The 57,671-nt window shown below is 69.8% G+C and carries 43 protein-coding genes, 2 tRNA genes, 1 other RNA gene and 2 pseudogenes (1 of these 48 running past the window's edge); 27 read left to right on the top strand and 21 right to left on the bottom strand.

What is annotated here, in order from left to right:
* Positions 1 to 42 carry the end of an HAD family hydrolase gene (locus tag NMN56_RS08015; protein ID WP_274044389.1) on the top strand. Its footprint begins 810 nt before the window's first position, so 42 of the gene's 852 nt are visible here — the last part of the coding sequence; the start codon falls outside the window, past its left edge; it ends in the stop codon at positions 40 to 42.
* A gap of 491 nt (positions 43 to 533) precedes the next feature.
* On the opposite strand, the gene NMN56_RS08010 is transcribed toward NMN56_RS08015, so the two are convergent.
* Positions 534 to 1,397 carry a Fic family protein gene (locus tag NMN56_RS08010; RefSeq protein WP_274044390.1) on the bottom strand — a complete coding sequence of 288 codons (864 nt, stop codon included), beginning with the start codon at positions 1,395 to 1,397 and terminating at the stop codon, positions 534 to 536.
* Between the two features lie 106 nt (positions 1,398 to 1,503).
* Between NMN56_RS08010 and NMN56_RS08005 the strand changes: the two genes are divergently transcribed.
* Positions 1,504 to 2,535: an ATP-binding protein gene (locus NMN56_RS08005; protein ID WP_274044391.1), complete on the top strand. Its 1,032-nt coding sequence runs from the start codon at positions 1,504 to 1,506 to the stop codon at positions 2,533 to 2,535.
* A gap of 77 nt (positions 2,536 to 2,612) precedes the next feature.
* Here the strand turns inward: NMN56_RS08005 and NMN56_RS08000 are convergent, their stop codons facing one another.
* Positions 2,613 to 3,851, bottom strand: coding sequence for a polysaccharide deacetylase family protein (locus tag NMN56_RS08000; protein WP_274044393.1), 1,239 nt, complete (start codon positions 3,849 to 3,851; stop codon positions 2,613 to 2,615).
* Positions 3,852 to 4,115: 264 nt separating this feature from the next.
* Here NMN56_RS08000 and NMN56_RS07995 point away from each other — a divergent pair, with 264 nt between their 5' ends.
* The 6 genes from NMN56_RS07995 to NMN56_RS07970 all read left to right on the top strand — a co-directional run bounded on the left by NMN56_RS07995 (position 4,116) and on the right by NMN56_RS07970 (position 12,297).
* Positions 4,116 to 6,794 (top strand): bifunctional SulP family inorganic anion transporter/carbonic anhydrase, encoded by a 2,679-nt coding sequence (locus tag NMN56_RS07995; RefSeq protein ID WP_274044394.1) that lies wholly within the window; start codon positions 4,116 to 4,118, stop codon positions 6,792 to 6,794.
* A gap of 132 nt (positions 6,795 to 6,926) precedes the next feature.
* Positions 6,927 to 8,891 carry an acetate--CoA ligase gene (acs, locus tag NMN56_RS07990; protein ID WP_274044395.1) on the top strand — a complete coding sequence of 655 codons (1,965 nt, stop codon included), beginning with the start codon at positions 6,927 to 6,929 and terminating at the stop codon, positions 8,889 to 8,891.
* Between the two features lie 211 nt (positions 8,892 to 9,102).
* Positions 9,103 to 10,509 (top strand): Na+/H+ antiporter NhaA, encoded by a 1,407-nt coding sequence (nhaA, locus tag NMN56_RS07985; protein WP_274044396.1) that lies wholly within the window; start codon positions 9,103 to 9,105, stop codon positions 10,507 to 10,509.
* A gap of 90 nt (positions 10,510 to 10,599) precedes the next feature.
* Complete coding sequence (locus tag NMN56_RS07980) at positions 10,600 to 11,070, top strand: phage holin family protein (RefSeq protein WP_274044397.1); 471 nt, start codon at positions 10,600 to 10,602, stop codon at positions 11,068 to 11,070.
* Complete coding sequence (locus NMN56_RS07975) at positions 11,067 to 12,002, top strand: alpha/beta fold hydrolase (RefSeq protein WP_274044398.1); 936 nt, start codon at positions 11,067 to 11,069, stop codon at positions 12,000 to 12,002. Before NMN56_RS07980 ends, NMN56_RS07975 begins: the two co-directional genes overlap by 4 nt.
* A gap of 109 nt (positions 12,003 to 12,111) precedes the next feature.
* Positions 12,112 to 12,297 carry a hypothetical protein gene (locus tag NMN56_RS07970; RefSeq protein WP_274044399.1) on the top strand — a complete coding sequence of 62 codons (186 nt, stop codon included), beginning with the start codon at positions 12,112 to 12,114 and terminating at the stop codon, positions 12,295 to 12,297.
* Positions 12,298 to 12,435: 138 nt separating this feature from the next.
* On the opposite strand, the gene NMN56_RS07965 is transcribed toward NMN56_RS07970, so the two are convergent.
* From NMN56_RS07965 to nth, 3 genes are all read right to left on the bottom strand, one after another.
* The gene (locus NMN56_RS07965; RefSeq protein ID WP_274044400.1) at positions 12,436 to 13,635 is read right to left on the bottom strand and encodes a MarP family serine protease; all 1,200 of its coding nucleotides are present in this window, start codon (positions 13,633 to 13,635) and stop codon (positions 12,436 to 12,438) included.
* 113 nt (positions 13,636 to 13,748) lie between these two features.
* Complete coding sequence (locus NMN56_RS07960) at positions 13,749 to 14,453, bottom strand: NUDIX hydrolase (protein WP_274044401.1); 705 nt, start codon at positions 14,451 to 14,453, stop codon at positions 13,749 to 13,751.
* A complete protein-coding gene (gene nth / locus NMN56_RS07955) occupies positions 14,450 to 15,523 on the bottom strand; it encodes an endonuclease III (protein WP_274044402.1) in 1,074 nt (357 codons plus the stop codon). The genes NMN56_RS07960 and nth overlap by 4 nt, the downstream gene beginning before the upstream one ends.
* Before the next feature lie 244 nt (positions 15,524 to 15,767).
* Between nth and NMN56_RS07950 the strand changes: the two genes are divergently transcribed.
* Positions 15,768 to 16,442 carry a Crp/Fnr family transcriptional regulator gene (locus tag NMN56_RS07950; protein ID WP_274044403.1) on the top strand — a complete coding sequence of 225 codons (675 nt, stop codon included), beginning with the start codon at positions 15,768 to 15,770 and terminating at the stop codon, positions 16,440 to 16,442.
* 71 nt (positions 16,443 to 16,513) lie between these two features.
* Here NMN56_RS07950 and NMN56_RS07945 read toward each other — a convergent pair whose 3' ends face one another.
* The 4 genes from NMN56_RS07945 to sp36 all read right to left on the bottom strand — a co-directional run bounded on the left by NMN56_RS07945 (position 16,514) and on the right by sp36 (position 18,909).
* Entirely contained in the window at positions 16,514 to 17,344 is an 831-nt protein-coding gene (locus tag NMN56_RS07945; RefSeq protein WP_274044404.1) for an MBL fold metallo-hydrolase, read from the bottom strand.
* Positions 17,341 to 18,204: an NUDIX hydrolase gene (locus NMN56_RS07940; protein WP_274044405.1), complete on the bottom strand. Its 864-nt coding sequence runs from the start codon at positions 18,202 to 18,204 to the stop codon at positions 17,341 to 17,343. Before NMN56_RS07940 ends, NMN56_RS07945 begins: the two co-directional genes overlap by 4 nt.
* Positions 18,205 to 18,286: 82 nt before the next feature.
* The gene (locus NMN56_RS07935) at positions 18,287 to 18,751 is read right to left on the bottom strand and encodes a RidA family protein (protein WP_274044406.1); all 465 of its coding nucleotides are present in this window, start codon (positions 18,749 to 18,751) and stop codon (positions 18,287 to 18,289) included.
* A complete protein-coding gene (sp36, locus tag NMN56_RS07930) occupies positions 18,748 to 18,909 on the bottom strand; it encodes a Sp36 family protein (protein WP_274044407.1) in 162 nt (53 codons plus the stop codon). Before sp36 ends, NMN56_RS07935 begins: the two co-directional genes overlap by 4 nt.
* Positions 18,910 to 19,038: 129 nt before the next feature.
* Between sp36 and bagA the strand changes: the two genes are divergently transcribed.
* Both bagA and bagB read left to right on the top strand, forming a co-directional pair.
* A complete protein-coding gene (bagA, locus tag NMN56_RS07925; RefSeq protein ID WP_274044408.1) occupies positions 19,039 to 20,088 on the top strand; it encodes an ATPase BagA in 1,050 nt (349 codons plus the stop codon).
* Between the two features lie 23 nt (positions 20,089 to 20,111).
* Positions 20,112 to 21,635, top strand: coding sequence for an ATPase BagB (gene bagB / locus NMN56_RS07920; protein WP_274044409.1), 1,524 nt, complete (start codon positions 20,112 to 20,114; stop codon positions 21,633 to 21,635).
* Positions 21,636 to 22,013: 378 nt separating this feature from the next.
* Here the strand turns inward: bagB and NMN56_RS07915 are convergent, their stop codons facing one another.
* Positions 22,014 to 22,352: a WhiB family transcriptional regulator gene (locus tag NMN56_RS07915; RefSeq protein ID WP_274044410.1), complete on the bottom strand. Its 339-nt coding sequence runs from the start codon at positions 22,350 to 22,352 to the stop codon at positions 22,014 to 22,016.
* A gap of 499 nt (positions 22,353 to 22,851) precedes the next feature.
* On the opposite strand from NMN56_RS07915, the gene NMN56_RS07910 reads away from it, so the two are divergent.
* Positions 22,852 to 25,158 carry a transglycosylase domain-containing protein gene (locus tag NMN56_RS07910; protein WP_274044411.1) on the top strand — a complete coding sequence of 769 codons (2,307 nt, stop codon included), beginning with the start codon at positions 22,852 to 22,854 and terminating at the stop codon, positions 25,156 to 25,158.
* 361 nt (positions 25,159 to 25,519) lie between these two features.
* Here the strand turns inward: NMN56_RS07910 and NMN56_RS07905 are convergent, their stop codons facing one another.
* A complete protein-coding gene (locus NMN56_RS07905) occupies positions 25,520 to 25,984 on the bottom strand; it encodes a GatB/YqeY domain-containing protein (protein WP_274044412.1) in 465 nt (154 codons plus the stop codon).
* A gap of 174 nt (positions 25,985 to 26,158) precedes the next feature.
* On the opposite strand from NMN56_RS07905, the gene NMN56_RS07900 reads away from it, so the two are divergent.
* The 10 genes from NMN56_RS07900 to NMN56_RS07855 all read left to right on the top strand — a co-directional run bounded on the left by NMN56_RS07900 (position 26,159) and on the right by NMN56_RS07855 (position 43,658).
* A complete protein-coding gene (locus NMN56_RS07900; protein WP_274044413.1) occupies positions 26,159 to 27,103 on the top strand; it encodes a metallophosphoesterase in 945 nt (314 codons plus the stop codon).
* Between the two features lie 85 nt (positions 27,104 to 27,188).
* A tRNA-Pro gene (locus NMN56_RS07895) sits at positions 27,189 to 27,262 on the top strand.
* Positions 27,263 to 27,918: 656 nt separating this feature from the next.
* Positions 27,919 to 29,541: a TIGR02677 family protein gene (locus NMN56_RS07890; RefSeq protein ID WP_274044414.1), complete on the top strand. Its 1,623-nt coding sequence runs from the start codon at positions 27,919 to 27,921 to the stop codon at positions 29,539 to 29,541.
* The gene (locus tag NMN56_RS07885; protein WP_274044415.1) at positions 29,538 to 30,863 is read left to right on the top strand and encodes a TIGR02678 family protein; all 1,326 of its coding nucleotides are present in this window, start codon (positions 29,538 to 29,540) and stop codon (positions 30,861 to 30,863) included. The genes NMN56_RS07890 and NMN56_RS07885 overlap by 4 nt, the downstream gene beginning before the upstream one ends.
* Positions 30,860 to 35,095, top strand: a complete 4,236-nt coding sequence (locus tag NMN56_RS07880; protein ID WP_274044416.1) for a TIGR02680 family protein — start codon at positions 30,860 to 30,862, stop codon at positions 35,093 to 35,095. Before NMN56_RS07885 ends, NMN56_RS07880 begins: the two co-directional genes overlap by 4 nt.
* On the top strand, positions 35,092 to 36,357 hold the full coding sequence (locus NMN56_RS07875) for a TIGR02679 family protein (RefSeq protein WP_274044417.1): 1,266 nt from the start codon (positions 35,092 to 35,094) through the stop codon (positions 36,355 to 36,357). The genes NMN56_RS07880 and NMN56_RS07875 overlap by 4 nt, the downstream gene beginning before the upstream one ends.
* Positions 36,358 to 36,445: 88 nt before the next feature.
* Positions 36,446 to 40,024: an NB-ARC domain-containing protein gene (locus NMN56_RS07870; protein ID WP_274044418.1), complete on the top strand. Its 3,579-nt coding sequence runs from the start codon at positions 36,446 to 36,448 to the stop codon at positions 40,022 to 40,024.
* Between the two features lie 421 nt (positions 40,025 to 40,445).
* Positions 40,446 to 41,084 (top strand): hypothetical protein, encoded by a 639-nt coding sequence (locus NMN56_RS07865; protein WP_274044419.1) that lies wholly within the window; start codon positions 40,446 to 40,448, stop codon positions 41,082 to 41,084.
* 19 nt (positions 41,085 to 41,103) lie between these two features.
* Complete coding sequence (locus NMN56_RS07860) at positions 41,104 to 41,457, top strand: hypothetical protein (protein WP_274044420.1); 354 nt, start codon at positions 41,104 to 41,106, stop codon at positions 41,455 to 41,457.
* 389 nt (positions 41,458 to 41,846) lie between these two features.
* Entirely contained in the window at positions 41,847 to 43,658 is a 1,812-nt protein-coding gene (locus NMN56_RS07855; RefSeq protein WP_274044421.1) for a S9 family peptidase, read from the top strand.
* On the opposite strand, the gene NMN56_RS07850 is transcribed toward NMN56_RS07855, so the two are convergent.
* The 4 genes from NMN56_RS07850 to NMN56_RS07835 form a co-directional block, all read right to left on the bottom strand.
* On the bottom strand, positions 43,585 to 44,601 hold the full coding sequence (locus tag NMN56_RS07850; RefSeq protein ID WP_274044422.1) for an SURF1 family protein: 1,017 nt from the start codon (positions 44,599 to 44,601) through the stop codon (positions 43,585 to 43,587). The genes NMN56_RS07855 and NMN56_RS07850 overlap by 74 nt on opposite strands.
* Positions 44,602 to 44,792: 191 nt before the next feature.
* Positions 44,793 to 46,073: a DUF4232 domain-containing protein gene (locus NMN56_RS07845; protein ID WP_274044424.1), complete on the bottom strand. Its 1,281-nt coding sequence runs from the start codon at positions 46,071 to 46,073 to the stop codon at positions 44,793 to 44,795.
* Entirely contained in the window at positions 46,070 to 46,645 is a 576-nt protein-coding gene (locus NMN56_RS07840) for a SigE family RNA polymerase sigma factor (protein WP_274044425.1), read from the bottom strand. The genes NMN56_RS07845 and NMN56_RS07840 overlap by 4 nt, the downstream gene beginning before the upstream one ends.
* A 399-nt stretch (positions 46,646 to 47,044) precedes the next feature.
* The gene (locus NMN56_RS07835; protein ID WP_274044426.1) at positions 47,045 to 48,325 is read right to left on the bottom strand and encodes an aspartate kinase; all 1,281 of its coding nucleotides are present in this window, start codon (positions 48,323 to 48,325) and stop codon (positions 47,045 to 47,047) included.
* A 342-nt stretch (positions 48,326 to 48,667) separates the two neighbouring features.
* On the opposite strand from NMN56_RS07835, the gene NMN56_RS07830 reads away from it, so the two are divergent.
* A complete protein-coding gene (locus NMN56_RS07830) occupies positions 48,668 to 49,453 on the top strand; it encodes a vWA domain-containing protein (protein ID WP_430542496.1) in 786 nt (261 codons plus the stop codon).
* Positions 49,454 to 49,546: 93 nt separating this feature from the next.
* Complete coding sequence (locus tag NMN56_RS07825; protein ID WP_274044428.1) at positions 49,547 to 50,272, top strand: ArsR/SmtB family transcription factor; 726 nt, start codon at positions 49,547 to 49,549, stop codon at positions 50,270 to 50,272.
* Here the strand turns inward: NMN56_RS07825 and NMN56_RS07820 are convergent.
* From NMN56_RS07820 to ffs, 5 genes are all read right to left on the bottom strand, one after another.
* On the bottom strand, positions 50,259 to 50,918 hold the full coding sequence (locus tag NMN56_RS07820) for a DUF5063 domain-containing protein (RefSeq protein WP_274044429.1): 660 nt from the start codon (positions 50,916 to 50,918) through the stop codon (positions 50,259 to 50,261). The two genes, NMN56_RS07825 and NMN56_RS07820, sit on opposite strands and share 14 nt — an antisense overlap.
* A gap of 138 nt (positions 50,919 to 51,056) precedes the next feature.
* Positions 51,057 to 51,656, bottom strand: a complete 600-nt coding sequence (recR, locus tag NMN56_RS07815; protein ID WP_274044430.1) for a recombination mediator RecR — start codon at positions 51,654 to 51,656, stop codon at positions 51,057 to 51,059.
* A gap of 140 nt (positions 51,657 to 51,796) precedes the next feature.
* Positions 51,797 to 52,132: a YbaB/EbfC family nucleoid-associated protein gene (locus NMN56_RS07810; RefSeq protein ID WP_274044431.1), complete on the bottom strand. Its 336-nt coding sequence runs from the start codon at positions 52,130 to 52,132 to the stop codon at positions 51,797 to 51,799.
* 411 nt (positions 52,133 to 52,543) lie between these two features.
* Positions 52,544 to 54,940: a DNA polymerase III subunit gamma and tau gene (locus tag NMN56_RS07805; protein WP_274044432.1), complete on the bottom strand. Its 2,397-nt coding sequence runs from the start codon at positions 54,938 to 54,940 to the stop codon at positions 52,544 to 52,546.
* 44 nt (positions 54,941 to 54,984) lie between these two features.
* Positions 54,985 to 55,079, bottom strand: an RNA gene (gene ffs, locus NMN56_RS07800) — signal recognition particle sRNA small type.
* A 73-nt stretch (positions 55,080 to 55,152) separates the two neighbouring features.
* On the opposite strand from ffs, the gene NMN56_RS07795 reads away from it, so the two are divergent.
* Positions 55,153 to 55,237, top strand: a tRNA-Ser gene (locus tag NMN56_RS07795).
* 361 nt (positions 55,238 to 55,598) lie between these two features.
* On the opposite strand, the pseudogene NMN56_RS07790 reads toward NMN56_RS07795, so the two are convergent.
* Positions 55,599 to 56,591 (bottom strand): annotated as a pseudogene (locus NMN56_RS07790) (M28 family metallopeptidase); the annotation flags it as partial.
* Positions 56,592 to 57,002: 411 nt separating this feature from the next.
* Here NMN56_RS07790 and NMN56_RS07785 point away from each other — a divergent pair.
* A pseudogene (locus NMN56_RS07785) lies at positions 57,003 to 57,170 on the top strand (S1 family peptidase); the annotation flags it as partial.
* A gap of 29 nt (positions 57,171 to 57,199) precedes the next feature.
* Positions 57,200 to 57,322: a hypothetical protein gene (locus tag NMN56_RS07780; protein WP_274044555.1), complete on the top strand. Its 123-nt coding sequence runs from the start codon at positions 57,200 to 57,202 to the stop codon at positions 57,320 to 57,322.
* Positions 57,323 to 57,671 lie beyond the last annotated feature (349 nt).

Raw genomic sequence — 57,671 nt, 5'->3', positions numbered from 1 at the left:
CGGCGCCGTGGCCGCCGGCGTACGCCTCTCCATGTGTTTTGAGGCATTCGCCAGAACAAGTCCTTTTCCTCGTATATGAAGCGGAAAGTAAAGATCTGTGGAGAGGGCTTCCGCTTGGCCCCGCCGCGGAGTACAAAGGAATCAACGGCCCGCGAGACCAGCGGCATCCGAGAGGATCCCGTTTCTGCGCACAAGGCCCCACGGACCGGATGCATGAACACTGGGCACCCACGCGACGCGTAGCCCGCGTATCGGGCCGGTCCCAGCAGGAAACGGGCAAAGTCCCGACCTGATGGGCCAAAATGGAGCACGCTTGGTAACCCGGTGGACATGTCAGCGGCGGCACCCGTAAGCGGGAGCCGCCGCATTTCTGTCTCCGGAGCCCCCGCCTCCCGCCGCCTCCGAAGCCGCTCCTGTAGTCGCTCCCCCGGGGAGCCTCCCGCTCGCACGCCTTCTGGCCGCATACGCGACACCAGTAGTCGCCCGGTACGGCACTCGTACAGCGCCCCGCCCGCCGAAGGGAGACGGACCCGTCAGGCGGCGCCGCGCTGGAGCGCCTCGCAGACCGCCGTGCTCTCCCGTACGCCCAGCTCGACGGCGCGACCGCAGTGAGCGATCCACTCGGCCAGCCCCTCCGGGGTCCCGGACGCGAAACCGCGCAGGGCATGGAGGTAGACATCGCGTCCCTGCTCGGCCTGTCCGACCTCGGCCGGGCAGATGGCCTTGGGATCGAGACCGCTGCCGACCAGCACTATCCGTTCGGCGGCGCGCGCCACTGGACCGTTGTACGAGCCGAAGGGGCGCAGCACCTGTAGTTCGCCGTGCACCACCGACGCGGTGACCAGCGCGGGCACCGAGGTACCGCCCGTCACGAGCTGTGTCAGACCGTCGAGGCGGGCCGCCACCTCGTCACCACTGGGCAGGGCAAGCCCGAGGTCGGGGCCCTCGACCTGTTCACCGGCGTGCCGGGGCCTGCCCACGGTCTCGTCCGGCGCGACGCGCCCCGCAGCCACCAGATGCAGCCGGGCGAGCACGCGCAGCGGCGACTGCTGCCACACATCCAGGAGTTGGCCGGACTCGGCCGTCACGCGCAGGGCCGCTCCAACGGTGCGGGGCTCGCCGTCGACGCTGAAGTCGCTGCGCCGCCGCACCTCTTCCAGCGCCCAGTCGGCACCGTCCAGCGCCGCGGAAGCACGGGCTCCGCGCAGCGCGGCCTCCGCGCTCACCTCACTGCTGCGGCGTCGCATGACGCGATGCCCGTAGGCCCTGTCGACGGCTTTGCGTACGGATTCCACAGCCTCGGGCACACCCGGCAGTGCGGCCAGGGGGGCGAGCGGGTCTGCGGCGGGGGTTCCGGGCGCCGACGCGCGGCCTGCGGGGCCAGCGGAGCTACTCATGGGTTCGACCCTACGCACCCTCCGGGGCGCCCCAACCCCACGTTCGAGTGGTCTTCTTCACTCACGGCTCCATGAGCGGCCCCTTGCGCGCATTACGCTAATGAACATGAAGATCGCTTTCGTAGGGAAGGGCGGCAGCGGCAAGACGACGCTGTCGTCACTGTTCATCCGCCACCTCGCCGCACGCGGCGCCCCCCTTGTGGCCGTGGACGCCGACATCAACCAGCACCTGGGGGCGGCGCTCGGCCTCGACGAGGACGAGGCGGCGGCGCTACCGGCGCTGGGGGCCCATCTGCCGCTCATCAAGGAGTACCTGCGGGGGTCCAACCCCCGGATCACGTCGGCCGAAACGATGATCAAGACGACGCCGCCCGGCGAGGGCTCCCGCGTCCTGCGTCTCACCGAGGACAACCCGGTCTACCGGGCGTGCGAGCGGACCGTCGCCCTGGACGGTGGTGCGATCCGGCTTCTGGCGACCGGACCCTTCACCGAGTCGGACCTCGGTGTCGCCTGCTACCACTCCAAGACCGGTGCGGTCGAGCTGTTCCTGAACCATCTCGTGGACGGCCGCGAGGAGTTCATGGTGGTCGACATGACGGCGGGCAGCGACTCGTTCGCCTCCGGGATGTTCACCCGCTTCGACATGACCTTCCTGGTGGCCGAACCGACCCGTAAGGGCGTGTCGGTCTACCGCCAGTACAAGGAGTACGCCCGGGACTTCGGCGTCCCATTGAGAGTCGTGGGCAACAAGGTACAGAGCGAGGACGACCTCGACTTCCTGCGCCAAGAGGTCGGCGAGGACCTCCTGGTGACCGTCGGGCACTCCGACTGGGTGCGCGCCATGGAGAAGGGCCGTGCCCGTCCGTTCGCCGAACTGGAGGAGCCCAACTCCCGTGCGATGGAGGCCCTTCACGAGGCGGCGGACGCCGTCTATGAGCGGCGCGACTGGGAGCGCTACACCCGTCAGATGGTCCACTTCCACCTGCGCAACGCGGAGAGCTGGGGGAACGCGAAGACCGGGGTCGATCTGGCCGCGCAGGTCGACCCGTCGTTCGTCCTGCGTGAAGACGTCACACGCGGACAGGACGCGCCGCGCGGGGGCGCTCCCCGTGGGAGGAGCGCCCCGCAGCCGGCCTGACCTCCGGACGCTGCCCCCTCGTGCCCCGTTCCGGCGTGCCGTGCCGGAACGGGGCCTCTCTCAGCGCGCGCCTTCCCTCACCGTGCCTGGGCCGGCGTCCGGTCGATGGTGAGGAAGGAGCGCCAGCCCGTGGCGGGACGCTCGCCCACCTGGAGGGTGCGCAGTTTTGCGAGCACGCGGGGGTCCTGGGTGTCGAGCCAGTCGGCCAGCTGCCGGAACGAGACGCACCGGACGTCCTTCTTGGTGCAGACGGTCTTCATGACGTCCTCGATGGCATCCATGTAGACGCCGCCGTTCCAGTTCTCGAAGTGGTTACCGATGATCAGCGGGGCGCGGTTGCCTGTGTAGGCGCGCTTGAAGCCCTGTAGCAGGCCGTCGCGCATTTGCCGCTTGTAGGCGGGCCGCTTCTCGGCCGGCCCGTTGACGGTCACGGACTGGTTGACGAGGAAGTTGTAGTCCATGGAGAGCGTCTCGAACTTCCGCCCCGGCATGGGGACCTGCTGGAGCGGCATGTCCCACAGCCCGTTGCGCTTGGCGGGCCACACCTGTTTGCCGTTGCCGCTGGAGTCGTAGCGGAAGCCCATCTGCCGGGCCGCCGACAAGAGGTTGGTCTGGCCCTCCAGGCAGGGGGTGCGGCCTCCGACCATCTCCCTGGCGTAGTTGAACGGGAGAGGCTTGGCCTTCTTCCACCCGGTCGTCGTCTTCCAGTTCTCGACGAACCACCGTGCCTGCCGGATCTCGCTCTTCCACTGCTCGACCGACCAGTCGCCCACGCCGCCGGGCCCGCAGAAGTGGCCGTTGAAGTGGGTGCCGATCTCGCTGCCGTCCAGCCACGCCTTGTGGACTTCCTTGAGCGTGGCACGGATGTTCTTGTCCTTGAGGTAGCCGATGTCGGAGGCCCCCTGGGCGTGACCAGGCGGGGAGTAACGTTTCGCCTGCTTCTCGGGCAGCGTGTAGACACCGCTGAGGAAGTAGGTCTGCGCGGCGCCGTACTTCTTCCCGGCCTTTCGGAAGCGGGAGAAGAGCTTCTTGCTGTCCTCGCCGGCACCGTCCCAGGAGAAGACGACGAACTGCGGGGGCTTCTTCCCTGGCTTCAGCTGACGCGGGTTCGGCTGGCGCGGCTGCCGGCCGATGAAGGACGTGGATCCGTCCCCGATGAGCCTGACCTTCGACTGCGGCTTCTCCTTGGGCGCCGCGTGGGGCGCCCCTTCAGGGAGCTCCGCCGTACCTCCGGAACACCCAGCGACGACCAGGGTCAGCGCCAGCGCTGCCATGACCACCGCGGGGTCAGCAGGTCGTCTTCGAGTGGCTGTCATCAGCCTCACCTCGTCCTCTCGCCTCGTCTCGCCGGTCACCGGTCCGGGACCGGCGGGTACACGCGAACCAAACGTGACATGAGACGTAAAGCAGACAAATAGGACAAGCGGCTTTGTCGTGTCGTTCACTCGATGGGCGGAAGTAAGGGGCCCATACGGCCACCTCACGCTTCTCCATGCCTTTACTCGTTATTACGCTCCATTTACCGATGCTTGGGAGTACCCAGACGGTCACGCACCGTGCCATCCACCGAAGGAGACACGATGTCCGCCTGCACCCCTCTGCGTAGCGGCGATGCCGACCGCTCCAAGGGCCATGCCTCCGCACACCGACCGAACGCAGACGATGACCCCAAGCCGGGCGGCCCTTGGTCGCGCAGACGCTGGGGTGCCGACTTCTCCGCCTCGATCGCCGTCTTCCTGATCGCCCTGCCGCTCTCGCTCGGTATCGCGCTGGCCGCAGGGGCGCCGCTTCAGGCCGGCCTGATCGCGGGCGCCGTGGGTGGCCTGGTGTGCGGGTGGCTGGGTGGCGCACCGCTCCAGGTGACGGGGCCGGCCGCCGGACTCACCGTCATCACGGCCGAGTTGATCCAGACGTATGGCTGGCGCACCACATGTGCCATCACCGTGATGGCAGGGCTGGCACAGATCGCGCTGGGATGTCTGCGGATCGCACGCTCGGCGCTCGCGGTCAGCCCCGCGATCGTGCACGGAATGCTGACCGGGATCGGCGTCACCATCTCGCTCGCCCAGCTCCACGTCATGCTCGGCGGGAGCCCCGCGAGTTCGCCCCTCACCAACGCGCTGGAACTGCCGCGGCAGTTGGTGGAGGTGCACCCTGCCGCGCTGTCCATCAGCATGCTCACCGTGGTCGTCCTGCTGGCCTGGCCGTGGCTCAAGGAGCACGGAGGAGCCATCGGGCGGTACACGGGCAAGGTGCCGCCGGCGCTGGCGGCCGTGGGGCTGGCGACCATCGCTGCGACGATCGCCGACATGCGGCTGCCCCGCGTCGACCTGCCCTCCTGGCATACGCACGCACTGCCCCAGATGCCGGAGGGCCCCGTTCTCGGGATGGCCACGGCGGTGCTGATGCTCACGATGGTCGCCAGCGTGCAGGCGCTGCTCTCCGCGGTCGCGGCGGACAAGCTGACGGCCGCGCGGCGGGGCGAGGAGAGGGTGCCGAGGAGCGACCTGGACAAGGAGCTACGAGGGCACGGCGTGGCGAACGTCGTCTCAGGAGGGCTCGGCGGGCTGCCGGTCACCGGCGTGGCCGTACGCAGCTCGGCGAACATCGCCGCGGGAGCCGTGAGCCGTAACTCCGCGCTGCTACAGGGCGTATGGGTACTGCTGGCCGCCGCGCTTCTGGTCGGGCCGCTGGAACAGATTCCGCTGGCGGCACTGGCGTCGCTGGTGATGGTCGTCGGCGTGCAGATGGTGAACCTCACGCACATCCGGAGTGTCACCCGGCACCGGGAGGCCCTGGTGTTCGGCGTGACGACGGTGGCCGTGGTGTTCATCGGCGTGCTGGAGGGCGTCGGGATCGGGATCGCCGTAGGGGTGGTGCTCGCGCTGCACCGGCTGGCGCGCACCCGGATCTCCGTCGAGCAGACGCACAGCGAGGAACCGCGCACCGAGAGGACGGTCAGCGAGAAGGCGCACAGCGCGGTGTCGGTCAGCGACGGCACGGCCGGCGACGGGATGGTCCGCCAAAAGGCCGTCGGAGAAGGCGGGCCGGTCGGGACGCAGGAGCCGGACGGGGCGGACGGAGAAGCCGGGGCCGGCGGGAAGAGCGGTGCGGTAGGCGGAGCCCGAGCGGGCGAGGAGGCCGGTGTCCAGGCGGCCGACGAGGAGTACGAGAGGGAGGAGTACGAGGACAAGGAGTACGAGGGGGAGGCCGGGGGCCGGGCGGACGGGTCGGTCGGTGTCTATCGGGTGCTGGTGCGGGGGCAGTTGACGTTCCTGGCGGTGCCGCGGCTGAGCCGGGCGCTGGCACGGGTTCCGGAGGGAGCCAAGGCAGTGGTGGAGTTGGACGGATCGTTTATGGACCATGCGGCGTACGAGGCGTTGGACGACTGGCGCGTGGCGCACACGGCGCAGGGCGGCAGCGTGGAAGTGACGGGGCGCGCGGGGCAGCACATCGCGGAGCCGCCGGGCTCGCACACATGCAAGCCGTGGACGCCCTGGCGCAACCACCAGTGCACCCGGCCGCACGACGAGCACACGCAGCACACTCCCCGGCGCCGGCAACTGCTGGGCGGCGTACGCAACTTCCAGCGCACGACGGCCCCACTCGTACGGGACGAGTTGGCGCGGCTGGCGAAGGAGGGTCAGCGGCCCTCGCAGCTCTTCCTGACGTGCGCGGACTCACGGCTGGTCACCAGCATGATCACCTCCAGCGGCCCCGGCGATCTCTTCACGGTGCGCAACGTCGGGAATCTGGTGCCGCTGCCGGGCGAGGAGACGGGCGACGAGTCGGTGGCCGCCGCGATCGAGTACGCGGTTGACGTGCTCAAGGTCGGGTCGGTGACCGTGTGCGGCCACTCCGGATGCGGCGCGATGCAGGCGCTGCACAGCCAGGGTGCCGACCCGGACAGCGACTCACCTCTGGGCCGTTGGCTGCGGCACGGCCGCCCGAGCCTGGAGAGGCTCGCCGCGCCGGACGGCGCGGGCATCGCCGACCGGGAGACGGCGGACGAGGTCGAGGCGCTCTGTCTGGCCAATGTGGTGCAGCAGTTGGAGCACCTGTCGGCGCATGAATGTGTGGCCCGCAGGGTGCGGGAGGGTGCTCTTGAGCTGCACGGGATGTACTTCCACGTCGGGGAGGCCCAGACCTACGTGCTCGATCTGAACGGCACGGACGTGGGTCGTCCTGTGTTCGCCGCCGTACGCCCCGAGACACCTGCGGTCCGAGGCGGGGCGGAACAAGAGAGGGGGGAGGGATGAGGGAGAGTGGGCAGGAAAGCAGGACCGGCGACAGGTCTACACCATTTTCGTCGTCGGCCCTTGTCACAGAGGTGGGGCGGCTGATGAGCTATGGCCCGGGACACAGCGCACACCCTGGGAATGGGAGATGTCGTGAGCAACGAAAGCCTGGCCAATCTTCTACGCGAAGAGCGGAAGTTCGCCCCGCCCGCCGAACTGGCCGCGAACGCCAACGTGAAGGCGGACGCGTACGACCGGGCGAAGGCTGACCGGCTGGGTTTCTGGGCCGAGCAGGCACGCCGCCTGAGCTGGGGCACCGAACCGACCGAGACGCTCGACTGGTCGAACCCGCCGTTCGCCAAGTGGTTCAAGGACGGCAAGCTCAACGTCGCCTACAACTGTGTGGACCGCCACGTCGAGGCGGGCAACGGTGACCGGGTCGCCCTCTACTTCGAGGGCGAGCCCGGAGACACCCGGACGCTCACCTACGCCGACCTCCAGCGCGAGGTCTCGCAGGCCGCCAACGCTCTCATCGAGCTGGGCGTCCAGGCCGGTGACCGGGTAGCCATCTACCTTCCGATGATCTCCGAGACGGTCGTGGCCATGCTGGCCTGCGCCCGGATCGGCGCACCGCACTCGGTCGTCTTCGGCGGCTTCTCGGCCGACGCGCTCGCGACCCGTATCGAGGACGCGGACGCGCGGGTGATCATCACGGCCGACGGCGGGTACCGCAAGGGCGCGGCCTCCGCGCTCAAGCCCGCCGTCGACGAGGCGCTGACCAAGCCCGGGACCGAGAATGTGCGCAACGTCCTGGTGGTGAAGCGCACCGGGCAGGACGACATCGACTGGACCGAGGGGCGCGACCTGTGGTGGCACGAGGTCGTCGGCCGCCAGTCCGAGCAGCACACGCCGCAGGACTTCGACGCCGAGCACCCGCTGTTCATCCTCTACACCTCGGGCACCACGGGGAAGCCGAAGGGCATCCTGCACACCACGGGTGGCTACCTCACCCAGATCGCGTACACGCACCACGCCGTCTTCGACCTCAAGCCGGAAAGCGATGTCTACTGGTGCACCGCCGACGTCGGCTGGGTGACCGGGCACTCGTACATCGTCTACGGACCGCTCGCCAACGGCGCGACGGAGGTGCTCTACGAGGGCACGCCCGACTCCCCCCACAAGGGCCGCTGGTGGGAGATCGTGCAGAAGTACGGCGTCAGCCTCCTCTACACCGCGCCCACCGCGATCCGTGCCTGCATGAAGTGGGGCGACGAGATCCCGGCGAAGTTCGACCTGTCCTCGCTGCGCATCCTCGGTTCGGTCGGTGAGCCGATCAACCCGGAGGCATGGGTCTGGTACCGCCACCACATCGGCGGCGACCGTACGCCCGTGCTGGACACCTGGTGGCAGACCGAGACGGGCGGCATGATGATCAGCCCTCTGCCCGGTGTCACGGCCGCGAAGCCGGGCTCGGCGCAGGTCCCGCTGCCCGGTGTCTCCGCGACGGTCGTGGACGACGACGCGAACGAGGTTCCCGACGGCGGGGGCGGCTACCTCGTGCTCACCGAGCCGTGGCCCTCGATGCTGCGCACCATCTGGGGCGACGACCAGCGTTTCCTGGACACCTACTGGTCGCGCTTCGAGGGCAAGTACTTCGCGGGCGACGGTGCCAAGAGAGACGACGACGGTGACATCTGGCTGCTCGGCCGGGTGGACGATGTGATGCTCGTCTCGGGGCACAACATCTCCACGACGGAGGTCGAGTCGGCGCTCGTCTCGCACCCGAAGATCGCCGAGGCGGCCGTCGTCGGGGCGACGGACCCGCAGACGACGCAGGCCATCTGCGCCTTTGTCATCCTGCGCGGTACCGCCAGCGACAGCGAGGGCCTGGTCGAGGAGCTGCGCAGCCACGTGTCCAAGCAGCTGGGCCCGATCGCCAAGCCGAGGCGCATCCTGCCGGTCGCCGAGCTGCCCAAGACCCGCTCGGGCAAGATCATGCGCCGCCTCCTGCGGGACGTGGCGGAGAACCGGACGCTGGGTGACACACAGACCCTCACCGACGCCTCCGTGATGGACCTCATCCAGGAGAAGCTGCCCAGCGCCTCCAGCGAGGACTGAGACACACACCACCACCGCACACACGGAACACGCGTCACACACGCGTACGCGCGCGAGGGGCGCCCGGCTCGACCGGGTGCCCCTCGCGCGCGTTCGTTAGGGTGGCAGGGCCGCGTAAAGAACGGGGCAAGAAAACTGGGGCGAGCCGGGAAGTCTGGTCGGCACACACCACAGGTGTGTCCTGTCAGCAGCGCTACCGGAGGTCACGCCCATGAACCCACCGCCTCACGACAAGGGACGGCGTTCCGTCTTCCTCGGACGGCTGCCGCTGGGGGAACGTACGTTCCTCGCAGAAGCCCTGCGTACCGAGACCGTCGGCGGTGTGCTATTGCTCGCCGCCGCCGTCCTCGCCCTGCTCCTGGCCAACACCGGGGCCAGCGGCTTCTACGAGGACGTCAAGAACTTCCACTTCGGGCCAGAAGCGCTCCACCTGAACCTCTCCGTCGCGGACTGGGCCAAGGACGGGCTGCTGACCGTCTTCTTCTTCGTCGCCGGAATCGAGCTGAAGCGCGAACTGGTCGCGGGCGAGCTGCGCGACGCCAAGGCGGCGGCGCTCCCGATCGTCTCGGCGCTGTGCGGCATGGTCGTGCCCGCGCTCGTCTACGTCGGCTTCACCATGAGCGGCGGCGGGGACATGAACGGCTGGGCCATTCCGATGGCCACGGACATCGCCTTCGCCCTGGGTGTGCTGGCCGTGCTCGGCACCGGACTCCCCTCCTCGCTGCGGGCCTTCCTGCTCACACTCGCCGTCGTGGACGACCTCGGCGCGATCGTCATCATCGCGATCTTCTACTCCGCCGGCATCAGCTTCGCGGCGCTCGGCGCCGCCGTGCTCGGTCTCGCCGTCTTCTGGTTCCTGCACCACAAGGGCGTACGCGGCTGGTACGTCTACGTGCCGCTCGCCCTCGTCATCTGGGGCCTGATGCACGCCAGTGGTGTGCACGCCACCGTCGCCGGCGTCGCGATGGGCCTGATGCTGCGCTGCACGCTCAAACCGGGTGAGACCACCTCGCCCGCCGAGCACATCGAACACGCCGTCAGGCCGCTGTCGGCCGGGCTGGCCGTACCGCTCTTCGCGCTGTTCGCCGCCGGGGTGGCGATCTCCGGAGGCGCACTGACCGATGTCTTCACCAAGCCGGAGACGCTCGGTGTCGTGTTCGGTCTGCTGGTCGGCAAGACCGTGGGCGTCTTCGGAGGCGCCTGGCTGGCGGCCCGCTTCACCAAGGCGGAGCTGAACAAGGAACTCGGCTGGGCCGACGTCCTGGCCATCGCCGCGCTCTCCGGAATCGGCTTCACGGTCTCCCTGCTCATCAGCGAACTCGCCTTCTCCGGCGACGCGGGGCTCGCGGACGAGGCGAAGGCAGCCGTGCTGATCGGCTCCCTGATGGCCGCCGTCCTGGCCGGCGTGGTGCTCAAGGTACGTGCGCGGAAGTACCGTTCGCTGCTGGACGAAGAGGACCGGGACGAGGACGGCGACGGCATCCCGGACGTCTACGAACAGGACAAGCCGGAGTACCACCTGCGTATGGCCGCCCTGCACGAGGCCAAGGCCGCCGAGCACCGCAGGCTCGCCGAAGTGGCCGGGGGCGCAGACGTGACGGACGATGGTCCGGCATGATCTGACCCTGACTGACCGGTAATACGGCTACACAGCTACACAGCCAGGGGAAGTCCCAGGGAACCCACACAACTCAAGGGAGACAGAGCGATGAGCGCAGCCGACGACGGCCGCAGCCTAGGACAGTTGGTCGCGGCGGCGACCGCGGAGATGTCCGCGCTGGTGCACGACGAGATCGCACTGGCCAAGGCCGAGCTGCGACAGGACGTGAAACGCGGCGTCATGGGCAGCGGCGCCGCCGTCGTGGCCGGAGTGTTCCTCCTCTTCGCGCTTCCGGTCCTGAGCTTCGCGGCGGCCTACGGAATCCACAATCTGGGCCTCGGCCTCGCCTGGTCGTTCCTGATCGTGGGCGGCGCCTACATCGTGCTCGCGCTGCTCCTGCTCGCGGTGGCCGCCCTGAAGTTCAAGAAGGTCTCCAAGAGCAAGGGCGCCTCCAAGTCGATCGCCTCGGCCAAGGAGACCGCCGCCGTCCTGTCGAGCGTGAAGCCGCACCCCCGTGCGGGTCAGGACGGTGGGAAGGAAAGCCGCGAGCTTGAGGGTGTGACACGCTCGTCCGTATGACGCTCGCAGAAAGCCCCGCGGCAGTGATCAGGGCAGAAGGTCCCTGGACCCACCGGGACGTGGCCGCCAACGGTGCGCGGTTCCACATCACCGAAATGGGTGAGGGTCCGCTTGTGCTGCTGCTGCACGGCTTTCCGCAGTACTGGTGGACCTGGCGCCACCAACTGCCCGCGCTCGCCGAGGCGGGCTACCGCGCGGTCGCCATGGACCTGCGCGGGGTGGGCGGCAGCGACCGCACACCGCGCGGTTACGACCCCGCCAACCTCGCGCTCGACGTCACCGGCGTCATTCGCTCTCTCGGAGAGCCGGACGCCGCACTGGTCGGGCACGACCTGGGCGGCTACCTGGCGTGGACCGCAGCGGTGATGCGGCCCAAGCTGATCCGGCGGCTCGCCGTGGCATCGATGCCGCATCCCAGGCGCTGGCGGGCCGCGATGCTCGGTGACGTACGGCAGACGGCAGCGGGCTCGTACATCCTGGGCTTTCAGCGCCCCTGGGTGCCGGAGCGTCAGCTCGTCGCCGACGGGGGCGCGTTGGTGGGGCGGCTGATCAGGGACTGGGCAGGTCCGAAGCTCGCCGGGCCGTCGGAGGACACCGCGGTCGCCAACTACCAGCGCGCGATGTGCATTCCGTCAACGGCCCACTGCTCGATCGAGCCGTACCGGTGGATGGTGCGCTCGATGGCACGCCCCGACGGTGTGCAGTTCTATCGGCGCATGAAGCGGCCCGTGCGCGTGCCCACGCTCCACTTGCACGGCTCGCTCGATCCGGTACTGCGGACGCGCAGCGCCGCGGGTTCAGGGGAGTACGTCGAAGCCCCGTACCGCTGGCGGCTGTTCGACGGTCTGGGCCACTGGCCGCACGAGGAGGACCCCGCCGCCTTCACGACGGAGCTGGTGCACTGGCTGAGCGACCCTGAACCCGATCGCTGAGCCGGCCTGCGGCAACTACGCGGCGCCACCCAACATGTGCCCGCCGCATAGGCTGATTGAGGGCCCCGCGGGCGATTACTGACCTTGAGCCAGGGGCAGGGACCGGGGTATGGGCTGGACGCACGACTTCCGTGACGTGGCACGTAATCGCAGCCATATGAGGGACCCGCAGGCGCTTGCTTCACCGCGCCTCGCACCCCGGTTGCGGCCTCCACATCCCGATCTGGGCATTCCCCGCATCCTGCGCCGTCGCGCGCGGTGGGTCGGCGCACGGCTGCGGCATACGCGGACCTGACGGCGCCCCCGCGCCCCTCCGCACACCCGCACCCCTCACACTCAGGCGGCAACGCCTGGGCCCGGCAACGCGCCCAGGCGCGGTACCGCACGTGGCGAATCGGCGCCACAGCCGTGACGGGGCGCGGGACGCGCTGACCTACATCGCGCAGCCTTCGCTGTCGGCCTGACGCATGGCCGTACGGCCCTTCTTGATGTCCTCGCGCAGTTCGTCGGCGGTCAGCGCGTAACCGGTCTTCTCGTTGTCGAGCGACTTGGCGAAGATCACGCCGTAGACGCGGCCGTCGCGGGTGAGCAGCGGTCCGCCCGAGTTGCCCTGCCGGATGTTCGCGTACAGCGAGTACACATCGCGGCTGACGGTGCCCCGGTGGTAGATGTCCGGGCCATTGGCCTGGATACGGCCGCGCACGCGCGCCGAGCGGACGTCGTAGGCGCCGTTCTCCGGGAAACCGGCCACGATCGCGTCGTCGCCGCCGGCCGCGTCCCTGCTGTCGAAGCGCAGCGAGGGCGCGTTCAGACCGGGGACACGCAGGACAGCGATGTCGCGCTTCCAGTCGTAGAGGACGACCCGCGCTTCGTGGCGCCTGCCCTCGCCGCCGATCTGCACGGTGGGCTCGCTGACCCCGCCCACGACGTGCGCGTTGGTCATCACCCTGTCGCCGGAGAAGACGAAGCCGGTCCCCTCCAGCACCTTGTCGCAACTCTGCGCGGTGCCCACGACCTTCACGATGCTGCGCTTGGCACGCTGGGCGACCGGGCTGCTCGCGAGTTCGGGATCGGGGGGCGCCACCTCGTGGATGGGCTCGTTGGAGAACGGCGAGAAGACCTGCGGATAGCCGTTCTTGGCGAGTACGGAGGAGAAGTCGGCGAACATCGTGTCCGCCTGCTGGGGCATCACCTGGGAGACCCCAAGCAGGACCTTGGAGCCCCGTACTTCCTTGCCCAGCGTCGGCAGGGACGTACCGGCGAGCGCGGAGCCGATCAGCCAGGCGACGACGAGCATCGCGAGCACGTTGACCAGCGCCCCGCCCGTGGCGTCCAGGGCGCGTGCGGGGGACCAAGTGATGTGCCGGCGCAGCTTGTTGCCCAGATGCGTGGTGAACGCCTGTCCCACGGAGGCGCAGACGATCACGACGACCACGGCCGCCACCACTCCGAAGGTGCCGGGCCTGCTGCCGTCTGTGACCTCGTCCCAGAGCAACGGCAGGACGAGCAGCGCCACCAGGCCGCCGGCGAGGAAGCCGATCACCGAGAGGATGCCGACGACGAACCCCTGCCGGTAGCCGACGATTGCGAACCATACGGCTGCGAGAACCAGCAGTACGTCCAGCACGTTCACCGAATCAGCCTCGCCTCGGACTCACCTTGACACTCCAACGCCGCTTCCGTCCCAGCCGTCGCGCGGGACCGGACGGCAGGGCGCGCGGGACGGAGAACCGGAGAGACACCGTCTCACGTGTGCCAGTCGAGTGAGACCCGGCGGTCGCGGTCCCAGGGCCGCTCCCAGCCCGCGTAGTGCAGAATCCGGTCGATCACACCCGCGGTGAACCCCCAGACCAGTGCCGAGCCGACGAGGAACGCCGGGCCCGCGTGGCCCGCGGGATGCACCGCCATCGCACGGTTGGCCGGATCGGTGAGGTCGGTCACCGGCACGGTGAACACCCGCGCCGTCTCGGCCGGATCCACGGGCTCCACGGGGGTGGGCCGCCGCCACCAGCCGAGCACCGGCGTGACCACGAAACCGCTCACGGGGATGTACAGGCTCGGCAGGACCCCGAACAGCTGCACGCCCGAGGGATCGAGCCCTGTCTCCTCCTCGGCCTCACGCAGCGCGGCACGCAGCCTGCCCTCGCCCTGCGGGTCACCGTCACCCGGATCGAGAGCCCCGCCGGGGAACGACGGCTGGCCAGCGTGGGAACGGAGGCTGGAGGCGCGCTCCATCAGCAGCAGCTCGGGGCCTTGCCGCCCCTCGCCGAAGAGGACGAGGACAGCGGAAGGGCGCCCTCCGCCGTCCTCGGGCGGCAGAAAGCGGCTGAGCTGGCCGGGCTCGACGGTCCTGGCGGCGTCGCGTACGGGCGCCAGCCAGCCCGGCAGGTCGCGGTCGCTGACCTCGACGGGGGTGGGGGACTCTCCGTGCCGGGAACGGGCGTTCGTCATTGGGCGGCCCCGGTGGCGGCCGGGTCGCGGGAGGGCAGCGGCGGCGCCGGCTGGCCCGGATAGTCGGCCGGCGGCTTCAGACGCTGTCCCGGCTGACCGCCCATCTCGTACTTGAGCAGCTTCTTCGCCTTCTCCGGGTCGGTCTCGCCCTCGCCGTACGACGGGCACAGCTCGGCGATCGGGCAGGCGCCGCAGGCTGGCCTGCGCGAGTGGCAGATGCGGCGGCCGTGGAAGATCGTGCGGTGCGAGAACATCGTCCACTCGCTCTTCGGCAGCAGCGCGTCGATCTCCTTCTCGACCTTGACCGCGTCGGTCTGCTCGGTGAGCTTCCAGCGGCGCACCAGGCGGCCGAAGTGCGTGTCGACGGTCAGCCCTGGAACACCGAATGCGTTGCCGAGCACCACGAACGCCGTCTTACGGCCTACGCCGGGAAGCGTCACCAGCTCGTCGACCGTCCCGGGGACCTCGCCGCCGAAGGAGTCGCGCAGCGCGGCGGACAGGCCCAGGAGGGACTTCGCCTTCGCGCGGAAGAAACCGGTGGGGCGGATCAGCTCCTCCAGCTCCTCCGGGTTCGCGGCGGCCATGTCCTCGGGTGTGGGGTACGCGGCGAAGAGCGCGGGCGTCGTCTGGTTGACCCTCAGGTCGGTGGTCTGCGCGGACAGGACGGTGGCGACGAGCAGCTCGAAGGAGTTCTCGAAGTCCAGCTCGGGGTGCGCGTAGTAGTACACCTCCGCCAGCTCGCTGTTGATCCGCTCAGCGCGGGACGCCTTGGACGCCTGGGACTCGGGCTTCGTACCGGCGGTGCCCTTTTTCGCCGGGGCCTTCTTGGCGGTCGCCTTCTTGGCCGGGGTCTTTTTTGCTGCTGCCTTCTTGGCGGTCGGCTTCGTCGCCGGCACCTTCGCTGCGGTCGCCTTCTTGGGCGCCGCCTTCTTCGCGGGAGGCTGCGCCGCTGGTGTCTTCTTTGCGGAGCCCTCCCTCGCCGTGGTCTTCTTCGCGGCGGTGGACTTCTTTGCCGTCTTCGCTCGCCTGGCCTCCTCGCGTTCGCTCACAGCAGAATCCTCCGTAGCCATCACCCGCCCAGCCCCTTCCTGGCCCGTGCGCTTCACGGGGCATCGGACACTCGGCCAGACTAAGGGGGCCCACCGACATTCGCGCCGCACGCAGCTGATTCGCACCCCAACCGGCCCCTGCGTTGGGAGCCCCGGCATGCGTACGTCAAACTTGTGACTGATTGCTGTGACTGATCGCACTGTTTCACCGTCCGGCATCATGGGATCCACGGATCCCATGGGCAGGTCGACAAGGAGAGAACTCGTGGACGACGTTCTGCGGCGCGCCCCGCTCTTCGCGGCGCTCGATGAGGAGCAGGCCGCTGAGCTGCGTGCCTCCATGACGGAGACGACGCTCGCTCGCGGTGAGGCCCTCTTCCACGAGGGCGAACCGGGAGACCGTCTCTATGTGGTCACGGAGGGCAAGGTAAAGCTGCACCGCACCTCTCCGGACGGCCGCGAGAACATGCTCGCGGTGCTGGGTCCGGGAGAGCTGATCGGCGAGCTGTCCCTGTTCGACCCGGGCCCGCGTACGGCGACCGCCTCCGCTCTGACCGAGGTCAAGCTGCTCGGCCTGGGCCACGGCGACCTCCAGCCCTGGCTGAACGCCCGGCCCGAGGTCGCGACCGCGCTGCTGCGCGCCATCGCACGGCGTCTGCGGCGGACCAACGACTCCATGTCGGACCTGGTCTTCTCCGATGTGCCAGGACGCGTGGCCAAGCAGCTCCTCGACCTGTCCCGCCGCTTCGGCGTGCAGTCGGAAGAGGGCATCCACGTGGTCCACGACCTCACGCAGGAAGAGCTGGCCCAGCTGGTCGGCGCCTCCCGCGAGACCGTGAACAAGGCGCTCGCCGACTTCGCCGGCCGCGGCTGGCTCCGGCTGGAGGCCCGCGCGGTCATCCTGCTGGACATCGAGCGACTGGCGAAGCGCTCCCGCTGACCTTCCGGATCCCTATGTGTAAGGGGCGCTCTCTCCAGGAGGGTGCCCCTTACATGTAGGGGCGTGCCGGACTAGATCAGGCCGTGCTCTCCCAAGTAGTCGAGTTGCGCGCGCACGGACAGTTCCGCGGCCGGCCACAGGGTGCGATCGACGTCCGCGTAGACGTGCGCGACAACCTCGGGAGCGCTGAGGTACCCCGCCTCGACGGCGGACTCGACCTGTGCGAGCCGGTTGGCCCGGTGCGCCAGGTAGAAGTCGATGGCCCCTTGCGCGTCGTTCAGGACGGGCCCGTGGCCGGGCAGGATGCGGCTGACGCCGTCGTCCACGCTCAGCGAGCGCAGACGGCGCAGGGAGTCGAGGTAGTCCCCGAGCCTGCCGTCCGGGTGCGCGACGACCGTGGTGCCCCGTCCCAGCACCGTGTCGCCCGTGAGCACGGCCGCGTCGGCGGGGAGGTGGAAGGAGAGCGAGTCGGCTGTGTGCCCCGGTGTGGGGACCACACGAAGTTCCAGGCCACCAGTAGTGACCACGTCCCCGGCGCCCAGCCCCTCGTCTCCCAGACGGAGCGCCGGGTCGAGTGCGCGTACGGGCGTACGGGTCAGCTCGGCGAAGCGCGCGGCGCCCTCGGCGTGGTCCGGGTGCCCATGGGTGAGCAGGGTGAGCGCGACGCGCCTGCCGGCCTCCTCGACCATGGTGACGACCCTGCGCAGGTGGGACTCGTCCAGCGGCCCCGGGTCGATGACCACGGCGAGGCCGGAACCCGGCTCGGCGACGATCCAGGTGTTGGTGCCGTCGAGCGTCATGGGTGACGGGTTGGGCGCGAGCACACAGTGCGCGCGCGTACTGGCCTGTCCTTCGATGGCGCCGCCGCGCGGCTGTCCGGGGAGTGCTGCGGCGTTCGTCATGCCGTACCGATCCTCTTGGTGAACTCGTCGTGTCCCGGCCAGCTCAGCACGATCTCCCCGCCCTCCAGGCGGGCCCGTGCGATGACCGGTGTGAGGTCGCGGGCCCCGGCCGCTGCGAGCGCGTCGGCTGCCGTCGCGTGCGGGGCCAGCTGGCGCAGGGTGGCGATGGTGGGCGGCATCATCAGCAGTTCGCCGCTGTCGTACCCGGAGGCGGCCTCTTCCGGCCTGACCCAGACGGTGCGGTCGGCCTCGGTGGAGGCGTTACGGGTGCGCTGTCCCTCGGGCAGCGCGGCGACGAAGAACCATGTGTCGTAGCGGCGCTGTTCGAACTCAGGGGTGATCCAGCGGGCCCACGCGCCAAGGAGATCTCCGCGCAGAACGAGACCCCTGTAGTCGAGGAAGTCGGCGAAGGACAGATCGTGCGCCACTAGTGCCGCTCTGTCGGTCTCCCAGTCCTCACCCGTGGTGTCGGCCACGACTGTCCGCTCGTCGGGCCCTGCCAGGAGGACGCCCGACTCCTCGAAGGTTTCGCGTACGGCGGCACACACAAGGGAGCGCGCGGTGTCCTCGTCCGTGCCGAAGCGCCGCGCCCACTCGGCTCCCGTTGGGCCTGCGCAGTCGACGGCACGGCTGTCGCGCGGGTCGACGGAGCCGCCCGGATACGCGTACGCGCCCCCGGCGAAGGCCATGGAGGCGCGGCGGCGCAGCATGTGGACGGCGGGGCCGCGCGGAGTGTCCCGCAGGAGCATGACCGTGGCGGCCCTGCGCGGGGCCACCGGCGTCAGTTCGCCGGCTGCCAGGGCACGGATACGCTCCGGCCACTCCGGTGGGTACCACTGGCCGTTCTGGGTGGACGACATGGGCGGATGCTACGGCCCGCCGCCTCGATGTTCGAGAGGCGGCGGACCGGCGGCAGCTCGCGGGGCCCGTGAGCGGGGCCGGTCAGTCCGCCAGTTCGACCTGGATCTCGATTTCGACCGGTGCGTCGAGCGGCAGCACGGCAACACCCACGGCGCTGCGCGCGTGCACGCCCTTGTCACCCAGTACCTCGCCGAGCAGCTCGCTCGCACCGTTGATGACACCCGGCTGCCCGGTGAAGTCCGGTGCGGAGGCGACGAATCCGGTGACCTTGACGACGCGCGCCACCCGGTCGAGGTCGCCCGCGACGGACTTCACGGCGGCGAGCGCGTTCAGGGCGGCCGTGCGCGCCAGCTCCTTGGCCTCCTCGGGCGTGACCTCGCCGCCGACCTTTCCGGTGAGCGGAAGGGTGCCCTCCACGAGGGGGAGCTGGCCCGCGGTGTACACGTAGTTGCCGGACCGTACGGCGGGCACATAGGCACCGGCCGGGGTGGCCGTCTTCGGCAGGGTCAGCCCGAGCTGCGCGAGCTTGTCCTCTACGGCACTCACGCCTCCTTCTCCCGCTTGAGGTAGGCGACGAGCTGCTCGGGGTTGTTCGGACCCGGCACGACCTGGACCAGCTCCCAGCCGTCCTCGCCCCAGGTGTCGAGGATCTGCTTGGTCGCGTGCACGAGGAGCGGCACGGTTGAGTATTCCCACTTCGTCATGGTGACGACCCTAACGGCTGCCCACGCCCTCCCGGAGAGCGGCGGTCGGCCCGGTCCGCACCGCCCGGACCAAGGGTTCGCACGGAGCCCCGCGCGTATGTGCGCCCCGGGCTGGTTAGGCTCCCAGCCGTGAGCAGGCTCCACGTAGTGACCGGCAAGGGCGGGACCGGCAAGACGACGGTCGCCGCCGCACTCGCGCTCGCGCTGGCGGACGGAGGACAGCGCACACTGCTCGTCGAGGTCGAGGGCAGACAGGGCATCGCGCAGCTCTTCGAGACGGAATCGCTGCCGTACGAGGAGCGCAAGATCGCTGTCTCGCACGGCGGCGGCGAGGTGTTCGCGCTGGCCATCGACGCCGAGCGCGCGCTGCTCGACTATCTCCAGATGTTCTACAAGCTGGGCAGCGCGGGTCGTGCGCTGAAGCGGCTCGGCGCCATCGACTTCGCCACGACCATCGCGCCCGGGCTGCGCGACGTGCTCCTGACCGGCAAGGCGTGCGAGGCGGTGCGCCGCAGGGACAAGCGGCAGCGCCCCGTCTACGACGCCGTGGTGATGGACGCGCCGCCCACGGGCCGCATCGCGCGCTTCCTCGGCGTGAACGAGGAGGTCGCCGGGCTCGCGAAGGTCGGGCCCGTGCACAACCAGGCACAGGCCGTGATGCGCGTCCTGAAGTCCCCCGAGACGGCGGTCCACCTTGTGACGCTGCTGGAGGAGATGCCCGTACAGGAGACCGTCGACGGCATCGACGAACTGCGCGCTGCCGGGCTGCCCACCGGCTCCGTGGTGGTGAACATGGTGCGTCCCCCGCTCCTCGGCGCCGAGCATCTGCTCACGGCCGGGGAGCGTACGGGCGATATCGCGCGTGCCTTCGCCCGCGCCGGTCTCGGGGGCGCGCGCCGGGGCGGGCACGCCGAACGGCTGGTCGCACCGCTGCTCGAACAGGGCAGGGAGCACGCAGAACGCGTCAGGCTGGAGCGGGGACTGCGCGGGGAACTGCACGGCCAGGACCTGCCGGTGCATGAACTCGGCCTGCTCAGCGAGGGTGTTGAGCTGGCGGGGCTCTACCGCCTCGCCACCGAGCTGCGCGGGCAGCTGCACACCGGGGCAGCGCACGCCGGACAGACACACGCCGGGCGGGCGCAGGCCGCCACGAAGGCAGCGGAGAGTGAGCGCGCGTGAGACCGGGGGAAGAGGAGGCTTCGATGGGGGCACCTGACGAGGCGATAGCCACGCCGAACGAGGCAGGGGACGGCGGCCCGTTGGCCATCGAGCCACTGGCCATCGACCCGCTGCTGGACGATCCGCAGACCCGCATCATCGTCTGCTGCGGCTCGGGCGGTGTCGGCAAGACGACGACGGCGGCGGCACTGGGCGTACGCGCGGCCGAGCGGGGACGCAGGACCGTCGTACTGACCATCGACCCCGCCCGGCGCCTGGCGCAGTCGATGGGCCTGTCCGAGCTGGACAACACCCCGCGCGAGGTCCCCGGGGTCGACACCTCGGCGGGCGGTGAACTGCACGCCATGATGCTCGACATGAAGCGTACGTTCGACGAAATCGTCGAGGCGCACGCGGAGCCCGACCGCGCCAAGGCGATCCTGGACAACCCCTTCTACCAGTCGCTGTCGGCCGGTTTCGCGGGGACGCAGGAGTACATGGCGATGGAGAAGCTGGGGCAGCTCAGGTCGGACGACGAGTGGGACCTGATCGTCGTGGACACCCCGCCCTCGCGCTCGGCACTGGACTTCCTGGACGCGCCCAAGCGCCTGGGGTCTTTCCTGGACGGCAAGTTCATCAAATTGATGATGGCGCCGGCGCGGGTCGGCGGCCGGGCGGGCATGAAGTTCGTGAACCTCGGCATGGCGGGCCTGTCGATGTTCACGGGGGCTCTCAACAAGCTCCTGGGCGCCGGGCTGCTGCGCGACATGCAGACGTTCGTCGCCGCGATGGACACCATGTTCGGTGGCTTCCGTACGCGTGCGGACGCGACGTACCGGCTGCTCCAGGCGCCGGGCACGGCGTTTCTCGTGGTCGCGGCGCCGGAGCGGGACGCGCTGCGCGAGGCGGCGTACTTCGTGGAGCGCCTGGCCGCCGACCGGATGCCTCTGGCCGGGCTCGTGCTCAACAGGATGCACGGCAGCGAAGCGGCGCGGCTGAGCGCCGAACGGGCGCTCGCCGCCGCGGAAAATCTTGAGGACGGCGGCATTGTGGATCGCAGCCGTGGGAATGGTGACGGGCACGAAGCCCTGTCGGCGGGTCCTGAGGACCCCGAGGACGGCTCCCCCGTCGCCGAGAGCCCCGGCACCGCCGGGTCCGTCACCACCGCACGAGCATCCCGTACACCCCACGCAGAAGACACCACCGCCTGTACGGCGAAGACGCCCAGCACCACCGCGAAGACACCCAGCATGCCCTCGGGGAACGGCGCGGCCAAGGAGAGCGAAGAAGCCGCGCAGCAGACTGACACCCCCAGCCAGGAGCAGCCAGGCGCCCCCACCGCCGAACCGGAGGACGAGGCAGGCCAGTTGGCCGCTGGGCTGCTGCGCCTGCACGCCGAACGGATGCGCCTGCTCGCCCGCGAACGGCGCACGCGCGACCGCTTCACGGCCCTGCACCCTGAGGTGCCCGTGACCGAAGTGGCCGCACTACCGGGGGACGTACACGACCTGACGGGCCTGCGCACCATTGCTGAGCGGCTGGCGCAACAGCCCTACTCCGCCGACTAGTTGGTCGGCCGGAATGCCTCGTCGCTTCGTTGTGCCTCGGTGTGCCTCGTGCCGTACGTGATGTCGTGAGGGCTTCCACCTGCCTCGTGGGGAGCCCGTCCGAGAAGCCCCTGCACGTGAGAAGCCTCTGTCGCCTCGGCTCTGCTCAACTTCTGTGGTGCTCTTCTTGCTGCTTTTTCTGCTCTTACTGCGAAACCCGGCTGCTTCCGGGGAAGCTGCTTGCGAACTGACCACCCGCCAGCCCAACCGATGAGGGCCTCACAAGTGAGGTACTCACAAGCACCTTGACCGCGTTCTACTGGCGCGCTCAACTCCCTTTGCAGCCTGTTCAGTTGTGGTGCCGCGCGCGGGGCCTGCCTGTGGTGGACGGCTGCACGCCTACCCCACGGCGGCGTAGTCCCGCTCGCTCTCGATGTCCTCGGGCAGCACTCCGCCCGTGTCGCGCTCGTACTCCGATCGCGCCGTCTCCAGAAGTCGGCGCCAGGAAGTGACCGTCGGCCGGCGGCGCAGCAGCGCCCTCCGCTCGCGCTCGGTCATTCCGCCCCAGACACCGAACTCCACACGGTTGTCGAGGGCGTCGGCCAGGCACTCTGTGCGCACCGGGCACCCGGTGCACACTGCCTTGGCGCGATTCTGTGCCGCTCCCTGCACGAATAGTTCGTCCGGATCCGTAGTGCGGCATGCTGCCTGCGCACTCCAGTCTGTAACCCAGCCCATAGCCGGTGCCGTCCTCTCCCGAATCGAGGCTCCCCCACGGCGGCGAACGGCATATTCACCGTTGCCAGTTGAGGACGTTACGGAAGCGGGACATGGCGCAACACCCCCTTCGGGCCCAATCTTGAATGGCCCGAACGGACTATGCGTATGCGGCAGATCACCCAACGGAGTGAGCGAACGACAAGCGCGACGTTCCGGCTACATTCGGGCAGTTCAGAAGGGTCGCACCGGATACCGACGGCCGGGGAGCGGCTGTCGGACAGCGCCGGGCAGATGCCACATGGATTTCTCCTGGCATATGACGGAATTCCCGGCAGTTCTCATCACTCACTGGAGTGACACGGAAGGTAACGGTAAGGACTGTGACGGAAGACCGTCGAAGTGACAGGTGTGGGAACGAGAACCGATCACAGCTTAGGTGACCCCTCCGGCCGCTGTCCGGCGTTTGCGTCGCTTCCCCACGGGATTCCCGGGCTGCACTCGTCGTAGGCTCTTCCCCATGGCTAAGAAGCGCGCGGGCGGAGGGCTGACCGGCCCCCAGCAGGTCGCCAGGTTCCTCGGCGTCAGTGTGCTGGCGGGAGCGGTGATGGCGGGGCTCGCCCTGCCGGCCGTCGGAACTCTCGGACTGGCGGCGAAGGGCACGGTCGAGGGCTTCGACGAGCTCCCCGTGAACCTGAAGCGACCGCCGCTCAGCCAGCGGACCACCATCCTGGACTCGCAGGGCGGGGAGATCGCCAAGGTCTATTCGCGCGACCGTACGGTCGTCGACCTCAAGAACATCTCGCCCTACATGCGCAAGGCGATCGTCGCCATCGAGGACGCGCGCTTCTACAAGCACGGCGCTGTCGACCTCAAGGGTGTCCTGCGCGCGGTCAACAGGAACGCACAGTCCGGCGAGGTGTCCCAGGGCGCGTCCACACTGACGCAGCAGTACGTGAAGAACGTCTTTGTCGAGGAGGCGGGCAACGACCCCGAGAAGGTCGCCCTCGCCACCCAGCAGACCATCGGCCGGAAGATCAAGGAACTGAAGTTCGCGATCCAGGTCGAGGAGGAACTGGGCAAGAAGCGGATCCTGGAGAACTACCTCAACATCACCTTCTTCGGCCAGCAGGCATACGGCGTCGAGGCCGCCGCGCAGCGCTACTTCTCCAAGTCGGCCAAGGAGCTGACCCTTGAGGAGTCCGCGCTGCTCGCCGGGATCGTCCAGTCCCCCAGCAGGTACGACCCGGTCAATGACCCGCAGGAAGCCAAGAAGCGTCGCAATGCCGTGCTCGCCAGGATGGCCGTGCAGGGTGACATCTCGCGCTCCCAGGCCGAGGCCGCCAAGAAGAAGCCGATCAAACTCTCGGTCAGCAAGCCCAAGAACGGCTGCATCACCGCGGACAAGGGTGCCGGCTTCTTCTGCAACTACGTGCGCGAGGTCTTCCTCTCGGACCCGACTTTCGGCAAGACCTCCAAGGCACGCGCCAAGCGCTGGAACCAGGGCGGTCTGACGATCAAGACCACCCTCGACCCGAAGGCGCAGGACTCGGTCAAGCACTCGGTCGAGCAGCATGTGAACAAGTCCGACAAGGTCGCGACGGCCGTCTCCATCGTCGAGCCCGGCACCGGCAAGATCCGCGGCATGGGCCAGTCGCGCCCGTACGGGTTCGGGAAGAACGAGACGGAGATCAACCTGTCCGTCGACCAGGACATGGGCGGCGGCGCCGGGTATCAGCCCGGTTCTACCTTCAAGCCCGTGATCGCAGCCGCGGCGCTCGACCGCGGCACCAGTCCGTACCAGTCCTATCCCTCGCCGTACCGCATGCAGTACCCCTCGCCCGTGACGACCTGCAAGGGGAACTGGAGCGGCAAGGCTCCGGTGGAGAACGAGAACCGCGGCGAGGTCGGCCCGTACCGGATGAAGGAAGCGACCGCCAAGTCGGTCAACACCTACTTCGTCTCGCTGATCAGCCAGGTCGGGATCTGCCCTGTCACCGACATGTCCAAGAAGATGGGCATCGAGCGGGCCGACGGCAAGAAGATCGACCAGGTGCCCTCGATCAGCCTCGGTACGCAGGAGATGTCGCCGCTGACGATGGCCGAGGGCTACGCGACGTTCGCCAACCGGGGCGTTCACTGCACATCCGTAGCCATCGAGTCGATCACCGACCCGCAGGGCAAGCGTCTGAAGGTGCCGAAGACCCAGTGCGAACGCGCCATGAAGACGAAGACCGCCGACACGGTCAACACTCTGCTGCGCGGCGTGGTCGAGGACGGCACCGGTAAGAAGGCGGGGCTCAGCGGCCGGGACAGCGCGGGCAAGACGGGTACGACCGACCAGCGCTACGCCGCCTGGTTCGTCGGCTACACCCCGAACCTGTCCGGTGCCGTCTGGGTCGGCGACCCCGCACACCGCACGCAGATGACCAACATCACCATCGGCGGCGTGCCCTACGACAAGGTCTTCGGTGGCGAGGTGCCGGGGCCCATCTGGCGCGACGCGATGGCCGGAGCGCTCGCGGACAAGCAGGCGCCGAAGTTCCACCACGTGCCCATCAAGGACGACGACAAGAAGAAGAAGAAAAAGAAGCCGAAGCCGCCGAAGCATGACGCCGACGACCACAAACCGGACAACCCCCCGCCGGACGTGGACGTGCCGCCGGACATCATCGGAGGCGGCGACAACGGCGGCGGCGACAACGGCGGCAACGGCGGCTGGCCCGGTGGTAACGGCAACGGCGGCAACGGCGGCGGCCCAGGAGGCTGGGACACCGGCGGCGCCGACGGGGGCTGGGACCCGGGCGGCAACGGCGAGTGGCCGTAGGCCGGTTGAGCCGTAGACCGGTTGGGCCGCGTCGGCCGTCAGCGGGTGGGCCATGCCGGCCGTAAGCCGGTGGGGCTGTGGGGGCTGGTGAGTCCGGGGACGGGTCGGTGGGTCCCCGGCGCCTGGTGAATCCGGCGCCTGGGCTGCAAAACCTGATGCCTGGCGAAGCCTGATGGCTGGCGACGTCGGCGCGGCACCCGGTGGGGTCTGTCGCCCGCAGGTCCGGCATCCGGCGCTCGGAGGGCCGGTGGCCTTGTGGGCCGAGTGAGCACAGGTATGGGGCGCCCTCTCTGGGAGGGCGCCCCTTACCTGTGTACTACTTGCGCTCTGCGTGCGGGCGGGCCCGTTACAGGCCGGCCGATCAGCCCGCGAGGTGCTGCTTGACAGCGGCGGCCACCCGGCCACCCTCTGCGCGGCCGGCGACCTTCGGATTGACGATCTTCATGACGGCACCCATCGCACGCGGGCCCTCGGCGCCCGAGGCCCTCGCCTCGGCTACGGCTTCGGAGACGAGCACGTCCAGTTCCTCGTCGGTGAGCTGCCGCGGCAGATAGTCCGCGAGCACCTCGCCCTCGGCCCGCTCCCGCTCCGCCTGCTCCGCACGGCCGCCGTCCGCGAACGCCTGAGCCGCCTCCCTGCGCTTCTTCGCCTCGCGGGTGATCACCTTCTGCACCTCGTCGTCGGAGAGTTCGCGCGCGCTGGTGCCCGCGACCTCCTCGTTCGTGATGGCGGAAAGGGTCATCCGGAGGGTGGCGGAACGCAGCTCGTCGCGGTCCTTGATCGCTGCGGTGAGGTCGCCCTGCAGCCGGGATTTGAGCGTGGTCATGGGGTCAGTGTGCCAGGGCAAGGCCAAAGCTCGCCCGGGACAAACGGTCGTAGAGGGCGTACAGGGGCATGTGCCCGGGTTCTGCCGGATGCCTCAGCGCTGCCGCGGAGGAAACCGGAGGGCGTGCTACCGGACCCGCTGCGCCATTCGGGGCGGGTCTGCGACCATGGGGCAATGCGCGCGCGATACCGCATTCCCCTGAAGACAGCAGCCGGCATCACAGCACTCGGCGCAGCCTGCGTCGGGTACGCGGCAGGCGTCGAAGTCCGCTCGTTCCGGCTCCGGCGGGTCTCCGTGCCCGTCCTCCCGCGCGGCATGCATCCGCTGCGCGTCCTCCAGATCTCCGACATCCACATGGTCAGCGGTCAACGCAAGAAGCAGCGCTGGCTCCAGTCGCTGGCGGGACTGCGCCCCGACCTCGTGATCAACACGGGGGACAACCTCTCCGACCCCGAGGGCATCCCCGAAACACTGGACGCGCTGGGCCCGTTGATGGAGTTCCCCGGTGCGTACGTCTTCGGCTCGAACGACTACTACGGGCCCAAGCCGCGTAACCCCGCGAAGTATCTGGTGGAGAAGGCGAGCGGCCGGCACGGGCTGAACGGCAACGGCCCGGTCGTCGGCGCCCTGCACAACCCGTGGGAGGAACTGCGGGACACGTTCGACTCCGCCGGCTGGGTCGGGCTCTCCAACACGCGAGGGCGCGTCAAGCTCGGCGGCGGCCAGGAGATCGCCCTCACCGGGCTCGACGACCCGCACATCAAGCGTGACCGCTACAGCGAGGTCGCGGGCGGCCCCGAGGAGGACGCCGACGTGTCCCTCGCCGTCGTACACGCCCCGTATCTGCGCGTACTCGACGCGTTCACGGCCGACCGCTACCCCCTCATCCTCGCCGGGCACACCCACGGCGGGCAGCTGTGTGTGCCCTTCTACGGCGCGCTCGTGACCAACTGCGACATCGACACCCGCCGCGTCAAGGGCCTCTCCACGCACCGCGCGGGCGGCCACGAGTCGCACCTCCACGTCAGTGCGGGCTGCGGCACCAACCGCTACACCCCCGTCCGCTTCGCCTGCCCCCCGGAGGCGACCCTCCTCACCCTCACCTCACGCGACGACTAGTCACCCCGGCCCCGCGGCCGTACCCCCGACCCGAAACCGGATTTCGCCTCAGCGCTCAGCTGGGCTAAAGTAGTCGACGTTGCTTCGGGGTGTAGCGCAGCTTGGCAGCGCGCTTCGTTCGGGACGAAGAGGTCGTGGGTTCAAATCCCGCCACCCCGACAGAGAAGTACCAGGTCAGGGGCCTGATCCGCATTGCGGATCGGGCCCCTGACTCGTTTCCGGGGATCGTTTGGGAGAAGCCTGGAGCGGGCCTTGGTCCGGGCTCTCCCGGACGAGCTTGCAAGGGCTCCCGCCTTGTCCGGCTCAGGTCGTTTCAAGACTTGCGCAGCAGCAAACCTGGCTGCTGCGCGCGGTGACAGTCACTGCTCCAGGCCCCCTCACTCCCCGAGCAGAGCCGCCTCGTCCTGCTCCCAGCTCGGGACCTCCTCCTCGGCTGTCCTCCGCGGCCACCTGCCCGCGCTGGAGCCGGAGGTCGGGGACCACACTCCGATCGTCCCAGTGGATCAACTGGACGACCTGCACACACTGCTGGTCGGCATCCTGACTGACGTGGAGAACCTGCGGCGCAGGACCGGGGAGAACCATGTGCCGGAGGGGGACGACCAGAAAACCGGTGAGCCGGCGGCTGGATGCGGTGGCTTCCTCAGGGTCTGGCCTGGCGGGCGGCAGTGGTGCACGGACTGGTGGGCGGCGGCTCGGCTCGGCACCGCGTCGGAGTCGTTGTCGCCAGGGCATCTACGACGCTTCAGCGTCAGTCCTCGGTCACATTCGGTCCGGTTGCCCCGTTGTCAGCGGGGATACGTAGCCTCGTGGTCATGGCGGAACAGGGGCTGGAGTCGGCTCAGGGGGTCGGCGGTGGAGAGGTGTGGAAGCGGCTCAATACGTACTCGTATTTGAGCGCTCCCGAGCGTCTTGAATATGTGGGGATCATGCGGGTGTTCTGCATGACGTTGCTGACAGATCTATCGGTCCCAGATGTGCTGGCGAAGTTGGAGGGGACCGCGGGCGCGGCGGCCGGTCTGGATGCGGAGCAGCTGGCAGCGCGGTTGGAACAGCTGACCGGCTGGGGGAATCTGCTGCGCAGCAGTCACACCGTTACGGCATCCAGCATCCGCGAGTATCAACGTGCCCGGTCCCGCTATCAGTTGTCCAAGATCGGGGAGCGGATCCAGCGGGATGCCGATGAGGTGCTGGCAGGGGCGGATGCGGCGCGCGAGGTCAGCAGCGAGCTGCTGGCGCTGGTCGAACGGGGGTTGCGGGAGCTGACCGAACTCGTTCAACGGCCAGGTGGTGCGAATCCTCAGGAGGCGCTGGAGCGCATCAGCACGCTGTTCGTGCAGTTCACCGAGTTCGCGGATTCCATCCGCGACTTCTATGCCTACCTGGGGCAGGTGCTGGCCCGGTACGACCTGGACAGCGCGGAGTATCACGGCTTCAAGGACCTGCTCTTGGACTATGTGGAGGCGATCACCGAGGAGGTGTCCTTCCGGGCTCCACGGATTGCCTCCACGCTCGACGTGCTGTGGCCGGAACTGCCTGCGCTACTGGCGCGCATCGACGCCGCATCGGGCGGCCTGTCCGTCGCGGTGGAGGGGCTTCCGGATACCCGGGTACAGCGCAGCCGGGGCCGTGAACTCACGGACTGGGAAGGACTGCGGGGCTGGTTCACCGATGTTGATGGCCAAGGAAGCCAGGTGGACCAGCTCAGGGATGCCACGATGCGTGCCTTGCAGTCTCTTCTGGCCAACGCCAAGCGGATGTTGCGTTCGGCGTCGGGAGAGATGTCACGGCGCAACGACCTGCTGAAGCTGGCTCGCTGGTTCGATCAGGCGACTCCGGAGGACGCGCACGACATCGCGGTCGCTGCCTTCGGCCTGTACGGCGCCCGGCACCTGGGCGTGCCGCCAGAGGTCGACGAGGCAGTACCCGCCCACACCAGTTGGTGGACGGGGCCCGTGGTTGAGGTTCCGGTGGCGCTGCGCGAACGGGGCAGCCGCGCGCAGCGTGGCCGTACGTCGTCGGTGGAGGACCATGCCGAGCAGAAGCAATTGCTGCAACGGGAAGCGCGGGAGCGGGCTACGGCCCGGCAGGCAGCCGCTGACGAACTGCGCGGTGCATCGGGCAATTTCGCGCGTGCCCGGCTCACTTCGCCCGCGTTGGCCCTTCTATTGGAGTTACTGGCCGGTGCGCTGGGGAACGCGCAACTGCTGCGAGGTCAGGAAGGCGGCACCCGCGCGGACGGCGCATTCGAGATCGACGGGGCCTGGACAGAGGAAGCGGAACTCGGAATCCGGCTCACGGTCCGGCGGACGCCCCATAGCAGCACGGTTCTCCACTCGGTCGACGGCGACCTGTCGCTGGAGGAATTGGACGTGACCGTCGAAGGTCTCCTGGATGCCGTCCAGGGCGCGGCACGCACAGGGGTGAGTACGTCGTGACCGTTCCCTCTGCTCACGATGTCGCCCTCGCCGCCGAGCGCCGGAGCGCGGCCCGGCTGCTGCTGGCTCATCCGCTGGTGACGGCAAAGGGCCGGCACGCCGATCTGTTCCCGCTCATCCGCAGGCATGCCGAGTGGCTGGCACAGCGGTTCCAACAGGTTCTCGGCTACCAGTTGTTGGTGGACACGGGATACGCACGGCTGTTCAAAGCGGGTCTGGGCCACCGGTCGGGGCACCGGCTCGTGCGCTCCACCGGCACCCCCTTCACACCTCGGACCTACGCATGCCTCGCGCTGGCGCTTTCCGTGCTGGTCACCGCTCCGGAACAGATGCTGCTCTCCCGGCTCGTCGCGGATCTGAAGGCCGCCGCGGCAGACGCCGGGATCGAACTGGAAGGAACGGGCCGGCAAGCGGAGAAGCGAACCCTGGCTGCGGCCTTGAGACAACTGGTCGACTGGGGTGCGCTGGTCGAGACGGACGGCAGCGTCGCCGCGGTCGCCCATGAGGACGCGGGCGAGGCCCTGTTGACGGTGGACCGTGAGGTCGCACGTGCCCTCGTCGCCGGGCCTCTCGCACAGAGCCGGGACGGCGCTGACCTGGTGCGGCGGGGCGCTGACCCGGGGTTCGGAGGCCCGCGTACGTACGTCAGGCGCAAGCTGGTGGAGACGCCGGTCGTCTACCTCGACGAGCTGACCGACAGCGAGCGTGACTGGCTGCGGACCCGGCAGCGCCGTGAGGCCCAGGCGTTCTCCGAACTGCTCGGCCTGGAGGCCGAAATCCGGGCCGAGGGCGTCGCGCTGGTGGACCCGGAGGACGAGCTGACCGACCTCCGCCTTCCGGGCACGGGCACCGTCGCGCAGGCTGCTCTGCTCCTGGTGGAGCGGCTGGTCGACCGGTTGCGACCGGAGCGGCCAGGACACCCTGCCACCGGGGGCGAACTGGTGGTCGGGGTACCCATACCGGAAGGACTGGTGGAGCGTACTCTCGCCGGACTTGTCGAGGAGTACGGTCGGCGAGGCAACTGGCAGCGCGGCTACGTCGAGGACCTTCCCGAACTACGGGACGCGGTACTGGACCTGCTGGTCAGGATGCAGCTGGTGGCACCCCGGTACCCGCTCCGCTCCGCGGGAGAAGGGCTGCCGCCGAGGTATCCAGAGGCTGCCCCCGATGGACGACCCGTCACCGACGTCTCCGGAGCCCGGGGGGCCGGTATCGGATGGGTGCTGCTCGCTGCGGCTTCCCGCTATTCCCCGCACGTCACCGTACGCAAGGCCGCTGCCACGCAGCCAGGCTCTGTCACCCAGCAGGAGCTGCCGCTATGACGCCCCTCAGCAGTGCGCCCATCCCGCTCCAGCGGTCCTCGCACTCGCCCGGCTCGCGCTACCGGCTGCATCGCGCCGGCATCGTCAACGTGTGGCAGTACGACCAGCAGGAGTTCCTCTTCGGAGACGGCCGGCTCCTGCTGCGCGGCAAGAACGGCGCCGGTAAGTCCAAAGCCCTGGAAATGCTGCTCCCGTACCTGCTGGACGGCGACGCCCGCGCCCTGGACGCCACCGGCACGGGCCGGACCACGCTCGCCTGGCTCATGCTCGACGGCTTCCAGGGAACCAACCGGCTCGGGTACCTCTGGGTCGAGTTCCACAGGAGCGCAGGGGACGGAAGCGACAGTTTCGTCACTCTCGGCGCCGCCCTTCGCGCCTCGCAGTCGACTAAGAAGGCAGCCCCGTTCTTCTTCATCACCTCTCTGCGTGCGGGAGAGGGCCTCTCTCTGGTGGACGCCGGCAAGCCGTTGCCCATCGACGCGCTGAAGGAAGCTGTCGGCCCTGCCAACGTGACGGAACACGCCGTGGAACACCGGGCCCGTGTGGCCCGGAAGCTCTTCGGTATCACCGAGAGCACGCGCTACCGCAACCTCACCCAGCTGTTGCACAGGCTGCGGCGCCCTACGGTCGGAGACCGGATCGAATCCGGCGGGCTGATCTCCTTGCTGAGCGAGACACTTCCCGGGCTGGACGAAGAGATCGTCGAGAAGGTCGCTCGCAATCTCCACGACCTGGATGCCGTACGGGACCAGCTGGGACGCCTTGAGCGCACCGACGACGCGTTGCGTACCTTCCTCAGCAGCTACAGCGGATATCTGAGGGGCGTGCTGCGCCGGAACGCCGACGACGTCCGCAAGGAGCTGGAGCTGCTCGCACAACGGCGCAGGGCCGCAGGGGACGCCGTGAAGACGACGGCGAGCCTCACACAGCAGGAGTCCGAGACGGAAGTACGACTGGCGTCGCTGCAGGACGAACTGGACGGCGCGCGCGCCGAGTTGGAAGCCCTGCACGCGAGCGACAGCTACCGGAGTCTGGAAGACCTGGCCGAACGCCGCAGGACGGTGAGGGCACTGCACGCCGCGGCGGATTCGGCCCATACCTCGCTGCTGAGCAGCCACAGCGCCGAGGAATCCGCGAAGGACGTGCTCGCTCAGGGCAGCAACCGCTTCGGCGGCCGGTTCCGCGCGCTGGCGGACGAGCACCGGGATGTGGTGTCCGAGGCCGAAAGAGCCGGCATCGCACACAGCCATCTCGGCGAGGCCCCTTCCGTCCCGCTGACCGTCCTGGCGCCCGCGACCGAGTCCGAACTGACGAGCCCCGACGGAGACACGCAGCACCTGCGACACGGGAACGTCACCGCCGTGGACATGAACGCCGCCGAGACCGCACTCCGTTCGTGGGAGCAGCAGTTGGCGGATGGCCAATCCGTGGCGAAGCACCGGTCTCGCATGCTCACAGAGGTGGAGCGCCTCATCGCCCGGTCCCAGGAAGCTCAATCGGGAGCCGCTCGGGCGGATGCCGAACGGGAACGGCTGGACGAGGCGGCAGAGACCGCGGAAGCCGGGGTGCACGCATGCCAGCAGGCCCTGACCGAGAAGAGTGCGGAGTACGCCGGCGACATCGCGGAGTGGCTGACCCGTATGAGCCCCGGCTCCTGGGGCGCGGGCATGCCCTCACTCGACACCGTACGGGCGCTGATCAGTCTTGCTCCGTCGCCGGACGCGCCCTTCGATGAACGCGTGCTGGCCGCCGATTGTGATGCTCAGGTCGAGGAGCGCGTCCGCTCGCTGCTGACTCCGTACGCCGAGGAGCTGGCCGCCCGCCGGGACGGCCTCGCTCTGGACATCGGCCGGACCACGGACGAGCGCGACCGCCTCGTACGGGCGAAACAGGAGTGGGAACAGCGCACCGACCCGCAGCCGCCCGTTCCACACCACCGTGCGGCGGAGCGGGCGCCAGGAACGGGGGCAGCGCTCTACCAGGTCGTGGACTTCGCCGAGTCCGTCTCCGACTCCCAACGCGCGTGCCTGGAGGCCGCTTTGGAGGCGAGCGGGCTCCTGGATGCCTGGATCACCACCGAGGGCACGTTCCTCGACGCCGGCACCCGCGACACCCTGCTCGATCCGGTATCTCCCGCCCCAGGAGGGCAGACCCTGGCTACCGTGCTGCGCCCCGTCGTGCCCGCCGGGAGCGCTCTGAGCGGGGAACAGGTGGAGCGGGGGCTGTCCGCCGTCGCGCTCGCCCCGGCAGGTGAGACGGAGGCCGCGAGCGCTGTGTGGTACGACGGGAGTTGGCGCCTGGGCGCTGCCCGAGGACGTCACACGAAAGAGAACGCCGAGTACGTCGGCGCCGCGGTACGGGCCGAAACACGCCGCCGGAAACTCGCCGAACTCTCCGGACGGATCGACGAAGTGGAACAGCGTCTGTCCGCCCAGGAGTGCGTGCTGGCCGAGGCCGACGGAGAGCGCAAAGCGTTGGCCACCGCTCTGCGTGAGCTACCGAGGGCACGTCTGCTTGCCACCGCATGGGCGCGGCTGGAAGACGCCGAGAGCGCCTGCAAAGAGCTGACCGCGAAGGCGAAGAAGGCGGCGCGGGAAGCGGAGGCAGCGCGCGCACGTATGGTCGCAGCCCGCGCTGAGGCCGAGGCCACCGCCAGCGCCCACGATCTGCCGGCCATGTCGGAAGACCTCTCCCTCGTACGCACTTCGCTGACCGCTCTCAGCGGCGCGGTCCAACGGCTCCGCCGGGCCGTTCTCAGTACGGCTGAAGAGCTGATCGGCAGTCGGGTGGAGGTCGAGGGGTACCAGCGCGTTCAGGGGCAACGCCTCGAAGCCGAGCGCCAGTACCGCCGCCGGATCGATGAGCTGGCCCCCGCGCGCACGGCCCTTCGCACACTCGAAGAGGCCGTCGGAGCCGCCGAGGACGACATCCTGAACAGGGAGGAGTCGACCGAGCAGCGCATCGCGGCAGCGAATGGGCAGCTGCGCGCGACCAGAGAAGAGCTGACCGGCCTGCATGACCGGGCGGTACGGGCAGAAGAGGACGAGAAACAGCACCTCCAGGCGCTCACGGCTCAGGAGAAGTCGGTCATCGGCGCCGGGCGCGTCCTGCGCCGTATCGTGGCCCGCCCGGATGTGGTCAGAGGTGCTGAACTTGCCCTTGCGCCTTCCCAGTTCGGTGCGATCGACGACGCTGGAGCCGAGGCTCGCACGCGCATTCGTCATCTCCAGGAGTTCACCGACGCCGTACGCGAAGCGCTGGGCGCGGCCGGACACGAGATCTCCGACACCACCCTGCTCAACCGGCACACGGAGCTGCGCGACCAGCTCGCCGGCGGATACGACGCCCAGCTTGAGGAGCACGAGGGGGTCAAGATCTGCCGCCTGGTCGACGATCACGGCCCGCACGACGTCGCCCTCGTCGGAGAACGGATCGCCGCGCAGGCTGCCGAGGCCCGGGGACGGCTCACCGAACGCGAACGGGAGGTGTTCCAGCGGTTCCTCACGGGGGAGCTGGGTGACCACCTTTCGGCCCAGGTCATCGCAGCGGCGAACCTGGTCGCCGCGCTCAACGACACGTTGAGCACCGTACGCACCTCCCATGGGCTGGGCATCGAGCTGCAGTGGCGGCTCCACGAGGACGTGGACGCCGACGTACGAGCCGCCGTCGAACTGCTGCGCAGCCCCTCAGGGCTCCGTACCAGGGAACAGGGCGAGCAACTGCGTGAGGTGCTGCAGCGCCGGATCGAAGACGCGCGCAAGGCCGATCCGTCCGCCGGATACGCCGCTCATCTGCGTACCGCACTGGACTACCGCGACTGGTTCCGCTTCCACACCTACGTCGTCGACGACGCGGCGCCCGGACGCAAGCGCAAGCTCACCGGGCGCACAGGACTCAGCCAGGGCGAGCAACGCGTGCTGTCGTATCTGGTGCTGTTCGCCGCCGCAGCCGCTCACTTCACGACTCTCGGCGAGAGCACGCCGCACGCGCCACGGCTGATCCTTCTGGACGACGCCTTCGCCAAGGTCGATGAGCCCACGCACGGACGGCTCGGCCGGATTCTGGTCGATCTGGACCTGGACTTCGTCCTCACCAGCGAACGGCTCATGGGGAACTGGCCCGAAGTGCCTTCCTTGCACATCTACGAGTGCCTACGGGACTCCCGGGTGCGGGGCGTGGCCAGCCTCCACTACACCTGGAACGGGCGCCACCGGCGTCTGATGCCCGTATGACCGTGCTCCCGCCCCAGGCCGGAGACTGGCTGACCAGGCCAGGGCTGACAGGGCTATGGGCGGCGGTGCGGAAGCGTCTGGAGAGCAACGGCCTGCGGGCGGCAGGCTCGCTGCGGCTGAGTCCGCTCGCCCAACAGGAGCGGGAAGCCCTGTCGTTGCTCCTCGGCCGCACCCTCACAGGCACAGCCGTCACCGTACGGCTGGACCAGCTGGACGCACGGTTGCGCGCCTCCTCCGCCGGCTGCGGGCTGGTGGAGGTCCTGAACGCACTCGGCCCTACCCTCGTGGACCGCCGGGCTGCCCGGTCCGAGGCCGCAGCCCGCCGGGACCAGGTGTGGTCGTCTTGCGCCTCCGCTGTGGAGTCCTCCCCACTCGCGTCGGCCGACTGGACTCCGCAGTGGTTCGAGGCCCTGCGCCGCGCCGGCATCCCCAAGGGTGTCGGGCCCGAGGCCGCCGTACGGACACTTCACCAGGCGGTCCACATCCTGACCCTGCTGTTCGCCCCCGGTGGCTCGCCCCGCACGCGGGGGCGCGGAGAGCTGGCCGCCGAGACGACCGGAACGGCACACGGGCTCGACGAAGGGGCCTGGCTCACTCGCCTCGTACTCCGTGGAATAGCCCTCGCACACGGAACCGAACTTCCCGAGGACGCAGCCGGGCGCCGCGCGCTGTGGCGTCTGGCGGCCGTCACCCCGGACGAGGTGTCCAGCACAGTGCTCGCCTACGGTCTGCGTCCACAGGGTGACGGCTGGCGCGAGCAAGCCCTTCGTGAGCGGGCTGTTCACGGTGTCGAGACCCACCTGACGCTGCGGGAGCTGCGCCGCACGCACCTCTCCATGCCGCCGGGCACGCTCGTGCGCATCTGCGAGAACCCGCACGTGGTGGAAGCGGCAGCGGACGCCCGGTGCACCGAGCCCCTCGTGTGCACCTCAGGTAACGCGAGTACCGCCGTGCTCACCGTGCTCGACGCGCTGGCCTCCGCGGGTTGCGCCTTCGCCTATCACGGCGACTTCGACTGGCCGGGTATCACTCTCGCCAACCGCGTCATCAGCCGGTACGGCGCCCGCCCTTGGCGCATGACCGCCGACGACTACGAACAACTGGTCGCCCATACGAAGGCCCAGGACATCCCCCAGCTCTCCCTCGCGGGATCGCCTGTCGCGGCGAGTTGGGACCCTGGCCTGGCCCCTGCCATGGCCACCCTCGATGTCGCCCTGCACGAGGAGGCGACCCTCGACCTGCTCGTGGAAGACCTCGCCTGAGCCGGGGTGCCGCGCTTGTCCTGCTCGGTCGGAGCGGGTTCAGGGCGGCGCTTGTTCCCGCGGGGGCTTGGCGCCAGACTTCGGGGTGATGAGGGGCAGGCACGGGGGAGACGCTCAAGGGGATGGCGGCGGGGTCGCGCCGGGGGCGCACAACGAGTTCTCGGGTGAGGCGCTCAGTGTGGTCCAGGCCGGTGTGGTGCACGGCGACATCGTGGTGCACCAGGCAGGGGCGTCGCCGCACGTGACGGCGGTGCCTGACATGGGGCCCGTTCCGCCGTCGCGGCTCGTGTCCCGCGTCGGCGTCGAGCGGGAGCTCGTGGAGGCGCTGCGGTGCGGGGTCGGCAGGGTGGTGTTGTGCGGGGCCGGTGGTTACGGGAAGACGACGCTCGCGGGGTGGGCGTGCCGGCGGCCCGAGGTGCGCGAGAGGTTTCCTGACGGGGTGCTGTGGGCGCAGCTCGGCCAGGCTCCGAGTGCCGGACACCTCGTGGCTTCCCTCAGCGGTCTCGTTTCGGTGATGACTGGTTCTGGTCCGGGAACGTACGCCGATGTGCCTTCTGCGGCGCATGCCTTCCGTTCCTCGGTCGCGGGCACACGCATGTTGCTGGTTCTTGACGATGTGTGGAGTGCCGGGGACATCGGGCCCTTCCTGGATGCCGGGGACCAGGTCACCGTCCTGGTCACGACGCGGCGGGCGCGGATGCTGGACGGGGACGTCGTGACGGTCGCCGTTGACGCCATGAGTGACGACGAGGGGGTCACGCTGCTGGGCAGCGGCCTGGCGGCGGAACCGGAAGCGCTGGCACCGCTGGTGCGGCGGGCCGGTCACTGGCCTCTCGCGCTGGACATGCTCTCGGGGGTACTGCGCAGTCTGTCCGAGCGGCATGCCATGGGCGCCTCCGAAGCCGTGGCCGGGCTCCTCGCGGAGTTGGACGGGCATGGCCTCGCGACGCTGGACGAACTGTCCGACACCGATGTGCCGCGCGGTATCGCCCGGACGCTGGAGCTGAGCCTCGGGGAGCTTGCCTCTCATGCCGGTGGGCCTGGGCGCAGGGACCGCTTCGTCTCCCTGGCCGCCTTTCCGGAGGGCGAAGTGGTCCCGTACTGGCTCCTGCGGCGCATGTGGGGACTGAGCGAGGTGCGGGTCCGCGCGGAGGCCGACGGCTTCGTGGGCCGTTCCCTGGCTTCCGCTCCGCACGGTGACGGACTGCGGCTGCACGACGTCACGCGCGACGCGCTTCGCCATGCCGAACCTGAGGCCATGGCCGGCGCGAGTACCCGGCTCCTCGACTCCATGCGGCCCGCGGCCGGCTGGCATCGCCTGCCGGAGGAAGAGCGGCCGTTTCTCCGGGGTCTGGCCTTCCACCTGCGGCAGGCTGGGCGGGCGGCCGAACTGGCCGACCTCTTGCGGGACATGCGCTTCCTGGCCGTACGGCTCGCCGAGTCGGGGCCTACAGGGCTGGAGGCCGACCTTGAGCTGTACGCCGCTGCACGCCCCGATGACAGCGGCGCAGCCTATACGCGTGGCCTCACCGAACTGCTGCGGCAGGAGGGGCACTTGTTCAGCGGGGGCGGGTCGCCACATGATGTCGGGCTGACATTCGAGAGTCGTATGGTGGGGCGTCCCGCGTTGCGGGGGCAGGTGCGCCATGCCGGACTGGCCGGTTCCGGCGGGGGCCTGGTGGCCTGGTATCCGCTGCCGGACCGTGACGACGGCTCCTTGCTGCGGTCGTTCCCCGCTCGCCAGGGTGGCCGGTGCTTCGACATCGACTGGCATCCTCACCGCGATCTGCTGGCCACGGTCGGGTACGACCCGGCGCTCCAGATCGTCTCCGCCGACGGGGAGCGTGTGCGCACCGTGCGGATCCGGGGCGCGGTCCTGGAAGGTGTCCGCTGGAGTCCGGACGGCACCCGGCTCGCCGTCATAGGCGACACCAGCCGCTTCGCTCATCTGCAGCCGGCGCCACGGTCCTCGGTCGACGGTTACGGGCCCCAGGTGTACGCGCTCGCGGTCTACGACCCATGGACGGGCACGGAGCTGGACGCCACGCCGGTGTCCGGCGGTCCGGTGTACGGAGTGCCTGACTTCTGCTGGGCTCCGGACGGCACCTCGCTGGCCGTTGTCGAGGCGGGGAACGTGAGCATGTGGGAGCCCGGCTCGGGAGCGGCTCCGAGGCGCCTTCCCGGCGCAGGCCAGGAAGGGCTCGGAGGGTGTGACGCGCTCGACTGGCACCTTGAGCACGGCCTCATCGCTCACGTCTCCGGAGGACCGAGGCGTGACCATGACGAGGGTGCACTGCTGCGCTGGCCCGCCCCCTCCGCGCCGGAACCGGGGCCTCCGGAGACCTGGCGCCACCCTGCGCTGTGGGGCGCCGGCAGGGGCCTGAGGTGGCGCCCGTCCGGACACACCGTGGCGCTCAAGGCGCGTACGACCCTCGTGGTCGATCCGTTCGCGCGCGGCATCCTGTGGCAGGACGACGAGTGGCGGAACAACAACGGCCCTCTATGGTCCCCCGACGGCAGCCGCCTGGCGTTGCGGCAGGCTCTGCGCACCCCGGCGCTGCTTGAGGTCCGGCAGATGCCTTCCGACCGTTCACTCGCGCGGGGAGCCCAGCCGGAACTGCTGGGAAACACGGCTCTTGGAGTGGACCACTCCGTCAGCGATGTCCTGGCATGGCATCCGGAAGGTTCCCGCGTCGCCACCACCAACGACCAGCGCATCATCAAGCTGTGGCGCCTCCAGGGTGGTTCAGGAAACGTCGGGGACGGACGGCCGAACGACCGGCTCACGCACGTGATGTGGCATACGGACGGCCGCACACTGCTGCTGCACACGATCGGGAGGGAGTGGTTCTCTCTCGACTCGCTGGAACCGCATACGGGCATGCGGAGTTGCGCTGCTCCCTCCCTCCGGAGGAACCCGGCGGACCGGCGCCGCTGGCCGGAGGACGTGGGCGCGCTCCGGGACGGGGAATCCTCAAGTACGCCTGGAATCCTGGTGGAGTTCGCACGCGATGAGCGGACGTACGCGCTAGGACGCTGGTTTCAGCCGTTGCGTGTGTTCTCCCGGGGTGAGGCGCACGCGGAATTGTGCTCGGCTGACGGGGCGCGATCGTGCTCGGCTGAGGGGGATCGCTCGAACGCGGCTGAGAGAGAGCGGTCGAACGCTGCTGACGGGGCCCGGTGGGGCCCGGCCGACTGGTCGCGGCGGTGGTACACCGTGTGCTTCACGCCTTCCGGCGAGAAGGTCGTCGCCGCAGCGGCCGACGGGAGTTGGCAGATCAAGTACTTCGCCGTCTGGCATCTGACGGGAGCGGCACACGAGCATCCCGAGGCCCAATGGACGACCGAATCCCTCACGGGACAGCCGGGGCCCTCCATCGGTCACGTGTGGCGGATCACGGCCGGCGAGAGGCATGCGGCCGTGGTCGCCGACCCCGGGCTCGTCGGCCTCTTCGCACTCGAAGGGATGCGGCACATCTGCTGGGTCAAGGTCAACGGAACGGTCAGGGACGCCGCTTTCGACCCCTCGGGCAAGCGCCTCGCCGTGGCCGGAGACGCCGGGGTCTACCTCTTCGCCGTCCAGGATCCGGAGGAACCGGAGGATCCGGAAGGGGTCTCCGGGCCGGAGAGGGACTCCGGGCCGGAGGGGGAATCCGGGCCGGTGTGAGCGCGGTCCGCTGCTCGGGCGGTCGGCTCCACCGCTGGGTCTCCGGTACCTGAGTCTCCACCACCGGGGTCTCGGGGTGCCCGGGTGCCGGTGCCCGCAGCGTTGCCGCACGACTGAGGTCCGAGGAGCCGCCCGATTCCACTCACTACTGGCACGCCACTTGTACGCGGACGGGCACTGCACGCTACTGGCACGCCGACACCGCTGTTCACTACTGGCACGCCGATACGGCGATGCCGCTACGTGACGTCTTCCGACGCCTCGCCGGTCATCTCCCGTACCGCTGGCGGGGGTTGGGGGCGTGGGGCGGGGCCCGGTGGGTTTGTAGGGGGGTGGGGGTGGCTACTCGGGGTGTGTCCCGTCGGAAACCGATGGAGCGGCGCCCGGGTGGATGGCTCGGGGGCCTGAGAGGGCAGCCGACATGCTGACCATTGTTCTGATCGTTATCGCCGTACTCGTTGTCGCGGGTGCGGTCGCGTACACCATGAGGTCGCGATCCGGAGGGCTCGGAGGCCGTGGTCTGAGGCGGCGCTTCGGACCCGAGTACGACCGGGCCGTCGAGCGGCACAACGGTGACGCCAAGGCAGCGGAGAGGGAGCTGGGCGAGCGGGTGCGGCGCCATGGGGCGCTGCGGGAACGTCCGCTGCCACCGGGGGTGCGGGAGCGCTACGTAGCGCAGTGGTCCGGGCTCCAGGAGCGGTTCGTCGAGTCACCGTACGAGGCGATCGCCGAGGCCGAGTCGCTGCTGGTGCAGCTGGCGCAGGACCGCGGGTACCCGGGCGGCGAGCAGCCGTTCGAGGAGAGGTTCGATGCGCTCTCGGTGCACCACGGCCCGCATGTGCGCGGCTACTTGCGGCTGCACGCCGCGGCTGCCGCGCGGAGCAACACCGAGGAGATGCGCGAGGCCGTGATGGAGGCACGGGGGCTCTTCGACGCGCTGACGACGGCACGGTCCGACCCCGCGCGCGAGGGCGTGCACAGTCCCGACGAGCACGCCGGGCGCCACGGCCGGAGCCGTATGCCGTGGACGCAGCGCCGGAACGCGCTCAAGGGGCCGTGAGGGAGGGAGACGAGTGCGCATGGACGAGAAGACGCACATACCGCAGAGGGAAGCCGCGGGGAGCACGCGGAGCGAGCAGCCGGTGGGTGGTGCGCTGCTGCTTCCGCAGGACGAGCGGGAGCGCTTGGAGCTTCAGCTCCGGCAGGCCGTGAACGGTTTCGTGGAGAACCCGCATGGCGCCGTACAGGAGGCCGACAACGCGTTCGACGCCGCGGCCACCCGGCTGACCGAACTCCTCGCCGAACTGCGGCAGTCGATCCGTACGAGCTGGCGCAACGGTACGGCTCCCGAGCAGGGCCCCGCCGACACCGAGGCGCTGCGGCTCGCGCTCCAGCGCTACCGCGAGCACACGGAGCGGCTGCTGCGGCTCTGAGCCGTCGGCACGTGGCTCCGCCGAGCGGAGCCGGGCGCGTACCTCAGCGGCGCCGAGCCGGACGTGTGCGGCCGTGTGCGGTGCACCTACGGCCGGGCACGCACCCCGGTTGCGGCCCGTGCACGTGACGCCCGCGCACGTGAGGCCGTGCACGTGATGCCGTGCACGTGACGCCGTGCACGTGACGCCCGTACATGCGCGATCCGTACACGGGCCGCCGTACGCACGCCGGATCGCCCGCCCGCCCCAGCCCGGGGCGGGCGGAACCGTGTGCGGGGCCGTAGCGCGGGGCCCGTGTGCGCCCCGCTCCCGGGCCCCGTTCCGCGTTCGTGAGGGCGGAATTCCCCCGAGCCCGAACGCTTCGCCGTGCGCGCGACACAATGGAGCGCATGGATCAGAACGCAATGCCCGACTGGGAAAAGCGGTTCCGGGCGCCGCGCGTCTCGCTGCCGGAGTGGGCCGAGGACGCGCCCGACCGGTCGCTGTTCGTGTCCAACGCCACGGGCACGTTCGAGCTGTACGCCTGGGACCGTACGACCGGTGCGCAGCGGCAGGTCACGGACCGGCCCAACGGAACGACCAATGGCACGCTGACACCGGACGGCCAGTGGGTCTGGTGGTTCTCCGACACCGATGGCGACGAGTTCGGCGTGTGGATGCGCCAGCCGTTCGCCGGAGGCGAGGACGAGCCCGTCGCCACGCTGCCCGCCTCGTACCCGGCCGGGCTCGCGATCGGCAGGGACGGCACGGTCGTCGTCGGCCGCTCGACCGACGAGGACGGCTCGACCGTCCATGTGGTCAGGCCCGGGGGCGGGGAGCCGGTGGAGATCTACCGGCACAGCGAGTCAGCCGGGATCGGCGACCTCTCGCGTGACGGCTCACTACTGGTGATCGAGCACACCGAACACGGTGACGCGATGCACTCCGCGCTGCGCGTCGTGAACCCCGACGGCTCGACCGTCGCCGAGTTGGACGACAGCGAGGGCGGCACAAAGGACCTGGGCCTGAGCGTCCTGGGCTTCGCGCCCGTGGACGGCGACCCCCGGCTGCTCGTCGGCCACCAGCGGCGGGGCCGGTGGGAGCCCATGGTGTGGGACCCGCTGTCGGGCACGACAAAGGAACTGGACCTGGAGCTTCCGGGCGACGTACTGGCGGAGTGGTATCCGGACGCCGGCGCGCTGCTGATCGTGCACAGCTTCCAGGCGCGCGACGAACTGTGGCGCTACGACCTGGAGACCGGCGAGCGCACGCGTATCGAGACGCCGCCCGGTTCCGTGATGGGGGCGACAGCGCGCCCTGACGGCACCGTGGAGTTCCTGTGGTCGTCGGCCGCGCTGCCGCCTCAGGTGCGCTCCACGTCGGGCGCGACCGTGCTGGACCCTCCCGGGATGAAGGCGCCGGGCTCCGTACCGGTCGAGGACGCCTGGGTCGAGGGGCCTGGCGGGAAGATCCACGCGCTGGTGCAGAAGCCGCAGGGCGAGGGCCCGTTCCCGACGGTCTTCGAGGTGCACGGCGGCCCCACCCACCACGACACGGACTCCTTCGCCGGACAGCCGGCCGCCTGGGTCGACCACGGCTTCGCCGTCGTACGCGTCAACTACAGGGGCTCGACCGGGTACGGGCGCGAGTGGACCGACGCGCTCAAGCACCGCGTGGGTCTGATCGAGCTGGAGGACGTCGAGGCCGTACGCGAATGGGCCGTCGGCTCGGGCCTCTCCAACCCCGACAGGCTGGTGCTGGCGGGCGGTTCGTGGGGCGGATACCTCACGCTGCTCGGCCTGGGTACACAGCCTGAGACCTGGGCGCTGGGGCTGGCCGCCGTGCCGGTCGCGGACTACGTGACCGCCTACCACGACGAGATGGAAGCCCTGAAGTCCATGGACAGGACGCTCCTGGGCGGCACGCCCGAGGAGGTCCCTGAGCGCTTCGAGGCATCGTCACCGCTCACCTATGTGGACAAGGTCCGGGCCCCGGTCTACATCTCGGCGGGCGTGAACGACCCGCGCTGCCCGATCCGTCAGGTGGAGAACTACGTGGAGCGCCTGGAGCAGCGCGGTCACCCGCACGAGGTCTACCGCTACGACGCCGGGCACGGCTCGCTCGTCGTGGAGGAGCGGATCAAGCAGGTCAGGCTGGAGATCGACTTCGCGTTGCGTCATCTTCCTGGGGCCGCTCAGGCTCCTGGGGCTGCTCAGGGCTAGCAGTCGGGTCCTCAGGGCTAGCCGGGTCCTCGGGTCCGGCCGAACTCCCTGGTCCGGCCGGGTCCTCGGGGTCGGCCGGATCCCCGGGACCGGTCGGCCCTTCGGGGCCGGCCGGAATGAGTCCGAGTGCCGTGTCCCTGGCGATCTCCGACTCCCTGCGGAAGAAGCGGAACCACATGAAGAGAACGAATCCGGCGAAGACGAACCACTGCGCGGTGTAGCCGAGGTTCTGGAACGCCTTCATGTCGAGGCCGGTGTTGTCGGGTGCGACCGGCGGCACCGGCCTCAGTGGCTTCTCGGGATGCTGCTGCGTGACCCAGGCGTTCTCGACCCCGTACGGCACCACGTTCACGAGCGCCGCGGCGCTGATGAAGCCGAGCTGCCCCTTGGGGAGTCCGCCCGAGGCGCCGGAGACCGCGTCGTTCTGCGACTCCGACGCCTGGAGTACGCCCTTGACGGTGACCTCGCCCTTCGGCGGCGGGGGCACGCGTGCGGGGTCGGCGCTGCCGGGCAGCCAACCCCGTACGACGGGAAGCGCCTTCGCCTGCTTGCCGTCCGCGTCGCCTGCGGCCTTCGCGCCGTCCGTGGCTTTGGTGCCGTCCCCGCTCCCGGCCCTGTCGACGCGGAGCAGGGAGAGGACGTAGAAGCCCTTCTTCTCCTTGACCGTGCGGTCGGGGACGAGGAGGGGGTGACCGGTGTCGTAGCGGCCCGTGGCCTCGGCGGTGCGGCCGACCGTGGCCTCGGTGACGGGCAGCAGGTCAGCGAGGGGCTCCGCTCTGGCGTGCGCCGACTTGTCGGCCTGCTGCTGCTGTTCCTGATGGCGGTCGACACGCGCGTCGAAGCGGCTCAGCTGCCAGCTGCCCATCAGCAGACAGACCGGAATCGCCAATACGGCGAAGATGTTGATCCCCCACCACCGCGGGGTGAGCAGAAACCGGTACACGCCTCCCACGGTACGTGCCCGCCGACACCGCCCCTGCGGGCGGGCCCTGCTTATACGGAGCCGGAGCCGAAGGAGGAACCGGGCCCCAGGCCCGGGACAGTTTCGTGCGGGCGTTCCATGCGGGCTATACGGGGGTGCCGATGTGCGCACCGTGCCGTGCAAGCCGTCCGGCCGTGCCGATGTGCGGGGACCTACGACGCCGGCAGGACTCCGGTGCGGTAGACCGTGCCTCCGCAGGCGCCGTCCAGCTTGGTGCCCGCGGCTGCGGGTGAGCCGACCTCGGGGGTGTGGGAGACCACGACGCTGGGCTCGCCCGAACCGTTGCCCGGGTCGCCCGTTCCCGCGCTGCCCTCGCCCGGCGTCGTGCCCGTACCGCCGGCGCCGCCGCCGGAGTCGCCGCCCGCGCTGTCGTCGCCGCCTGTGCCGCCGGCGGTGTCGGGGTTGGACACCTCGTTGTTCGCCTGACTGTTCTTCGGAGACGGACTGTCGCTGGAGCAGCCGGAGCCGCCGTCCTTGGGCACCCACGCGAACTTGACGAGGTACGAGGCACCAGGCCGGAGCACCAGTTCGTCGCTGGCAGCCGCCGGGTCACCGAGACCGGGCGCCGGGTCGCCCGGCGTGTGATCCATTATGGCGACGCGGGCGCGTTCGGAGCCGCCCTGCACATTGGCGCCGACCATGCCCTCGCCCTCGACCGTGCAGGCGTCGCCCGAGGTGTTGGTGACACGGAAGCTGCCGTAGACCTTGCCCTGCCCGTCGGGCTCACCGGTCTGCGCCGAGCCCTCACCGAGCTGGTCCCTGCCGCAGGTGGGCGCGCTGGCGGTGAGCGTCTCGCTGGGGTCGGCGCTGCCGTTGCCGGGACCGCCGGAAGGTGAGGGCTCGGCAGAGCCCTTGCCCTTGCCGTCCTTGTCCTTGCCCTCGCCCTTGCCGTCCTTGCCCGTCTTGTCGCCGCTCTCGCCGTCGTGCTCACCCGTTCCGCCGTCGGGACCGTGCGTCTGGCCCTGGCTGCTGGAGGCGGTCAACGGGTGCTTGTCGTCGCCGATTCCGGGCACCACTCCGCCGTAGAGCAGCGTAGGGACGCCGACCACCGCCACGAGCGCGGCGGCGACGGCGCCGACGAGGGCCTGGCGGCGGTGTGTTTTGCGTGCCGGCACGGCACGGCGGAGGTGGTCGAGCGAGTCCTCCGAGGGTTCCAGATCGCGGACGCTGTCCCGGAGGAGCCGCCGGATGGCCTCCTCCTCGGCCGCCAGGGGCTCGTCCGGCGCCGGGTGCGTGCCGGACGCCGGGTGTCCGCCGGGTGTCCGGGGTTCGTCGCCACCCGCCGCGGACATGCCGTCGGCCGAGGGGTTCGGTGACGTGCCGTCGGACGTGCTTCCGGGGTGCGTGCTGTGCGTGCCCTCGGGTGAGGTGCCGCTGCCGGACGTGTCGTCTCCGTGCCGCCCCTCGCCCGGGTTTCCCAGGCCCTCGTTCATGACGCGGCCTCCATGGCGGTGCGGAGCGCGGCGATACCGCGTGAGCCGTACGCCTTCACGGAACCGAGTGAGAGCCCGAGAGTCTCGGCCACCTGCGCCTCGGTCATGTCGGCGAAATAGCGCAGCACCAGTACTTCGCGCTGGCGTCGCTGCAGACCTCGCATCGACTTGATCAACTCGTCCCGTTCGAGCTGTTCGTACGCTCCCTCCTCGGCGCTCGCCATGTCGGGCATCGGCTTGGAGAGCAGCTTCAGCCCGAGGATGCGGCGGCGCAGCGCGGAGCGGGAGAGATTGACGACCGTCTGCCGGAGATAGGCGAGGGTCTTCTCGGGGTCGCGCACACGCTTGCGCGCCGAGTGAACGCGGATGAACGCCTCCTGTACGACGTCCTCGCACGAGGCGGTGTCGTCAAGGAGGAGAGCCGCGAGCCCGAGCAGCGACTTGTAGTGGGCGCGATAGGTCTCGGTCAGATGGTCGACTGTGGTGCCCGCTGCCATCGCGTCGTCAGTATCCCCACGCTGTCCGAGCGGGCGTGCGGGGCGAGCGGCAGGCCAGGGCGCAATCACGGGCATGCCCCCGACGCTTCCGCCGGTGCCCGCAGGGGCCGTTGCGATTCCGAATACCTCTGCCACGCCTGTTTGACACGCTTCCCCCCGTCAGGGTTGTACGCCAAAGGCACTGTGACAGCGAACGCGCAATATGCCCTCATGCGTACCAGCTCTTCCTCGAAACCCCGTTTTTCACCAGACGTCCCGGTCTGCTCCCCCGCCGTTCGCGGGACCTGGTGGCGAACAAAGACGCTCCCCGCCAGCCTGCCGGTTGCAGGGGGCGGGGAGCGAAATTGTCTGTCAGAGAGCGTCACTCTGACCAGTGGACAAAGCACACACGGCGGTCACATCTGTTTCACGAACGGCCGCGCGTAGGCGCGTGCGTAGATCCGGCTACGTACGTCCGTCCGTCGCGGGGCCGCCTTAACGTCCCGAACCGCCGTAAACAACCGCTTCATCGGTCTCGCTGTCCAGGCCGAAGGCCGTGTGCACAGCGCGTACCGCCTCGTTCACGGCCTCCTCGCGGGTCACCACGGAGATCCGGATCTCGGAGGTGGAGATCAGCTCGATGTTGACCCCTGCGTTGGAGAGCGCCTCGAAGAAGGTCGCCGTCACACCGGGGTTGGTCTTCATCCCGGCGCCGACGAGGGAGATCTTGGCGATCTGGTCGTCGTAGCGCAGCGAGACGTAGCCGATCGAGCCCTGCGCCTTCTCCAGCGCGCTGATGGCCTTCTTGCCCTCGGACTTGGGCAGCGTGAAGGAGATGTCCGTGAGGCCCGTCGAAGCGGCGGAGACGTTCTGCACCACCATGTCGATGTTGACCTCGAAGTCCGCGAGCACGCGGAAGATCGCCGCGGCCTCGCCCGGCTTGTCCGGCACCCCCACGACCGTGGCCTTCGCCTCGGACGTGTCGTGCGCGACCCCCGAGATGATCGCCTGCTCCATCGACTCTTCCCCTTGCCCGTCCGGCTGCTCGTTGCTGACCCACGTGCCCTTCAGGCCGGAGAAGGAAGACCGCACGTGGATAGGGATGTTGTAGCGGCGTGCGTACTCCACGCACCGGTGCAGCAGCACCTTGGAACCGGAGCTTGCCAGCTCCAGCATGTCCTCGAAGGAGATCCGGTCGATCTTCTGCGCCTTCGACACGACCCGGGGGTCGGCCGTGAAGACGCCGTCGACGTCCGTGTAGATCTCACAGACCTCCGCGTCCAGCGCGGCGGCCAGTGCGACCGCCGTGGTGTCCGAACCGCCGCGGCCGAGGGTGGTGATGTCCTTGCTGTCCTGGGACACGCCCTGGAAACCGGCGACGATGGCGATGTTGCCCTCGTCGACCGAACTCTTGATGCGGCCGGGCGTCACGTCGATGATCCGCGCCTTGTTGTGCGCGGAATCGGTGATCAGACCGGCCTGACTACCGGTGAACGACTGTGCTTCATGGCCGAGGGATTTGATCGCCATCGCCAGCAGGGCCATGGAGATTCTCTCCCCGGCGGTCAGCAGCATGTCGAACTCGCGCCCGGAGGCGACAGGAGAGACCTCTCCAGCGAGATCGATCAGCTCGTCCGTCGTGTCACCCATCGCCGAAACCACCACGACAACCTGCTTGCCGTTCTTCTTGGCTTCGACAATTCGCTTGGCAACGCGCTTGATGCCCTCGGCATCGGCAACGGAGGAGCCGCCGTACTTCTGCACGACAAGGCCCACGTGTGCTCGCTCCTCGAATCACTCTTCGGGACCCCTGTACTCCGTGCGACGCTGCCCGGAAGGGCGGGATCCACTGATCGGCTCAGTGTAACGACCGGACGGGGCCCACACCCGTCCAGCGAAACCCCTGCCCGCTGCTTCCCCGACCACACGAAAACGTGATCCTGTTCACGCTGTGAGGGGGCCCACGACGACTCCCCCTGACGGCCCCACCACGGCCCAGGTCACGCCGCGTACACCCGTACCGTACGGATGCGCGCGTGCCCGGGTACGGACACTCGCCCCGTACGGACACCAGCCACGTACGGAAACGCACTCGACCAGCAGCAACAGGAGACCGACGTGGCCATCGACTACGTGAAGCGTCCGAGCGCGACAGACGCGGGCAGCGGGGGCACAGGGGGCGGGGCTCCCGCCGTCAGCCTGGAGAAGATCAGCGCACGGGCACCGGGGCTGGTGGACCTCTACAAGACGGCGAAGGTCTCCCTGGAGAAGGCGGGACTGACCGGGCAGCGCGCCGCCGTCTACTTGGTGCTCGACCGCTCGGGCAGCATGCGTCCGTACTACAAGGACGGCACGGCCCAGAACCTCGCCGAACAGGCACTCGGGCTCGCGGCGAACCTGGACGACGACGGAACCGTTCCCGTGGTCTTCTTCTCCACCGATGTGGACGGCATCGCCGAGATAGGTGTCGACGCCTACGAGAACAGGATCGGTGACCTGCACGACGGGCTCGGTCACATGGGCCGCACGAACTACCACGTGGCGATGCAGGCCGTCATCGACCACTACGAGGCGTCCGGCGCGACCGACCCCGCACTGGTGATCTTCCAGACGGACGGCGGCCCTTCGTCACGCGCCGCAGCCGAACGTCTGCTGTGCTCGGCGGCCCGGCTTCCGCTCTTCTGGCAGTTCGTGGGCTTCGGCGACACGGACGGCACCCAGTTCGACTTCCTCCGCAAGCTCGACGAACTCCCCGTTCCCGCCAAGCGCGTCGTGGACAACGCGGGCTTCTTCCCCGCAGGCCCCTCACCCAAGTCCCTGTCCGACGACGCGCTGTACCAGAACCTGATGACGGAGTTCCCTTCCTGGCTGGCGGCGGCGCGGGAGGCCGGCGTACTGCCGTAGCGGGGGTGAGCGGCGCTACGGCGCGTCTCCCCCATGGCGGATTGAGCGACGCTTCGGCCGGGGGCGAAGTGAGCGCGGGGCACAATCGTGCGTATGGACACCGAGCGGGACGCGGCGCCCGGGCTGGCGGCCGTCGCGGGGTTGCTGGCCGACGGGACGCGGGCCGCGTTCTGCCTGGCGCTGCTGGACGGGCGGGCGTGGACGGCGACGGAGCTGGCGCGGCACGCGGGGGTGGCGCCGTCCACGGCGACGGAGCACCTGAACGCCCTTGTGCGCGGCGGGCTGTTCAGCGAGGTGCGCCAGGGACGGCACCGCTATGTGCGCCTCGCCGACTCCCGTATCGCCTCGCTCGTCGAGAACCTCGCTTCGCTCGCGCCCGAGCGCCCCGCCGCACCGGCGCCCTCGCTGTCGGCCTCGGGGCGCAAACGGGCTCTCGCGTACGCACGCACCTGCTACGACCACCTCGCGGGGACCGTGGGCGTCGCGGTCACCGACGCGATGACCGGGCGCCGACTCCTCGACTGGGAGCAGGGGCTGCGCCTCACCCGGGCCGGTACCGACTGGCTCGACGGGCTCGGCGTCACCGTTGCCTCCGGCACGCGCAGGCCCTCCGTACGCTCCTGCCTGGACTGGACGGAGCGCCGCCCCCACCTCGCGGGTGCGGTCGGCGCCGCGCTCTGCTCCCACGCGCTCGAAGCCGTCTGGCTCGTGCCCGTCGGCACCACGCGCGCGCTCACACTCACCCCGCTCGGCCAGGAGGCCCTGGCCGAGAACCTGGGGCTGTCGCTCAACCTGGAGCCGTCGCTCAGGAGTTCTTGATGCCCAGTGGTTCGGCGATCTCGGCGGCCATCACGGCGCCGGCCTCGTCCTCCAGCGAACGGTCCTCGGTGGCGTTGCTGTCCGTGTCGAGCCCGTTCAGCTCGTCGAGGGGGGTGTCGAGGCGCACGTGGGCGACGAGGGACTGGAGTGCGCGGAGGGCGGCGGAGGCGGTGGGGCCCCAGTTCGACAGGTACGAGAACTGCCACCACCAGAGGGCCTCGCTGACGCGCCCCGCGCGGTAGTGCGCCATACCGTGCCGCAGGTCGGTCACGACATCCGCCAGATCGTCCGAGACGCGGCAGGCCACGGGCGCCGTGCGCGGCACATAGGGGTCGAAGACCTCGGAGTAGACGTCGACGGGATCCAGCAGCGTGGCCAGCCGCTCCCGCAGATCGTCCACGTCGGGCTCGGCACCGATGTCCGGCTCGTACCGCTCGTCCGGAACGATGTCCTCGTGTGCGCCCAACCGCCCACCCGCGAGGAGGAGTTGCGAGACCTCCAGAAGGAGGTACGGAACAGCGGCGTCCGGGTCATCGCCCTTGGCGACCTCGGAGACCGAGACGATGAAGCTCTCGACCTGATCCGAGATCTGGACGGCGAAGTCGTTGGGGTCGTCCTGGATCGTGTTCAGCGTCGCATCAGACATCGGGCAACCTTCTCCCCTTGAGGGCCCCGTAGCGGCGGTCGCCGGAACGTCGGGGCGTCGGCATGGGTGGCATGGGCGGCGTGAGAGGGGCCGGCGAGGTGGCTGTCTCTTCGGCCTCTTCGGCTGTCCCGCCTCACGTCACACATCCAGGAGCCGCCTTCCTTCGAAGGCACGCCCCAGGGTGACCTCATCCGCGTATTCCAGGTCTCCCCCGACGGGAAGACCGCTCGCCAGGCGCGTCACCCTCAGACCCATGGCGGACACCATCCGCGCGAGGTACGTGGCCGTGGCCTCGCCCTCCAGGTTGGGGTCCGTCGCCAGGATCAGCTCGGTGACCGTGCCGTCAGCGAGTCGGGCAAGCAACTCCCGTATCCGCAGGTCGTCGGGGCCGACGCCCTCGATCGGGCTGATCGCTCCGCCCAGTACGTGGTACTGGCCACGGAACTCACGCGTCCGCTCGATCGCGACGACGTCCTTGGGCTCCTCGACCACACAGATCACGGCCGGGTCCCGGCGCGGGTCGAGACAGACTCTGCACCGTTCCTCCTGCGCGACGTTGCCGCACACGGCACAGAACCTGACCTTCTCCTTGACCTCGGTCAGCGTGTGCGCGAGCCGGCGCACGTCGGCGGGCTCGGCCTGGAGGATGTGGAAAGCGATCCGCTGCGCGCTCTTGGGACCGACGCCGGGAAGTCTCCCCAGCTCGTCGATCAGGTCCTGGACCACGCCTTCGTACACGGATGCGCTCCTGCTCTTCCTCGCCTTGCTCTCCGCGCGGCGGACCGCCGCGCCTGCCTGCCCTGCCGTGCGTCTCGGACTCCTGCTCCCCGTACGTTAGTTGCCCGTACGAGCCCCTACCAGCCGCTGACCCGGAAGGGTCAGAAGGGGAGGCCAGGCATACCGCCCAAGCCCTGCGCGAGGGGGCCGAGCTTCTCCTGCTGGATCTCCTGCGCGGCATGGTTCGCGTCGCGTACGGCGGCGACGACGAGGTCCGCGAGGGTCTCCGTGTCCTCCGGGTCGACGGCCTTCGGGTCGATGACCAGACCCTGCAGCTCGCCGGAGCCCGTCACCGTCGCCTTCACCAGGCCACCGCCGGCCGAGCCCTCGACGGGCGTCTCGGCCAGCTCCTGCTGGGCCGCGGCCAGATCCTGCTGCATCTTCTGTGCCTGCTGCAGCAACTGCTGCATGTCAGGCTGCCCACCACCGGGAATCACGACATCGCTCCTGGCTCACTCGACGACATTCCAGAGCTTTCTTGACCAAGCTTCCTGCCAAACAGCTACGAGCCTACGTGCTCCCCGGCCCGGCACCGGGGCCGTGCCCCGAAGTCACGTACGAAGCTGCCTGTGGGCCCGCTCACGCTCCGCCCGTGTGACGACTACCGGTGCGGACTTTTTCCGTGACGCCTACTGGTGGGGCACTTCGGTGAACGACTACTGGTACGGGATTTCCGTGGACGACTACTGGTGGGGCTCTCCCGTGGGCGCCCACCAGTACAGCGCTGCCGTGCACCGGTGCGGCTGCTCCCTGGGGAACGACTGCTGGTACGGCTCCCCGTCCCCCGTGAACGACTACTGGTGCGACTCCCCTGTGAACGGCTACTGGTACGGCTCTGCCATGAACGCCTACTGGTGCGGGATTTCCTCTATGACCGTCGCCCCCAGTTCGCGAACGATCAGATCGTGGCCGGAAAGGGCGGACTCGTCGAGGTCGGGGTCGTCCTCGGCCGGCATGTCCTCCTCCGGCTCGGGCGGCGGCGGAGCGGCCGGAGCCGGAGGCTCGGGAGGCGCGGCCCGGGGAGGCGGCGCTGCGGCTTCCGGTGCCGGCGCCTGGGGCGCCGGTGCGGCGGGCGCCGACCACTGCTGGGGCGGCTGAGGCTGCTGGGGCTGCGCCGGTGCGGGCGCTGTCGCCGCGCTCCGGGCCGACCCTCCGGTTCCTGCCCCGGAGCCGCCGCCGGCCCCGGGCCCGCTAGGGCCCCCGGAACCACCGCCAGAGGGATCGACGATCGCCTCGACCTTCCACTGAACCCCCAGCGCGTCGTTGAGCGCCTGACGCAGTACCTCGTCGCTGCCGCCGTTCGCGAAGCTGTCACGCGCACCCGCGTTCGGGAAGCCGACCTGGAGCGTGGTGCCGTCGAAGCCGACGATCTGCGCGTTCTGACTGAGCAGGATCCAGGTGAAGCGGCGACGGTTCTTGACCGCCTCCAGGATCTGCGGCCACATCTGGCGAATCTGCGCGGGGTCGCCACCGCCACCGGCCGCGGCGGCAGGGGCCGCCGGAGCGGGAGCCTGGGCCGCGGAAGCGGCCGGTGCCGTGGGTGCCGCCTGAGCCGGTGCCGTGGGCGCCGCCGGAGGCGACGACGGGGCCGGCGCCTCGGCAGCGCCCGGCCATGCCCCCGGGCGGCGGGGCGCCTCGGCACCCGCGTCCGCGCCCGGCCCTGCGCCGGACCCCGCACCGGGAGCACCGCCCGTGCCGGGAGCCGTGGCCCCGGGCCAGGCGCCGGGACGCCGCTCGGGCTCGGCGGGCGCGGGCGTGGGGTCGGGAGCCGGGGCCGCCGCGGACGGCGATGCGTACTGGTCGGGGGCTCCGTACTGGTCGGGCGCTCCGTATTGCTCGGACGCCTGGGGCGCTGCGGCTGCGGGTGGTTCGGTGGCCGGGCCGGGCGCGGGCGGAGCCGCGGGTGGGGGGCCAGACGCGGGCGCGGGGGCTGTTGCGGTGGCAGGCGGAGCGGTGGGGGCCGGGGCGGAGTCGCCACCACCCACAGGGCCCGCACCGGTCCCGGGCACACCGCCGGGAGCAGCACCGGGAACAGCCCCTCCGGGGCCGGGAACGCCGCTGGACGCCCCCATGGCGGCGCCCAGCGCGACGCCCCGTTCCAGCCGGTCGAGCCGCGCCTGCACGGACCGTTCGTCGCCGTACGTCGCCGGCAGCAGCACCCGTGCGCAGATCAGCTCCAGTTGGAGCCGCGGCGAGGTCGCGCCGCGCATCTCGGTCAGGCCGGTGTTCACCAGGTCGGCGGCGCGGCTCAATTCGGCGGCGCCGAAGACGGATGCCTGCGCGCGCATGCGCTCCAGCACGTCGTCGGGAGCGTCGATCAGCGTCTTCTCCACCGCGTCGGGAACGGCCGCCAGGATCACCAGGTCCCGCAGCCGCTCCAGCAGGTCGGTGACGAAGCGGCGCGGATCGTGCCCGCCCTCGATGACCCGGTCCACGATCTCGAACGCGCGCGCACCGTCCCCCGCGGCGAACGCGTCCACGACATCGTCCAGCAGCGCGCTGTCCGTATAGCCGAGCAGCGCGGTGGCCATGCCATATGTCACACCGTTCTCACCGGCGCCGGCGAGCAACTGGTCCATCACCGACATCGAATCCCGTACGGAACCCGCACCGGCCCTTACGGCCAGCGGCAGCACCGTGTCCTCGACGGGAATGGCCTCGCGCTCACACACCTCGGCCAAGTGGTCACGGAGCGTCCCGGGCGGCACGAGCCGGAACGGATAGTGGTGGGTGCGCGACCGGATGGTCCCGATGACCTTCTCGGGCTCGGTCGTCGCGAAGATGAACTTCAGATGCTCGGGCGGCTCTTCGACCACCTTCAGCAGGGCGTTGAACCCCGCCGGGGTGACCATGTGCGCCTCGTCGACGATGTAGATCTTGTACCGGCTGGAGGCCGGTCCGAAGAACGCCTTCTCCCTCAACTCCCGCGCATCGTCCACACCACCGTGCGAGGCGGCGTCGATCTCGATCACGTCGATCGACCCGGGCCCGTTGCGCGCCAGGTCACGGCACGACTGGCACTCACCGCACGGCGTGGGCGTCGGCCCCTGCTCACAGTTGAGACAACGGGCCAGGATGCGCGCGCTGGTCGTCTTTCCGCAGCCGCGCGGCCCACTGAATAGATACGCGTGGTTGACGCGGTTGTTGCGCAGCGCCTGCTGCAAGGGATCGGTCACATGCTCTTGCCCGATGACCTCGGCGAAGGTCTCGGGGCGATAGCGGCGGTACAGGGCGAGGGACGACACACCCCCGACGATATAGGCCATGGGTGACAAGTGGCCCCGCTCACACAAACGCCCCTCACGCACCCGCCAGAGCCAACCTACCCTTGCTGCCTTCCGGCCCTGGGGGAGTTCAGTCAGATAGCGCCACGTGAGGGGCTGCGCCCACAGTACCCGATCCCCAGCAGCGGATACGAGTTCGCGAGCAGTCCTCGGAGTCTTGTACAGTTTGCGGCGGAGGATTCGCCTAGTGGCCTAGGGCGCACGCTTGGAAAGCGTGTTGGGGGCAACCCCTCACGAGTTCGAATCTCGTATCCTCCGCCCAGCCTCACCGGGCTGAACGTAGGGCCCCACCGCTCCGGCGGTGGGGCCCTACGTAGTTTCTGGTGCGGTCTTGAGTTCCTGGTGCGGTCTTGGTCGCAGTTGGCGCCTCAGCTTCGGGGGGCTTCCGGGAGCGGTGGGGTGATCAGGCTTTGGCCGCTCGGTGAACTGGCCCGGGGGGCTCGGTCCTGAAGATCGTTCGATGGTCGCAGGGGTCTGTGCGGCAGCGGTCAGTTCATGGTTCGCGAGGAGCGAGCGCGCCGCTGGGCATGCGCACGAGGCCGGTGCGGTGCGGCCTTCTCCGGCCTGCGTGCGCCTGCTGCTGCTCCTGCTCCTGCCTCTAGGAGGTCGTCTTCGTCCGTGGGGCGGTGGCGCTGCCTACGCCGAGTGTCCAGATGGCGTGGGCGAGCGCGTCGCTGTTGCGGTCGAGTGCGGTGTCGCTGATGTTGCTGGTGGTGTCGCAGGAGGAGTGGTAGCAGCGGTCGAATGCCTGGCCCGCCGTGCCGCCCCATTTCTGCGCCTGCGCCGTGGTCTTCGTCCGGCTCGCCCCGGTGAACAGACCTCCCACCGGGATGCCCGCGTTCTTGAAGTTGGCGTGATCGGAGCGCCCGTCACCCTCCGTCTCGATCTCCGTGGAGATGCCCTTGGAGAGGTACCAGTCCTTGAAGACCTTCTCGATCTTCGGGTCGTCGTCGTAGACGAAGTAACCGGGGTTCGGCGAGCCGATCATGTCGAAGTTCAGATAGCCGGTGAACTTCGCGCGCTCCGCCGCCGGCAGCCTGCTGACGTAGTTCCGCGAGCCTACGAGGCCGCGTTCCTCGGCGCCCCACCAGCCGAAACGCAGATGCTGCTCCGGCGCCGAGCCCGCGCGGGAAACGGCGAGCGCGGTCTCCAGGACGGCCGCCGAACCGGAGCCGTTGTCGTTGATGCCGGGGCCCGAGGTGACCGAGTCGAGGTGGGCGCCCGCCATCAGCACTGTGTTGGGGTTACCGCCGGGCCAGTCGGCGATCAGGTTCCAGCCGGTGGTGCCGCCCGAGGTGAAGGACTGGAGCGTGGTGGTGTACCCGGCCGCGTCCAGCTTGGCCTTGATGTAGTCGATGGAGGCGCGGTAACCGGGGCGTCCGTGGGCGCGGTTGCCGCCGTTGGCTGTGGCCAGGGACTGGAGCTGGCTCAGGTGCGCCTTGACGTTGGCCACCGGGATGTCGGGCGCCGCCAGGGCTGAGGGGGAGGCTGCGGCCGGTGCCGGGGACGGCGCCGCCAGCGCGGACGCGCCCGCCGGGATCAGCAGACCCATGGCTGCGCAGGCCGTGACGAGGTGGCGTACCCAAGATCTTCGTGCAGTGCGTATGGACATGGAGTGCTCCGGATTCCGTATGAGATGGGAACGGAACGTGCGGGCTCCCCGCGCAAGGGTGGACGCGGGGAGGTGGAGCTGTTCAGTGACGCTTGATGCTCGGGCGCCGGGAGTGCCGCGGCAAGCCGTAAACCGGACAGCGCCCGCTGGTTACCGGCCTTCTGTGAACGCGGGGCACCGGACTTCCGCCGGCGCGGGCCGCTCCGACACGCGTGCCAACGCGTGCCGACGCGTGCCGACGCGTGCCGCGGTCGGGGCCGACCAGGAACAACACGCCGCTCCGGGGCTGCGGCTGGGGCGGCAGCGCGGCTGCGGCTGCTGGGGGCGCTTTTGCTGGTGTTCCGTGCCGCGCGAAGGGGTTGCTGGTGTTCCGCGCCGACGGGCACCGACACTCGGATCCTCGGCTGGGGAATGACCTGCGAGGGCGGCAGCGAGTGCCCAAACCCGCCGGTCCGCCTGCAGGAACTGGACACCAGGATCGTCCCTGACGGCCGATGCAGCGAGAACTACGACGCGGACAACGAGCTGTGCACCGACAGCCCCACCAAGAACGCGATGGCGTGCGTCCTCGACTCGGGCGGGCCGCAGATCAAGGGCCGTCCCGGGCAGTGGGAACTGATCGGGGCCACCAGCGCGACGGCGACGCCGATCCGAAGTGCGCCACCGGCCCCGGCATCTACACCGACCTGACCGCCCACCGCGACTGGATCGAGCCGACCATCTCGAAGTGACCGCGCCATCCGCTTGCACGCGGCGACGCGTTGGTGTTCTGCGCCCTGCCGCGCAGGACTTGGTGACCCGCCCGCTGCCGCGTTGGGTCCCGCCGAAGTGACGGACGCCGGGCCCGCGCCGGCCGGTACGACGCCGCTGGCGCCGATCGCCCGCCTGCTGGCCGAGAGGAACGAGCACACCACCGGCTTCCCGGACGAAGGGTGGGCAGCCCTCTCGCGAGTTCGAAGCCCGCGTCCTCTGCCCCGCTCTGCCTCAGCGGGTTCAGCGGGCTCAGCGCGGGACCCCATCGCTTCGGGGGTGGGGCCCCACGTAGTTGCGGGCCCCGTAGTTGGCGGGCCTCACGCAGTT

The organism is Streptomyces iconiensis, from assembly GCF_028657195.3.
Classification (GTDB): Bacteria; Actinomycetota; Actinomycetes; order Streptomycetales; family Streptomycetaceae; genus Streptomyces; species Streptomyces iconiensis.
This window is presented reverse-complemented; position numbering and strand designations above follow the sequence as displayed.

What these genes read in the sequence shown, in the direction of transcription:
- NMN56_RS07840 (WP_274044425.1), bottom strand. Translation starts at nt 46,645, where the DNA reads ATGCCCGTGATTGCGCCCTGGCCTGCCGCTCGCCCCGCACGCCCGCTC.
- NMN56_RS07970 (WP_274044399.1), top strand. Translation starts at nt 12,112, where the DNA reads ATGGGCTGGACGCACGACTTCCGTGACGTGGCACGTAATCGCAGCCAT.
- NMN56_RS07960 (WP_274044401.1), bottom strand. Translation starts at nt 14,453, where the DNA reads ATGACGAACGCCCGTTCCCGGCACGGAGAGTCCCCCACCCCCGTCGAG.
- nth (WP_274044402.1), bottom strand. Translation starts at nt 15,523, where the DNA reads ATGGCTACGGAGGATTCTGCTGTGAGCGAACGCGAGGAGGCCAGGCGA.
- NMN56_RS08000 (WP_274044393.1), bottom strand. Translation starts at nt 3,851, where the DNA reads ATGACAGCCACTCGAAGACGACCTGCTGACCCCGCGGTGGTCATGGCA.
- NMN56_RS07880 (WP_274044416.1), top strand. Translation starts at nt 30,860, where the DNA reads ATGACGCCCCTCAGCAGTGCGCCCATCCCGCTCCAGCGGTCCTCGCAC.
- NMN56_RS07980 (WP_274044397.1), top strand. Translation starts at nt 10,600, where the DNA reads ATGAGCGCAGCCGACGACGGCCGCAGCCTAGGACAGTTGGTCGCGGCG.
- NMN56_RS07820 (WP_274044429.1), bottom strand. Translation starts at nt 50,918, where the DNA reads ATGTCTGATGCGACGCTGAACACGATCCAGGACGACCCCAACGACTTC.
- NMN56_RS07855 (WP_274044421.1), top strand. Translation starts at nt 41,847, where the DNA reads ATGGATCAGAACGCAATGCCCGACTGGGAAAAGCGGTTCCGGGCGCCG.
- NMN56_RS07940 (WP_274044405.1), bottom strand. Translation starts at nt 18,204, where the DNA reads ATGTCGTCCACCCAGAACGGCCAGTGGTACCCACCGGAGTGGCCGGAG.
- NMN56_RS08010 (WP_274044390.1), bottom strand. Translation starts at nt 1,397, where the DNA reads ATGAGTAGCTCCGCTGGCCCCGCAGGCCGCGCGTCGGCGCCCGGAACC.
- NMN56_RS07995 (WP_274044394.1), top strand. Translation starts at nt 4,116, where the DNA reads ATGTCCGCCTGCACCCCTCTGCGTAGCGGCGATGCCGACCGCTCCAAG.
- NMN56_RS07860 (WP_274044420.1), top strand. Translation starts at nt 41,104, where the DNA reads ATGGACGAGAAGACGCACATACCGCAGAGGGAAGCCGCGGGGAGCACG.
- bagB (WP_274044409.1), top strand. Translation starts at nt 20,112, where the DNA reads ATGGGGGCACCTGACGAGGCGATAGCCACGCCGAACGAGGCAGGGGAC.
- NMN56_RS07975 (WP_274044398.1), top strand. Translation starts at nt 11,067, where the DNA reads ATGACGCTCGCAGAAAGCCCCGCGGCAGTGATCAGGGCAGAAGGTCCC.
- NMN56_RS07900 (WP_274044413.1), top strand. Translation starts at nt 26,159, where the DNA reads ATGCGCGCGCGATACCGCATTCCCCTGAAGACAGCAGCCGGCATCACA.
- NMN56_RS07870 (WP_274044418.1), top strand. Translation starts at nt 36,446, where the DNA reads ATGAGGGGCAGGCACGGGGGAGACGCTCAAGGGGATGGCGGCGGGGTC.
- NMN56_RS07905 (WP_274044412.1), bottom strand. Translation starts at nt 25,984, where the DNA reads ATGACCACGCTCAAATCCCGGCTGCAGGGCGACCTCACCGCAGCGATC.
- NMN56_RS07845 (WP_274044424.1), bottom strand. Translation starts at nt 46,073, where the DNA reads ATGAACGAGGGCCTGGGAAACCCGGGCGAGGGGCGGCACGGAGACGAC.
- nhaA (WP_274044396.1), top strand. Translation starts at nt 9,103, where the DNA reads ATGAACCCACCGCCTCACGACAAGGGACGGCGTTCCGTCTTCCTCGGA.
- sp36 (WP_274044407.1), bottom strand. Translation starts at nt 18,909, where the DNA reads ATGACGAAGTGGGAATACTCAACCGTGCCGCTCCTCGTGCACGCGACC.
- NMN56_RS08005 (WP_274044391.1), top strand. Translation starts at nt 1,504, where the DNA reads ATGAAGATCGCTTTCGTAGGGAAGGGCGGCAGCGGCAAGACGACGCTG.
- NMN56_RS07825 (WP_274044428.1), top strand. Translation starts at nt 49,547, where the DNA reads ATGGACACCGAGCGGGACGCGGCGCCCGGGCTGGCGGCCGTCGCGGGG.
- NMN56_RS07875 (WP_274044417.1), top strand. Translation starts at nt 35,092, where the DNA reads ATGACCGTGCTCCCGCCCCAGGCCGGAGACTGGCTGACCAGGCCAGGG.
- NMN56_RS07890 (WP_274044414.1), top strand. Translation starts at nt 27,919, where the DNA reads ATGGCGGAACAGGGGCTGGAGTCGGCTCAGGGGGTCGGCGGTGGAGAG.
- NMN56_RS07910 (WP_274044411.1), top strand. Translation starts at nt 22,852, where the DNA reads ATGGCTAAGAAGCGCGCGGGCGGAGGGCTGACCGGCCCCCAGCAGGTC.
- NMN56_RS07945 (WP_274044404.1), bottom strand. Translation starts at nt 17,344, where the DNA reads ATGACGAACGCCGCAGCACTCCCCGGACAGCCGCGCGGCGGCGCCATC.
- NMN56_RS07865 (WP_274044419.1), top strand. Translation starts at nt 40,446, where the DNA reads ATGCTGACCATTGTTCTGATCGTTATCGCCGTACTCGTTGTCGCGGGT.
- NMN56_RS07915 (WP_274044410.1), bottom strand. Translation starts at nt 22,352, where the DNA reads ATGGGCTGGGTTACAGACTGGAGTGCGCAGGCAGCATGCCGCACTACG.